The following is a 57,671-nucleotide window of genomic DNA, read 5'->3' as shown; positions in this document are numbered from 1 at the left end:
GTGAGATTCCACATCCGTTGTCACGAATGTCAATGCAGATACCGGGGTTCTTAAGGCGGACGGAGAACGAAATCTTACCGCCCGGAACAGGGACAGCTTCCCAGGCATTTTTCAGAAGATTAAGAAGCATCTGACGGATACGTATCTGATCCAGCATCATTATGGGAAGAGAATCTGGAATGTCTGTATCCAGCTGGATATCAAGATAGTCCAGAGTTGGTTTTACGGATGAGAGAATGGTTTTCAGGTAGGTGCCGGTGTCTGTACTGGTAAGGTTGATGCGGCCGGCATTATTAAAAGTAGAAAATTCATTGAGAAGCTCTTTGACATAATCAAGATTGTCCATGATATCATCCCACTGTTTATAATCCTGAACTTCAGGATGAGCAGAAGCGATCATCTGCAGTCCACTGCTGATGAGTGTCAGAGGATTGCGGATTTCATGAGAGAATTTTGAAAGAGTATAATGGAATTCATTTTTTAGTTTGTCAACTGTATTATCGTTACACATATTATCACCTCAAAAAAATATTAACATCAGAAAATTTAAATATCAATAACAACAGTATTGAAAAAATCCCTAAAATACGACAAAATAGAAATAGCAATAAATTAATTTCTAAAAACAGGAGGACAAAAAAATGGGAGATTGTATATTCTGTAAAATAGCAAATGGAGAGATTCCGTCAGCAACACTTTATGAAGATGAAGATTTCCGGGTGATTCTGGATCTTGGTCCTGCGAGTAAAGGTCATTCTCTGATTTTACCGAAGAAACATGCAGCTAATATCTACGAATTGCCGGACGAGACAGCTGGAAAGGCAATGATCCTTGCAAAGAAAATGGCAGGAAAGCTTACAAATGCACTGCATTGTGATGGATTTAATATTGTACAGAACAATGGAGAAATTGCAGGGCAGACAGTATTTCATTTTCACATGCATCTGATTCCCAGATATGAAGGTGATGGAGTGGGCCTGACCTGGACACCGGGACAGCTCAGCGATGCAGATAAAGAGGAAATTTTGCAGAAAGTGAAAGAGTAACTAATAACCAACTAAAGAGAAAACATGAATAAATGAATTATGATCAATTTTATTTGAAGTATCGAAAAATAGCCAGAATATATGCCTATGGAGTACTGAAAGACTGGCACATTGCAGATGATGTCAGTCAGGATGTGCTTTATAAAATGTACATCATGAAGAATGATCTGAATTTTGAAAATGAAAAAATGCTTGATGCATTTATACGCAGGTCGGCTGTGAATAAAGCACTGGATTACAGAAAGAAGGCGAGCTTCCGGCATGAATTTTCATGTCAGGAAGAAATCGCTTCTTTTTTAAACTATGAGACGTATGATGATGCGGAAACGGAGCTGATACGTAAAGAAGAAAATGAATTTATGAATATGATACTGGAAAAATTTCGTGCAGAGCAGCCAATGAATTATGAAATTCTGATACAGGTTAAATTTGCCGGGATTCCAGTTGAGACAGTTGCAAGGGAATTCGGTCTGACGAAAAGTGGTGTAAATAACAGGATTTATAAGGCAAAGCGTTGGTTAAAGGAACACTACAGGAAAATTTATGGATAAAAGAAAACCCTGCCAGCCCTGATAAGGGAATGGCAGAGCTGTTTTTGAAGGCGGTTATCTGTCAGGCGCGGATACATTCTTCAATAAGATCTGTGATCTTACGAATAGAATCTACATGACCGTTTCCTGCCATGGCATCAATATATTTCTGACGATCTGTATAAAGCTGACGAATGGTATCGAGAAGTTTTGTTTCAGTGATTTCTTCTTCTTCGAGAACCATGCTGAATCCCTGGCGTTCAAAAGAACGTGCATTAAGAATCTGATCACCACGACTGGCTTTGGCTGAGAGCGGAATCAGAAGGTTTGGTTTATGCAGCTCATTAATTTCACAGATAGCATTGGCACCTGCACGGGAAATTATGATATCAGAAAGCGCGAACAGATCGGGAAGTTCATCTTTGATATATTCATACTGAACATATCCGGGAGTTCCGTTCAGGTTTTCGGCGGTCTTTCCTTTTCCGCAGAGATGTACGACCTGGAATTCTTTCAGAAGTTCAGGAAGAATCTTGCGGATGTTATCGTTGACAGAAGCAGCACCAAGACTTCCTCCAATAACCATTAGAACAGGTTTTTCGGAAGTGAAGTCGCAGAATTTACGTCCGGCTTCAGCATTTCCGGTCAGAAGTTCCTGGCGGATTGGTGTTCCGGTGAGAACTGCTTTATTTGCTGGAAGGTTAGCTACTGTTTCTGGAAAGTTACAGCAGATTTTTGTCGCAGAAGAAAGGCAGAGTTTATTGGCAAGTCCGGGAGTCATATCAGATTCGTGAATAAGTGCAGGGATTTTCAGTCGTCCGGCTGCGATTACTACAGGAACGGTTACGAATCCTCCTTTTGAAAAAACGACATCTGGTTTCAATTCTTTCAGAATTTTTCTGGCCTGGCTGAAGCCTTTCAGTACACGGAACGGATCAGAAAAGTTTTTCAGATCAAAATAACGTCTCAGTTTCCCGGATGAGATTCCATAATAGGGAATACCGAGCTCTTCGATGAGCTTTTTCTCGATTCCTTCATAGGAACCGATGTAGGAGATTTTATAACCAAGTTCTTTGAGTCTTGGAATCAAAGCGATATTAGGGGTTACATGTCCGGCTGTACCGCCGCCGGTAAGTACGATGTGTTTCATTTGGATTCCTCCTGAATAGTCATATATTATCATTAAATATGAACTCTAACGGAGAAATTGTCAAGGAAAGATAGGTTTTGCAGGAGAAAAAAGATGAAAAATTTCAGGGATGAGGAACTGAAAAAATGGCTTGCGGAAGAATATTACCGCGAAGCAGATGAAATGGAAAGAATTTTGTTTCCAGACGGGAATATTCCTGAGTATGAAGAAACAGAAGAAGAAACGAAAGCTGCTTATGCAAGGCTTGTGGAGAGATTGAAAGCAGATGGCATTTATGAAGAAGAAAATAACAGTTATGAAACTGATGGTCATAGAGGTAAAAATCTGAAAGATGATGAGAAGATAAAAATTGTATATCTGCCGGCAAGGAAACAAAACAGATTTGTACGTGTAGCAGCGATTCTTGCTATCTGTGTAGCTGGAGTTTTTGCAGCAGGCATGACCAGTCAGGCGAATCGTAGTTATTTTATTGATTCGGTTAGATATTGGGTTGGTGATGATACTAAGATAGTAATAGATAATGATAAAAATAGTGATGTATATAGCGTAGATGAAGATAATGCAATTGCAAATATAAAGGAACAATTGGGGATAGATGTGCCGTATTTAATGTATCGCCCAAATGGATTGGAATTTAAGAATTATAAGGTAAGCAAAGACTTTGAGTATGCAATATTAGAATATCAATATAATGATAAAATTTTATCAATATATATTAATAAGTATAATAATGCAAATAAAAGCAGTGGCGCAAGTTTGGATGGAAAAGAAATTGGAACAATTGAACTGGACAAAGAAGATGTTGCGATTCAAATAAAGAAAATAAAAGCGAAAGGAGATAAACAGCCTACTTATATAGCGTATTGGATTACTTCCTCAGAATTTTATCAGGTTGAATGTCAAATGAAAGAAAAAGAATTTATAAAAGTAATCAGAAATATAAAATTTTAAAGAGAACAATATAAAATTGATTCGTATCATTATTGTAATGGAAGTTTACATATAGAAGAAGGTATACATATGAAAAGAAAAAAAGGCAGAATAATAGGTGCTATTCTTTTGGCAATTTCGCTGAGTCTTTCGCTGAATCTGGCTAGTGTATTTGCAAACGAATTGACAGTTACGGAACTGGAAACTGAAGAGGATTATGCTGAAGATACAGCGTATAGTATTCTTAGAGGAAATAATCTGAGTTTTGGAACAACAAGTGTGAAAAAAATGGCCAGCAATAAGGTGGGAGTATCTGGTATAACCCAGTGTCATCATAACTGCTCCAAGGTATATTTAAGTTTATATCTGGAACGAAAAGTGAATGGAACATATATAACATATAAAAGCTGGGATTTTACAGCGTCTAATGCCAGCAATTTGACTAAAGACATTACTGTGATTGTTCCAAGAGGATATTATTATCGTGTACGTGGCTATCATGCTGCGAAAGATGGAAGTAAAGAATCTGTAAAAACCTTAACAAAAGGTGTTTTAATTAAATAAAGCTCATTGCCCCTCCAGCGATGTTTGAAAATAAATAAAAATCCAGTAAACTTACATTACCATATCATCGCTGGGGGATTCTGAAATAAAAAATCTGAATAAACAAGTTCTCAAAAAATCTGAATTTGTATAAATCTGGAAGTTCTAATAAAATATTTATAAAAAATCATATATATTCCACAAAAAGACTATCAAAAACAATATATTTAATGTATAATAAATACAACAACATAATCGTTAATAAACGAAATGTCCATTAAAACTGCTTATAATTTAGAAAAAAGACGGATAAAAGGGGGCTTGTGCATGAAGATAACATTTATCGGTGCAACGCATGAGGTAACTGGAAGCTGTTATTATCTGGAGGCTGCGGGAAGAAAATTCCTGGTGGATTATGGTATGGAACAGGGGCCGGATTATTATGAGAATAGGGATCTGCCTATAGCTCCGGGAGATCTTGATTTTGTGCTTTTAACACATGCACATATGGATCATTCCGGAAATCTTCCGGCATTATATGCAAAAGGTTATCAGGGACCGATTTATGCAACGGAGGCAACTTGTAACCTTTGTGACATTATGCTTCGTGACAGCGCGCACATTCAGATGTTTGAGGCAGAATGGAGAAATCGTAAAGGTCGCAGAGAAGGTAAACCGGAATTTATACCTGCATATACGATGGAAGATGCGATGGGAGTTCTGCGAAATTTTGTCAGATGTCCCTATGATAAGATCATTAAACCGGCTGAAGGTATAGAGGTACGTTTTGTAGATGCAGGACATCTTCTTGGATCCAGCAGTATTGAAATTTGGATGACAGAAGAGGATAAGACAGAGAAGATCGTATTTTCCGGAGATATCGGAAATACAAATCAACCGCTTATCAAAGATCCTGCATATATCAGAGATGCGGATTACGTTGTCATGGAATCTACTTATGGCGACAGAAGCCATGGCGAGCGCCCGGACTATCCGGTAATGTTGGCGGAGATCATTCAGAGAACCTTTGACCGAGGAGGAAATCTGGTAATCCCATCCTTTGCGGTAGGCAGAACACAGGAAATGCTTTATTTCATCCGACAGATCAAGGAACAGGGACTGGTACAGGGACATGATGGATTTACTGTATATGTGGACAGTCCGTTGGCTAATGAGGCAACTACGATTTTCAGTGAGAATGCCTATACCTGTTATGATGCGGAGGCGATGGAGCTTCTGAATAAAGGAATTAATCCGTTATCGTTTCCTGGATTGAAGACTTCTGTTACTACAGAAGATTCCAGGGCAATTAATTTTGATGAGGACTGCAAGGTGATCATTTCAGCCAGTGGTATGTGCGATGCAGGACGTATCAAGCATCATCTGAAGCATAATCTGTGGAATCCGAAAAATACAGTTCTTTTTGTAGGATATCAGGCAATTGGAACACCGGGACGCGCCCTGCTGGAAGGTGCTACTGAGATGAAGCTGTTTGGTGAGACTGTACAGGTAGCTGCTGAGATATGCAGAATGCCGGGAATCAGTGGCCATGCAGATGTAAATGGCCTGTTGGACTGGGTCAGAGCCTTTGAGGAAAAACCAAAGCATGTGTTTGTTACACATGGTGATGATACAGTGACAGAGATTTTTGCCCAAAGACTGAAAGAAGAGCTGGGATATGATGCTACGGCACCATTCAGTGGAACAGAATATGATCTTCTTGAGAACAAATGTATTCATGAGGCTGTAGGTATTCGTATTGTCAAGGCAACTGCATCTCCTAAGACCAGCCGTGCTGCCCGCGCATACGAGAAGCTGCTGGCTATGGGCCGCCGTTTGATGACTGTGATCCGTAAGAACGAAGGTTGTCCGAATAAAGATCTGGACCGTTTTGCAAGGGATATTCAGTCCCTGTGTGATAAATGGGACAGAAGTGATTTCTGATCTTCAGACTATAATAAACAGATAACAGTATAAAAAATCACACTATCAGGAAGCAGTTCCTGGTAGTGTGATCAAAATAGTTAAGCTTAATTCTCAGCAAGCGCCTCACGAATCGCCTTGGCAAGCTGATCCGGACAAGAGGTTGGCTTGAAACCACAGCGGATTCCCTCCAGACGGCTGATAACTTCCTCAGCATCCATTCCTTCAGCAAGATGAGCCACACCCTGAGTATTTCCGGAGCAGCCACCTGTGAATTTAATATTGTGAACTTTCTTATTATCATCGATCTCGAACTCAATTCCCTGAGCACAGACACCTTTTGTCTTGTAAACCATTCTTATTATCTCCTTTTAACATAATATATGCTGCTAATTATAGCATCTCTGAAAAAAAGTTTCCATAAAAAATAAAATTTGTTATAATGAACGTTGTAGAAAGAGAAAAAGAGATATCAGAAGGGACAATTTGACCTATCTGGTACTATACGATACAGAAAGAGAGGATTTAATTATCATGAAATGTGTTGGAATCATAGGCGCAATGGAACAGGAAGTTGCCAGACTGAAAGAAGTTATGGAGAATGTAAAGATTACAACAAGAGCCGGAATGGATTTTTACGAGGGAATTCTGGAAGATAAGAAGGTTGTTGTAGTACAGTCCGGAATTGGTAAGGTAAATGCAGGTATATGTACACAGATCCTTGCAGATCTTTTCCGGGTTGAGGCTGTGATCAATACAGGGATTGCAGGAAGCTTGAACAATGATATCAATATCGGAGATATCGTACTTTCCACAGATGTTCTTCATCATGATATGGATGCCACAGGTTTTGGTTATCCGAAAGGACAGATTCCGCAGATGAAAGAATTTTCTTTTAAGGCAGATGAATGCCTTCGTAAGATCGCACATGATGTATGTGCAGAGGTAAATCCTGAGATCCAGGTATTTGAGGGAAGAATTGCTTCCGGAGATCAGTTTGTCTGTGATCAGGGAGTTAAAGACAATATTGTAAAAGAGTTCAGCGCATATGCGGTTGAGATGGAAGGTGCAGCAATCGGACAGGCAGCAGCTCTTAACGGAATCCCATTCCTGATCATCCGTGCGATCTCCGATAAGGCAGATAACAGCGCAAACATGGATTATCCGGCATTTGAGAAGCTTGCCATTGAACACAGCGTCCGTCTCACACAGGGAATGCTGAAACGTATGGCCTGAAGAACTGTAAGGATAAACGGAACCGACACTTTTTTGCTGCATATACTGTAAGAGATAACAGAGAGAGGCAGCAGAATCGTTATGCTTTATCGAGATTTTTATCCGTTTTATGCGGCACAGGGGAATCCTGATATCTATAATGAAGAAAGAGAACAGGAAAAAGAATTTGATCTGATGAAATCCTACTATCCGGATACTGCAAGAAGGATTCAGGAAAAAGCCGAAGCGCAATGCCAGCTTCTGGATTATGAAGGAAGCCGGCTTTATGATGAATATCCGGATCGTTTTATGCTGTATCATATATGCAGCCAGGTGAAGGATGAGATGGCATCAGATGCCAGTGCACAGGAGATTCCGGGGAATTTTCTGGATGATCTGATCGAAGTACTGGTATATCAGGAGATATCCAGAAGGCGGTGCAGACGCCGCAGATGCAGAAAATGCCGCCTTTTTTAAGCACAGAAAAACAACGATTATAATGGGAATATGATGAAAACAATAAGGGAATTTTTAGAAGAACAGATTAATGAACAGCTGATTCAGGCTGTTCTGAGCGGTCGCAGGACAGGCGAAGGACCATCGAAGGTGAAGCTTCGTCCTGTGGAGCTGAAAGGCAGGATCTGCTATCAGGCTTCTATGACAGAGGGGCCTAAGGTTTATCACAAAAATTATTCAAAAGAAGAGATCATAGATTACCTTGAGTATGCGATGAAAGAATTCCGTCAGTTACAGACAAAAGGACGTATGCAGGACGGAAGTATTCTGATCAGCAAAAAAGGCAAGGCAACAATAAAGACCAAACAGCATGCGCCCACACAGAACACAAAGATCGCTCCGCATAATCGGGTCAAACAGTATATTTTAAAAGAAGGAACGGCGGCGCCATTTCTGGTGGATCTTGGAGTTATGACAAAGGATGGAAAGATAGTAGCTTCCCGTTATGATAAATTTCGCCAGATCAACCGTTTTCTGGAATTTATCCGAGATATCCTTCCGAAGCTTCCGAAGGACAGAGAAATTACGATTCTGGATTTTGGCTGTGGAAAATCCTATCTTACTTTTGCAATGTACTATTATCTCCGCGAGCTGGAAGGTTTTGATGTAAATATCATAGGATTGGATCTTAAGGAAGATGTGATCCGACATTGCAGTGAGCTTGCCAGATCCTATGGCTATGAGAAGCTTCATTTTTATCAGGGAGATATTGCAGGTTATGAAGGCGTCTCATCTGTGGATATGGTAGTAACACTTCATGCCTGTGATACGGCAACGGATTTTGCTCTGGCAAAGGCTGTGGAATGGGGAGCACAGGTTATCCTGTCCGTTCCATGCTGCCAGCATGAGCTGAACAGACAGATCCGCAATGAGACTCTCCAGCCGATTATGCGATATGGTATCCTGAAAGAGCGAATGGCGGCACTGATCACAGACGGACTTCGGGCAGAACTTCTTGAAAGCAGGGGATATGAAACACAGCTTCTTGAATTTATAGATATGGAACATACGCCGAAGAATATTCTGATCCGAGCAGTAAAAACCGGAAAGAAAAAGAGCAGGAACAGCTTTGCACAGTCCATGGAAGCACTTCATGTAAATCCAACCCTGGACAGACTGCTTTATCCGGAAGAGTCGATCTCACAGAAGGGGGAATGACATGAAGAAGATTCTAGGCAAAGCAGCAGTTCTTCTGGTGCTTTTTGCAGTGGTGGTAACTGGCAGCTCTCTTCTTATGAACAGTCAGTCTACAGATAACCGCTCTGATATGAACGATGCAACGCTTCCAGAAGTTATGGTAAAGATCGGAAGTACCCAGGCGAATAAGATGTATGGATACAGACAGGCTATGCAGACAGATTTTATGCGCGGAAGCATTACGCCTCTGGATACTACCAAGAAATTAACTTTTGAGATCAATCCCTATACAGATTCTGTGACAGGACTTGCCTATGAGGTGCGTACATCCGATGGAAGTAAGGTCATGGAAAACCGTAAGATCAAGAATCTTACAAAAGAAGAGAATGGTTATCTGAGCGCAGAAATCGAGATAGGAAGCGATCTCAGAATGAACCAGGAATATTCCATGCAGATTACACTGGATACCAATGAAGGAGAAGTCTATTACTATACAAGAGTTGTTTCCAGAACCCAGCTTAATACAGAATCCTACTTGCAGTTTGTAAAAGATTTTTCCCAAAAATGTCTGGATAAGGAACAGGCAGATACACTGACTGGTTATCTGGAGGCAGAAGATACTTCCAGTGGAACAAATTTCAATAATATAACAATCAACTCAGGACTTTCCAATATCAGCTGGGGCTCATTGGCTCCGAAGCTTTATATGGAGGGGGTTCCGCTGATTGATGATATCAATGAGACAACCGCCAGTATTACTCTGGATTATCAGGTGTCAGCCGAGGATGATGAGGGAAATACAGAACTCTATGATGTTACAGAGTTTTATCGTATGCGTTATACGGAGACGAGAATTCTGCTCCTTGATTTTAAACGTTCGGCGACTAAGGTATTTGATCCGTCGCAGACCGTTGTCTCAGATGCAGGACTTCTTCTTGGAATCAGAGATAAAAATGTAACATATTCTGCAAACAGTGATGGAACAATCGTTGTTTTTGAACAGGATGGAGATTTGTGGTCCTATGCACCGGCAGGGGGCAAGATTACACGGATATTCAGCTTTCGTAAAGAAGAGAATAATGATTCCAGATATGTACGCAACGATCATGATATCAAGATTATCCGTGTGTCGGATAGCGGAGATGTGGATTTTGTACTGTATGGTTATATGAATCGAGGAATTCATGAAGGCTACAGCGGAGTCTGCGTTTATCATTACAACAGTGACAGGAATGTTGTGGAAGAGAAGGTATTTATACCAAGTACAGAATCCTATGAATTTCTGAAAGAAGATCTTGGGATTCTGACTTATGTAAACAAGGATAATCAGCTGTTTCTGCTTTTTGCACAGAAGTTATATCAGGTAGATATTGAAAACGGAACCTCTCAGGTGCTGGAAGAGGGAATTAGGCAGAACAGTTTTGTAGTTTCCGATACAAAAGCACATGCAGCATGGCTGATTACTTCCGGCGATGATAAAGGAAAACTTCGTGAGATTGAGTTTGATTCGCTGAAAACCAGGGATATCCTGCCGGAAAGCGGACAGAATCTGCGGGCACTTGGCTTTATGAATGAAGATTTTGTATACGGAATTGTGGCGGATGGAGATATCCTCACAGACGAAAACGGACATAAGACAGAAGGAATCAGCACTTTTCGTATCGAAAGCTTTGAAGGTGAACTGAAAAAAGAGTACCATCAGAAGGGCCTTTATGTAACGAATGTGACTGTAGGCACAACAATGATGGAATTTGAGCTTTCTGCGAAATCCGGAAATACCTATGCAGCCCAGAAAAAAGACAACATCATGAACAACAGCAAGGCTTCCGGAAGTCAGATAGATGTGGCACTGATTACGACCAATCGTGCCGGAACACTGATCCGTTTGACGATATCCCAGAAACCGGAAACGGACAATCCGCTTCTTGTTTATTCTAAAATCGAAAGTACGGAAGATGCATCTGTAACACTGGATACTACAGTTCCGCAGGGAGAACTCTATTATGTCTATGCGTATGGTTCTCTGGATCGAATTTATACAGACCCGGCAGCAGCTGTAAAACGTGCAGATGATCAGACAGGCGTTGTTCTTAACCGGGCACAGCAGTATATCTGGGAACGAGGCAACAAGAAAACAAAAATGCAGCTTAATATTGAAGATGTGCCGGAAATTATCAGGACAGCCAGCTGGAAAAAGGATGAGCTTCAGAAGGGACTCGGAGATACCGGAACCGTGATCGATCTTACCGGTTGCAGTCTGGACAATGTACTGTATGAGGTAAGTGCACAGAGACCGGTAATTGCAAAAACAGGAGACAATTCCAGTGTTGTGATAGTAGGCTATGATGAATACAACACATATCTTTACGATCCGGCAACAGGTCAGACAAACCCATATGGACTGAATGACAGTACGGCACTGTTCGAGAAGGCTGGAAATGTATTTTTAACTTATATAGAGAATGTTACAGAATAAAAAATAATTGCTGTAACAGAAAACAAATATCTGAAAGGGATCAGACAGGGCAGGAACAGTTAAGACAGCGAGACGGATCGGAGTTAATCTGATCCGTTTAGCATAAAGCGGCAGAGGATTAAAAGTCTGCCGTAGCAAAAGCGCGACAGGAAAGGGGAAAATGCAATGTTAAGTGAAAGTATCAAAAAACTGGTGCAGTATGGAGTTGAGAGTGGAATCACACCAGAATGCGAGAGAATCTATGCGACGAATCTTCTTCTGGATGCCTTTGGTGAAAGTGAATATACAGAACCGGAGACTGAGTATGCTAAAATTAATTTGGAGGAAGTATTGAATGAACTTCTGGATGAAGCAGTGAAGAGAGGAATCATAGAGGATAGTGTTGTATACAGAGATTTGTTTGATACAAAGCTTATGAACTGTCTGATGCCACGGCCGGCACAGGTGCAGAAAGAATTCTGGGATGCTTATAAAGAAGATCCGGAGAAAGCTACGGATTATTTTTATAAGTTGAGTCAGGACAGTAACTACATCAGACGTTATCGTGTAAAAAAAGATCAGAAGTGGACAGTAGACAGCGAATATGGTAAGATCGATATCACAATCAATCTTTCCAAGCCGGAAAAAGATCCCAAGGCGATCGCAGCTGCTAAACTGGTGAAATCCAGCAGCTATCCGAAATGTCTGCTCTGTCCGGAAAATGAAGGCTATGCAGGAAGAGTCAATCATCCGGCAAGAGAGAACCACAGAATCATTCCGATTACGATCAATGACAGTCCGTGGGGCTTTCAGTATTCTCCATATGTTTATTATAACGAGCATTGCATTGTATTCAACAGCAAACATACTCCTATGAAAATAGAGAGAAATACATTTGTGAAACTGTTTGATTTCGTGAAACTGTTTCCTCATTATTTCCTTGGCTCTAATGCGGATCTTCCGATCGTAGGTGGATCAATTTTAAGTCATGATCATTTTCAGGGCGGACATTACACCTTTGCCATGGCGAAAGCTGAGATCGAGAAGCATGTAACAATTCCGGGATATGAGGATGTTGAGTCCGGTATCGTAAAATGGCCGCTTTCTGTTCTCCGTATCCGCAGTAAGGATGAGAAGAGACTGATCGATCTTGCGACTCATGTGCTGGCTAACTGGAGAGGTTATACAGATGAGACAGCATTTATTTTTGCGGAGACAGATGGAGAGCCACATAATACGATTACTCCGATTGCGCGTAAGGCAGGAGATACTTTTGAGCTTGATCTGACATTACGAAATAATATTACGACAGAAGAGAATCCGCTTGGTGTTTATCATCCGCATGCAAGATACCATCATATTAAAAAAGAGAATATCGGTCTTATCGAGGTTATGGGACTTGCTGTTCTTCCGGCCCGTCTTAAAGAGGAACTGGAACTTCTGGAAGATTATATCTTAAGTGGTAAGGACATTGCTTCCAATGAGAAGATTGAGAAACATGCAGAATGGGTTGCAGAATTTCTGCCAAAATATGAGAAACTTGACAAAGACAATATTCAGGAAGTTCTCCGAAAAGAAGTGGGCAATGTGTTTGTTCATGTTCTGGAGGATGCCGGTGTTTATAAATGCACACCAGAGGGCAGGGAAGCATTTATGAGATTTATCAATACCCTGTAAGTAGTATAACTTAAGGACAGACCGGTAAACGGATATTTCCAGATAAGGGAATCCGAATGGAGAAATCCTGTATGTCAAGCAACACAGGAATGGGTTTATATATTCAGGAGGAGCTTATATATGAAAAATATACAAAAAACCGGAAAAGCCTTTCGATACAGATGGCTTTTGCTGCTGGTTGTAGTTGTGGCTCTGGTATTTATGCCGGGAGCTGCCAGGAAGGTATCTGCAAAGAAGCTTGTTTACACAGTGAAATTTACGAATAATACCGGGACAAGCAAAAGTAAAACATATACATCGCTTACAAAAAATGTGGCGTTGAATACAACAATCAAACTTCCGGCCGTGCCGAAGGCGGTGGGATATACAAATCTTGGCTGGACGACACAGAAAGGAAGCATGAAAGTTGTATATAAGGCAGGTGCCGGTGTAAAGGTCACAAAAGATATGACTTTGTATGCTGTCCGCAGAAAAAGCAGGTATTATACAGTGAGCTTTTATCTTGGAAATGGAAGCAGCAATGCAACCTATAAGAAACTTCAGAAAAAGGTCGAGGAAGGTACCTATTATACCTTGCCATCAGTACCGTTCCGATCAGGTTATGTAAACCTTGGATGGTCTGCAAGCATGAATGGAAAAACCTCCACTGTGAAAAAAGCAGGAACAAAGATCAAAATTGCAGGAAACATTAAGTATTATGCAGTGCAGATGCAGTCAGTAAGCGTGAACTTATGCAAAACAAACGGTACAGTATGGAAAACAGTAACTCTCGGAAAAGGCGGATATCTAAAGCTGCCGTCAGCATCCCAGGTCTCCGGATATACTTTTATGGGCTGGTCAAAAACCAAACGTACCGGTTCTTCAACCAATCCGGATTATGAAGCAGGTGAACTTCTTAAAGTAAGCAAGAATACAACATTGTATGCAACAGTATTTAACCGTGCAATGGAAAAGGATATCAGTTCTGATGAAATGGCACGTCCTGCTGTTGGATTGAAGTACAGTAAGGTGATCTTTGTGGGAGATTCCCGTACAGTGGGAATGAATGCAACTTTGAACAAACAGATGAGCAGTTCTGTGACACAGGGTGTTGCCTTTGTGGCAAGTGCAGGACAGGGCTTAAGCTGGTTCAGAAGCGAAGGCTATATGCAGCTTCTGAAAGAGATTAATAAAGCAGAAGGTAACCGTCCGGTAGCGGTTGTCTTTAATCTGGGCGTCAACGATATGGCAAATGCAGGTAATTACATAAGCTATATGACAGGCATTGCATCCACACTGAAGAGTAAAAACTGTAAGCTGTTTTATATGTCAGTGAATCCGCTGAACAGCATTATGATTACGAAAGCAGGAAAAGGTGCACGTACAGAGGCACAGGTAAGAGAGTTTAACAGCAAGATTCGTTCAGGACTGGCTGCAAATTATAAATTTATTGATACCTATAGTGCACTGATGAAGAATGGTTATGGAACTAATGCTTCCTATGTGGGAGTGGACAGAGGTTCGGATGACGGTCTTCATTATACAACAAAAACATATAAGAGAATTTACTATTATTGCGTGACATATCTCAATACAGGAAGCATTAACGCAACATATTATTAATCTTACATTATACCCGCATGCCGACATAAATTCCGGCGTGCGGGATTTTTGCATCCACAGGGCAATTACTCCTTGCACGAACCATAAGAATAGTCTATACTTAATTCGATACGGACTTACAAGTGTCCGCAGGGACGGGAAATCCTGAATATGAGGAATGAGGTATAGATTATGAAACTGACAACAGTTAAAGAGATTTACAGAAACCGTGAACAGTATCTTGATAAAGAGATCACAGTAGGCGGCTGGGTACGCAGTGTCCGCGATTCCAAAGCTTTTGGCTTTATTGTTCTTCACGATGGAAGCTTTTTTGAAACTCTTCAGATCGTGTATCATGATAACATGGAGAATTTCGCAGAGGTTTCCAAGTTAAACGTAGGAGCTGCCATCATTGTCAAAGGAACACTGGTAGCTACACCACAGGCAAAACAGCCATTTGAGATCCAGGCGAAGGAAGTATCTGTAGAGGGAAGTTCAGCGCCGGATTATCCGCTTCAGAAGAAACGCCACAGTCTTGAGTACTTAAGAACTATGACACACTTAAGACCGAGAACAAACACATTCCAGGCTGTATTCCGTGTACGTTCTCTCTGTTCATATGCAATCCATAAATTTTTCCAGGAGAGAGGGTTTGTCTATGTGCATACACCACTGATCACAGGAAGCGACTGTGAGGGTGCAGGAGAGATGTTCCAGGTAACAACACTGGATCCGAAGAATCTTCCGATGACAGAAGACGGAAAAGTAGATTATTCACAGGATTTTTTTGGTAAAGAAACCAACCTTACCGTAAGCGGACAGCTGAACGGCGAGACTTATGCACAGGCATTCCGTAATATTTATACATTCGGACCGACCTTCCGTGCAGAGAACTCCAACACAACACGTCATGCGGCAGAGTTCTGGATGATCGAGCCGGAGTGTGCTTTTGCAGATCTTCAGGATGACATGGAGCTGGCAGAGGCTATGCTGAAATATGTGATCCGTTACGTTCTTGAGAATGCGCCGGAAGAAATGAATTTTTTTAATTCTTTCATAGACAAGGGACTTCTTGACAGACTGAACCATGTTCTTAACTCTGAGTTTGCACATGTAACCTACACAGAGGCTGTTGAGATCCTTGAGAAAAACAATGACAAATTTGATTATAAGGTATTCTGGGGCTGCGATCTTCAGACAGAGCACGAGCGCTATCTGACAGAGCAGATCTACAAGAGACCAGTGTTCGTTACAGACTATCCGAAGGAGATCAAGGCCTTCTATATGAAACTGAATGAGGACGGCAAGACAGTTGCAGCTATGGACTGTCTGGTACCGGGAATCGGAGAAATCATCGGAGGAAGCCAGAGAGAGGACGACTACGACAAGCTGAGAGAACGTATGGACGAGCTTGGTCTGAAGCCGGAGGATTATGATTTCTATCTGGATCTTCGTAAATATGGTTCTACACGCCATTCCGGATTTGGTCTTGGCTTCGAAAGATGTGTAATGTATCTTACAGGAATGGGCAACATCCGTGACGTGATCCCATTCCCGCGAACTGTAAAGAACTGCGATCTTTAATCAGATCATACCTTAAAAAAGGGAGAACACATTATGAGATTTATTCATCTTGCAGATGTGCATCTGGGAGCTGTCCCTGACAGGGGCTGCCCATGGAGCAAAGAGCGGGAGGAAGAAATCTGGAGCACTTTCCGCCGGGTTATTGCGGGTATCCGCAAAGATCCGGTGGATTTGCTATTTATATCCGGAGATCTGTTCCACCGCCAGCCACTGATGAGAGAGCTTAAAGAAGTAAATTATCTGTTTTCGACCATACCGGATACCCGGGTGTATCTCATGGCAGGAAATCATGATTTTATCAGCAGGGATTCTTTTTACAATACGTTTGAGTGGAATTCCAATGTTGTATTCTTTAAGAGCAGAGAACTGACCTGGGTCAAAGATCCGAAGCTGGATGTTTATGTGTATGGTCTCAGCTACTATGACCGGGAAATAAAAGAAGGACTTTATGATAAGGCATCTCCGATTCAGGAAGAGGGAATCCACATTCTTCTGGCACATGGCGGAGATGAGAAACATATACCACTCAGCGCGGCCTCACTTGCCGCAGCGGGTTTTGACTACATAGCGCTTGGACATATTCATAAACCTCAGATTCTGATTCGTGATCAGGCGGCATTTGCCGGAGCACTGGAACCTATAGACAGAAATGATACCGGTGACCATGGCTATATGGAAGGAAGGCTTGTAAACGGCAGGATCCGTACAGAATTTGTGCCGTTTGCCTGCCGTTCCTATCAGCAGCTGGTAATGACACTTCATGAGGAAACGACACAGATCTCGCTGGAGGAAGCTGTGAAATCCCAGATATTTCGCAGAGGTGGAAGAAATATTTATCGTGTGATCCTTCAGGGTATGCGTTCGCCGGATCTTCTGCTGATACCTGAAAAGCTGAAAAATCTTGGAAATATCACAGATGTGATCGATGAATCCTGGCCTGCTTATAATCTTCCGGAGCTGTATAAACGTTACAGTGGCACGCTGATCGGTGATTATATCGGATATTTTCTCTCGAAGGGTGAACTGGATACTGTGCAGAAAAAAGCGCTGTATTATGGCCTTCAGGCGCTCCTGGAGACAGGCAGCAGACGATGAGACAGGAGGATAGCTGAAAAATGGTCATCAGACGTTTGAAAATCAAAAATTTCGGTAAGATACGGGATAAAGATATAGAGCTTTCTCCGGGACTCAACGTACTCTACGGAGAAAATGAAAGCGGTAAGACAACCACTCACACATTTATACGTTCCATGCTCTATGGCGTCCGCAGACTCAGAGGCAAGGCTGCACAAAATGATACATATACGAAATATGAACCCTGGGAAAACCCGGCAGAATACGGTGGCATTTTGTGGTTTGCCGCGCAGGGAAAAAAATATCGCCTTACCAGAAATTTTTATAAAGAAAAAAAATTCGGTGAGCTTCTTTGCGAGGATGACGGAAGCCTTGTGGATGCAGAAGCAGGAGTGCTGGATGTAATTCTTGGAAATGTCAGTGAGGCAGTCTATGATAATACTGTTTCTGTTGCACAGCTTAAAAGCGTTACAGGACGCGATCTTGTCCGGGAACTTCAGAATTATATGGCAAGTTATCAGGGGACAAGGGACAGTTCCATTGATATGGGAAGGGCTATGCAGATGCTGAAAATGTCCAGAAAAGGATATCTTACAGAAGTGTCCCGGCGAAAAAAAGAGCTGGAGAAAGAAAAAGAAAAAATTTCTTCGAATATAGAATATATCCAGAAAGAAATCCGGGAGCTGGATGAGAAACGAGACAAGGTAACACAGCAGCAGGATGGAATGAATCAGGGAACCCGTGATCGAAGTACAGAAGATCTTCTGGAACTGAGAATTCGCCGTGTAAAAAAGAGACGAGAATTGGTTGATGTGGTTCTGTCGGTTGTATTGGTGGCGGGAATCGCAGGAACGGGTTGTCTGGCGGCTTTTTCCGGCCTGGTGATCTTAAGTATTCTGACAGGGGTGCTTACGGCAGGAGTTACGGTAGCGGCATTGTTTTTCCGTGTACGTCTGAGCAGAGAGCTGAATAAACGTGAACGTCAGAGGAATCGCTGGCTTTCCAGGCATGATGAACTGACCTGGAGCAGGAACAGCCTGGATCAGGATTATGAAGAGAAATATACAGCTCTTTCCAATCTGAAGTCTGAGCTTCAGGAGTGTGAGGATAACACAGAGGTGATGACACCGGAGGAAACGGAGATTCAGGCTCTGAACATGGCCATGGATACGATTGAAGCACTTTCCGGGAATATCACAGACCAGGTGGGAGACAGACTCAAACATCGCACCTCGCAGATATTAAGTGAGATCACCGGCGGAAAATATAAAGAAGTCCTTATGGACGAGGAGCTTCATATTCTGGTGAATACCGGAGAACGGACAGTTCCGGTGGAGAGACTGAGCCGCGGAACACTGGAGCAGATATATTTTGCACTGCGTATGGCCGCAGGAGAGCTTTTTTGCAGGGATGAGGTTTTTCCTGTGATTCTGGATGATGTGTTTGGCATGTATGATGAAGACCGATTGGCTTCCGTACTGCACTGGCTTCATAAAGAAAACAGACAGGTGATTATAAGTACCTGCAATAAAAGAGAGATGGAAATACTGGATAAAGAAGGAATTCCTTATCAGAAAATATTGCTTACGGTATAATTATCTGGTGAAGAAATACAGAAATCCCCCCGGTTCTCGGAAATTTAAAGAGAACCGGGGGGATTTTTTGCTTAATTATTTTATAGTATTTCAGGTGGAAAATTATTTCTCATACTGGCTCATGTAATTGGTAACACAACGTTTGATTCTGTCTACCGGGTTGAGAAGATGGCTGACAGAGTTATCATGATTCAGCGTATCGATGATCAGGGCAATATATTTGCTCATATCGCAGCTGATGTAGTATGGTTTCTCAAGAAGTTCAGGCTCCTGGTAAACAAGGTTTGTAGTAAGGAGTTTGTCGAAGTAGCCCTTCTTGTGAGCCTCGTCGAATTTCTCAAGACCATCTGTGAAGAAACCGAAAGTAGAGCAGATATAAACCTTTCCGGCACCTTTCTCCTTGAGGAGAGAAGCAATTTTCAGGATCGTATCACCGGAAGAGATCATATCGTCGATCAGGATCATATCCTTGCCTTCAAGCTTCGGTCCCAGGAACTCATATGCAGCAACCGGATGGCGGCCATTTTCGTAGGTTGTGTAGTCCAGACGTTTGTAGTACATACCCATGTCAACACCGAGCACGTTGGCGAGATAGATGGCACGGCTCATGCTTCCTTCATCCGGGCTGATGGTCATGAAATGATCCTTATCAATATGCAGACCCTCTTCATTCTTGAGAAGTGCCTTGATGAACTGATAGGATGGCTGTACAGTCTCGAAGCCGTGAAGCGGTGTAGCGTTCTGTACACGGGAGTCGTGGGCATCGAAGGTGATGATGTTCTCAACACCCATGTCGATCAGCTCATGAAGTGCAGTGGCACAGTCCAGAGACTCTCTTCCGACACGCTTGTCCTGACGGCTCTCATAGAGATACGGCATGATTACGTTAACTCTGCGGGCTTTTCCACCGATGGCAGCGATTACACGTTTCATATCCTGGAAATGGTCATCCGGGGACATGAGATTGGTATATGGTCCGATCGGATAGGAAAGGCTGTAGTTGGTCACATCCACCATAATGTAGATATCATCACCACGGACAGATTCGTTGATGGTACATTTGGCTTCACCGGAACCGAAACGAGGATTCTTTGCTTCGATAATGTAAGAATCACGCTTGTATCCCTCGAAAGCGAAGGAATCCATTCCGGGATACTGCCTTTCGGCACGCCATTTAACCAGCCAGTCATTCACCTTAGCTCCTAATGAGCTGCAGCTCTGAAGGGGAATCAGTCCAAGTCTTCCTACCGGGAGTGTGGAAAAATCTTTTGTAGTTACCTGTGCCATTTTAATTTCCTCCTAAAAATATTTTCTGTATACGGATATCTTTCCCGATCAGCGAGATCATCTGATAGTTGCTTGCGATCCGGGAAAAAGTTCTCTCGGAATAAGTATCCGAGAAATTCTTGAGCGTCAGATTCGTGGAAATGATCGTGGACTTTCTTCGCATGATCCGTTCATTGAGACAGAGAAAAAGCTGCGAGGATACAAAGCTGTTGGTAAGCTCTGTTCCAAGGTCATCAATGATAAGAAGATCACAGTCGTAGAGCAGTTCCTCATCTGTGCCTGTATCCTTTCTGGAAAAAGAGTTCGCAGCCATCATATCAAAAAGATCATAGGCTGAGAAATACAGAACACAGTGCGTGGATCTGAGAAGCTCCCGCGCGATACAGTGTGAGAGAAATGTTTTTCCCACGCCGGTATCGCCATACAAAAACAGATTTTCGAATTTGTGGTCGAAGTCCTGCACAAAGCGCTGTGCAGTGTCGTAGGCCCGTCTGGCTGTTTCCAGAGCAGACAGTCCCGTGGCTTCGTTTTTTATTGTAGCAGAATAATAGTCAAATGAAAAGCTGTCAAAATTTTCTTTTTCAAGAATTTCATTGAGATTAGACTGTGCATAGAGCAGTTCAATCTCGGCTTTTTTGAAACAGGTGCATTTTTTGCTGCCCACGTATCCGGTGTCCTGACAGACAGGACAGGTGCAGGGCATTTCCAGATAATCTCCGGGAAAACCATTGGCAACAAGAAGCGTGAGTCGTTCATCTGAGAGCTCCTGGATCGCTGCCTTCAGGTCAGAAGTTCCTTTTTCTTTGCCGCTTAAAAGCCTTCGCACCTTATCTGCACTTAAGGTAGCTACCTCGTCATCAATCTCTTTAAGACGGGGAATCTTCGCATAGGCATTGGCAGTGTGCTCCTCCAGAATCCGGTGATTCTGAGCCTGACGCCGACTGTATTCTCTCATTATAGTATCATACTGAAAATTCTGTAAAGGCATAAAAAAGCTCCTTCCAGGTAAAAAAGGTTACTGATTTAAAAGACGTTTCTCATATTCTGCGAAATCGTAATCCCGCTGATGGAAATTGTTAAACCGGTTATTACTCTGAGGCGGCTGTGTAGGCTGTTTCTTGCGGGAAACAGATTTCTCCAGCTGGCGCTTCTTATGCTCGGCATCCAGAAGCCGGATATCTTCCAGAGTATGTACGTTTTTCTTTTTCCAGCCGGAGAGGATTTTATCTGCGTACTGGAAGCTTGGCTGGCCTGTTGTGAGAACTGTTCTGCTGCAGGCCTCCTGGATCAGCTCCAGGTCAAAACCGTAGGTTTTACGCCAGGTATCAATGTAAGTGATCTCATCCTCCACAGGATTGCGCCCGTTGATTCCCATAGCTTTCAGGACTGAATAATAATCTTTGGAAAAACGGGAGCTTGCTTCACGGGCCTTCTCAACCGTTGTAATGCCGTCTTTGGACCAGGCCATGGCAACAGTTTCAATATAGCGCATACTCTTGCGCCCTCTGGAAACACAGTATTCCACAAGATATTCGATGAGGTCTGCGGACATTTTGAGCTCGTCGTAGAAAAAAAGAATCTTCTGCATTTCCGTAGGAGTCAGTGTCTTGCCAAGATACTGCTCGGCAATATAGAGCAGCTGGCTGACTTCCTCGTTCTGTTTGAGCTCTTTTACACGGTCTGGAGTGAGTCTGTAGGCAGAAGTTCCGGACCGGTCAGTGTCTGTGCCGGAAGAGGCTCCCACATTGGATACGGAAACCGGAGAAGAAGTACTCTCGTGGGAAAACACCTGATCACTGGAAGCACTGCTCTCCAGACGGCCGGTATCTGTGAATGGATCCAGAAGAGTGATTCCGGTAAGCTGCTGGTCATTGGTATAAGTCAGAGAGATCAGCTTCTCAGCTTCCCAGTATTTTAAGGCACGGGAGATATCTCGCTCCGTGCAGAAAAGCCGGTCTGCCATAGTTTCCAGACTGAAGGAGGTTGGAGCGGCAGATACAATACGGAGCAGGTAGATATATACCTTCACAAATTCTCCGTTGGCACGAGGCATGAAGTTGTCAATAAAACGATTGGAAAGAATCGTAACCTCTGTTTCTGAGGTATTCTGAAGAGAAATCATACTCATATCAGCAGCTCACTTTCTGTAATATTATCGCACAAATTATAGCGGACAAATCTGTCTGACACACTAAGAAGGATTATAGCACAACCATTTTTAAATGAGAATAGTTTATTTTCACAACGGATGTACGCAAATTTGTATGTGGAAAATGTGGATAATGTGGAAAACTTCGAGGATGACATTATTGGTAACTGAAAAAAAACCGGATTTTATAAGGAAAATGCGGTATTTGCAGAATTATGCTGTCAATTTATGTCAAGTGGATTATGCACAAAAAAATCCACATGCCAGGCACGTATGGAATGTGCATAAGCATGTGGATAATGTGGATAACTATTTTCCGAGGAGGTGTTCTCCAATATTTACAACGTCTCCGGCGCCCATAGTTATCAACAGATCACCATGTGCACAACTTTTCAGCAGAAAGCTCTCGATCTCATCGAAAGTCGGGAAATATTCGCAAGGTGTTCCCAGTTCCTGGATCTTTTTCTGGAGATCCTGGGAGGAAATGCCAAGATCGTCAGTTTCACGGGCTGCATAGATATCAGCAAGCACTACGTGGTCTGCAAGGGTCAGAGCTTTGGCAAACTCCGGAAGAAGAGCCTTGGTACGGGTATAAGTATGTGGCTGGAATACACACCATACCTTCTGATGAGGGTAATTCTTCGCTGCATGAAGAGTTGCCTCGATCTCTGTCGGATGATGTGCGTAATCATCGATAATGGTAACTCCGCCAATTTCACCCTTGTACTGGAAACGGCGGTCTGTTCCTGTGAAGCTTCCCAGTCCTTTGACGAGAACTTCCTCCGGAAGATCCAGAAGGCGTCCCACAGCGATGGCTGCCAGAGCGTTGGATACGTTATGGATGCCCGGTACACGGAGGTAGTAGCTGCCGATTTTTTTGCCCTGGAAAAGAACAGTAAAGGATGGGTGTCCGTATTTATCCCATGTGATGTCTGTTGCTGTATAATCTGCATCATGCTCAAGACCATAGGTAAGAATATGACATGAAAGATCACGGGTGATAGTCTCATATTCCGGTGTATCGGCATTGATGATCAGAGTTCCGTCTTCCGGAAGAAGCTCGGCAAATTTCCGGAAGGAATGACGGATATCGTCAATATCCTTGAAGAAATCCAGATGGTCAGCATCCATATTCAGGATCACACTGATTTTTGGGAAAAAGCTTAAGAAGCTGTTGGTGTATTCACAGGCCTCCGTGACAAAAGTCTCAGAATTTCCCACGCGGATGTTGCCGTGGATCGCAGGAAGGATGCCACCGACACTGATCGTCGGATCGCAGTCACCCTCAAGAAGGATGTGGGATACCATGGAGGTTGTGGTTGTTTTGCCATGAGTACCGGAAATTGCGATCGGAGTATCATAGTTACGCATGATCTGCCCAAGCAGTTCTGCACGTGTGAGCATTGGAAGACCTTTTTCTTTAGCGCAGGCAAATTCCGGGTTGTCAGGGTGGATCGCTGCAGTGTACACAACAACATCTACATCATCCTTGATATTAGCTGCACGCTGACCATAGTAGATCATGGCACCGCGTTCTTCCAGAGTGCGGGTCAGAGGGCTGGCCTTGGCATCGGAACCGGAGATCTTGAAATTCTCCTCGAGAAGAATCTCGGCAAGGCCGCTCATGCTGATGCCGCCGATTCCGATAAAATGAATGTGGAGCGGTTTATGAAAGTCTATCTGATACATAATAATCTCCTTATATATATGTTGTTTTTTCGGGGTTCTTTAGTCTGTTTTATTATAACGCCAACGGAAACAATTGAAAAGTGCTACTTTCAGATAAAAAAGCGGTTTTGTGCTGAATACAAAAGTAACCAGAAAATGTTGCGGAAAAATGTTGAAATTTACCAGAAGAACGAAAAAAATGATTAGTCATACCAATTTTTGATATACAATAGCGATAAAAAAAGTAAAGTCTAGGCAAAATAATTGTAAAAAATGTTCACTAATACGGTAAAGTATGATATAATTAAACAATAATAACATACAAGAGGTGATCGCATGATTAAGAAAGAGATGATTGCCATGCTCTTGGCCGGTGGGCAAGGTAGCAGGTTAGGAGTTTTGACAGAAAAAGTTGCAAAGCCGGCAGTCGCTTTTGGTGGTAAATATCGTATCATCGATTTTCCACTGAGCAATTGTATTAACTCAGGAATTGACACGGTGGGCGTGCTGACGCAGTACCAGCCGCTCCGCCTGAATACACATATCGGCATCGGTATTCCGTGGGATCTGGACCGCAATGAAGGTGGTGTCACAGTCCTGCCGCCGTACGAGAAGAGCACAAGCAGCGAATGGTATACAGGAACTGCCAATGCGATTTATCAGAATCTGGCGTATATGGAACAGTATAATCCGGATTATGTGCTGATTCTTTCCGGTGACCATATCTATAAGATGGATTACGAAGTAATGCTGGATTTCCACAAGGCGAACAAGGCAGACATTACAATCGCATGTATGCCGGTTCCAATCGAGGAAGCCAGCCGTTTTGGTATTATGGTCACTGACGACAGCAACCGTATTACAGAGTTCGAGGAGAAACCGGAGCATCCGAGCAGTAACCTGGCTTCTATGGGTATTTATATCTTCTCATGGCCGGTTCTTAAAGAAGCGCTGATCGCACTGAAGGATCAGAACGGATGTGACTTTGGTAAGCATATTCTTCCGTATTGTAAGGAGAAAGGCCAACGTCTTTTTGCATATGAATACAATGGTTACTGGAAAGATGTAGGAACACTTGGTTCTTACTGGGAAGCCAACATGGAACTGATCGATATCATTCCGGAGTTTAATCTTTATGAGGAATTCTGGAGAATTTATACCAAGGGTGACGTGATCCCGCCTCAGTACATTGCCTCAGACGCAGTTGTAGACAAGTGTATCATCGGTGAGGGAACGGAAGTCTACGGAGAGGTACATAATTCAGTGATCGGTCCCAATGTAACCATCGGAAAGGGCAGCGTGATCCGTGATTCCATTATCATGAAGAATACGGTAATTGGCGAGAATACTGTTATGGATAAGGCAATCGTGGCTGAGGACGTTGTTGTCGGAAACAATGTTGTGATCGGCTACGGTGAAGAAGCACCGAATGTTCTGAAACCTGCTGTATATTCCTTTGGACTGGCAGCAATCGGAGAAGGCAGCGTGATTCCGGATAATGTTAAGATTGGCAAGAATACTGCTATCTCAGGTATCACGACCAAAGAAGACTACCCTGACGGAGAACTGGCAGGCGGCCAGGTAATTGCAGCAAAGGACGGTGGGAAAGAATGAGAGCGATAGGTATTATTTTGGCAGGCGGAAATAACAACCGCATGAGAGAATTATCAAACAAGAGAGCGATCGCAGCCATGCCGATTGCAGGAAGCTATCGCGCGATCGACTTTGCCCTGAGCAATATGGCGAATTCACATATCCAGAAGGTAGCTGTCCTGACACAGTATAATGCCCGTTCCCTGAATGAGCATTTAAGCTCATCCAAATGGTGGGATTTCGGAAGAAAACAGGGAGGACTCTATGTTTTCACACCGACGATCACCAAGGATAACAGCTTATGGTATCAGGGAACTGCAGACGCGATCTATCAGAATCTGACATTTCTTAAAAACAGCCATGAGCCGTATGTTGTGATCGCATCCGGTGACGGAATCTACAAGCTGGATTACAATAAAGTCCTGGAATATCACATTGCAAAGAGAGCAGATGTGACTGTCGTATGTACAACCTGCCAGGATCAGAGCCAGGTGGAACGCTTTGGTGTTCTTCGTATGAATGAGGACTGCCGGATCGAGGAATTTGAGGAGAAACCGATCGTTTCTTCTTATAATACTGTGTCCACAGGTATCTATGTCATCCGGAGAAGACAGCTGATCGAGCTGATCGAGCGTGCTGCACAGGAAGGAAGACATGATTTTGTAAATGATATTCTTATCCGCTATAAGAATCTTAAGAGAATCTATGGCTATAAGATCGATACTTACTGGAATAATATTTCTACAGCAGAGGCTTATTACCAGACGAACATGGATTTCCTGAAACCGGAGATCCGCAATTATTTCTTTAAACAGGAGCCAGGAATTAAGACGAAGATCGCAGATGTACCACCGGCTAAATACAATCCGGGATCCAATGTGAAGAACAGTCTGATATCCAGCGGATGCATCATCAACGGAACGGTAGAGAATTCAGTTCTGTTCCGTGATGTATTTGTAGGTAGCAACTGTGTTATTAAAAACTCTGTGATCCTCAATGACGTATACCTTGGAGATAATACACATATCGAGAATTGCATTGTTGAGAGCCGGGATACTATCCGGGCGAACTCATATTACTGCGGCGAAGAAGGAGAAGTAAAGATCGTCGTAGAGAAAAACGAACGCTACGTATTGTAAATGCAGAAATTCCCGCAGATACGTTTGGCGAAATGAAAGGGGCAGGTAACATGAATATTACAGATGTACGTGTGAGAAAGGTAGCAAAAGAAGGGAAAATGAAGGCCGTTGTGTCTATCACTATAGATGACGAGTTTGTGGTACATGACATTAAGGTTATCGAAGGAGAAAAAGGTCTGTTTATTGCGATGCCGAGCCGTAAGGCCAGCGACGGAGAGTACCGCGATATCGCACATCCGATCAACTCTTCAACAAGAGAACGGATCCAGACGATCATTCTCGACAAATATCAGGAAGTAATGGCTGAGGAAGCCGAGAATGATGTTCTTATGGAAGCTGCGGAATAGGTCTGGCTTTCGGTTACAGACAGCGGAGAGAGATCCGCATAGCTGACGACTTGGGAATTGAGACTGCATAGGATAATTATGAAGCTGCTGCTTTGCAGGGAAACCTGCAGAGGGGTGGCTTCTTTTGTTGTGGATATTTCATCTAAATACAGTTATAGTAATGCCATATTTGTAATAAAATCATAACAATTAAATAGGATTTTACGGACAAAGTAAAGGCGAATATCTTCAAATATTACATACTTGTTACAAAAATGAAATAAAAATGTTGCTTTTTATAAAAAATATGTTATACTAGTACCCATGAAAGGACGAAAGGTGTTTATATGAAGAATAGAAAAGTTTTCACATTACTGCTGACAGGCATGCTTACTCTTTCCATGGGAAGCACCGTATATGCATCAAGTACAGACGCTGCCATTGCAGAGGCACAGGCGGAGAAACAGGCCGCAGAGAACAGCCTCGCGCAGGTACAGGGCAGTATCGGCAGTCTTGAGAGCAAGAAGCAGGAGCTGGAGAGCTATCTGGCCGACTTAAACGCACAGTATGAGGATCTTACCAACAGTATTTCTGAACTGAGTATTCAGGCTGCTGAGAAGGAAGACGAACTCAATAAAGTAAAAAAAGAACTTAAAAAAGCGAAGAAAGCTTCTACAGATCAGTATGAATCCATGAAGCTTCGAATCGCATATATGTATGAAAATGCAGGAACATCTGCACTGGAGACATTACTTTCCTCCGAGAGTCTTGCAGAATTTCTGAACCGCGCAGAGAATGCGATACAGATTTCTACATATGACAGAAATATGTTGGGTAAGTATGTAAGTCTTCAGGAGAACATTCAGGAGAATGAGAAGAGGGTTGAGACCGAGTCAGCAGAGATCGATAATCTGATGACAGAGCGTGCGTCCAAGCAGCAGGAAGTTCAGTCCATGGCAGCGACCACAAGCGAGGATATCAACTCTTATGTAAATCAGATCAGTGCCAGCCAGGAAGAAGCCCAGCAGCTGATGGCAGATATCAGCAATGCGGACAGCAATATCACAGCTCTTGTACAGCAGGCAGAGGCTGAGAAAGCAGCTGAGGAGAAGGCGAGAGCTGAGGCAGAAGCCGAGGCTGAGAGACAGGCAGCCGCAGAAGCTGCAGCTGAAGAAGCAGCACAGGCTGATGATGGGACAGATAGCGAAGACAGCAGTTATGAAGAAAGTTCTGATGATTATGGATACGATTCCGATGAAGACACTACAGAAGATTCCAGTACTTCTACAAGCTCTGAGGTTGTTGTAGAAGAGGAAGAAGAGGAAACTGATGATGTGCAGTCCGGAAGTTCCGGGGATAATTCATCTGATGAGGATACTTCAGACTCATCAGATGATACATCCACAGATACTTCTGCTTCCGGTTCCTCCAGCCAGGGGACATATCTTGGAAACTTTACACTGACAGCATATTGTAACTGTGCACAATGTTGTGGTACAGCAGGTAATCTGACTGCCAGCGGAACTGTTCCGACAGCAGGACGTACAGTAGCTATGGCAGGCGTTCCTTTTGGAACCAAGCTTCTGATCAACGGAAATGTGTATACAGTAGAGGATCTTGGAACTCCTTACGGACATGTTGATATTTACTGTGGAAGTCATGAGGAGGCATTAAGCTTCGGACTTCAGTCAGCTGAGGTTTATCAGGTAGGCTGATACGGGCAGAATAAATAAAATACGAATAGAAACAGCACCATAAGATCAATGGTTTGAGTGATCTTATGGTGCTGTTTTACTGTGCTGGTATGTAAATATTGTTTATAATATAGCAGATAGCCATTTACAGATACGGCGTTCCCGGAATTTCCGGATAAGTTCCCATGCCGATCAGCAGCTCCAGACCTGTCTGGCGTCCTTCAAGAACTGCGGCTTTTACTGCGCTGGCATCGCCGGAGATGGCAATGATCACTTCGTTGGAGTGGCTGGTACCGATATTTGGTGTCATATATTTTGTGATGGAAACGGCAGCGGATTTTACCGCATTGTCAGCCATAACAAGACCAATGGCAGCAGGAGAGCCGGCCATGAAACCGAATGCTTCACCCAGTGGAGTTCCAAAAGCTTTGTGAATGGCAGGACCTGCACTTGCGGAAAAAGCAAACTCCAGATGTCCGGATTCACTGATATAAACCTCACCGGCATATTTGTTCGTCAGCTCCAGGGCAAGGGAAATGGCATGACGTACATCTGAGACATCATTTCCACCCAGTACGATATAGTTTCCATGGCCGCCCCAGCCCTTGGTATCTCGAGGGAGTTCAATGGAAAGCACCTCTGTGTTGGTGGCTTTTACCGCATCGTCGATGGCTGTGATCTGTCCGGCCGCACCGGTCCGGGAACTGAAAAGACCAAGACAGTGGTATTTCGTACCGACATTCATCTCCTGAAGCAGGGAATCGTCAACACCGGAGATCACAAGTCCGATGGTATCCAGGACGGCAGTCCCTACAAATTCTGTCCGTGTACAGCTGGTGCTGATATTATGTATATCGTGTATATCCATGTGGAAAAATCCCCCTTTTTTATACTGAAAATTGCTGTTTTCAGTATACCATTGAACAGCGGAATTTGAAAGAAAAAGTTGGAAAGCTGACTGTCTATTGCAGTTTGTGCAGAAAAGAGGATCATTTGTGAAGAAGAACATTTTAAAGTCGGATATCATGCTATGTTATGATTATGAAAAAAACGAGACATTCTGATCAGTTTCGTGCAGATGGAGCAGGTTTGTTCTGGAATGAAAAGATAATACGAGGTGTTTCCATGGTAGTATTTTTCTTTGTGAATAAGGTTATTTTTCCGGAAGGAGAAGCGAAAAGATAAATCAGGACAGGGCAGATGTCTTTGGGGGCATCCGCTCTGTTTTTTTTGATACTGTAAAGCGTTTTGCTTGTTTGCAATATGAGTTCGTGTTAAACTGTTTATAAAACTACCTGAAAATGGCAGCTATATTTTGGGAGATTTTCAGAGCATGTCACTGACAGAACATGGGAGGTATGAAATGAGCTTGGAAATAAAAAAAGTATCAGAAGAAGAAACAATAACAGTTGTCCTTGGTGGCAGACTTGACACAACGACTGCACCACAACTGGAAGAATTTGCGGAGAAAGAACTGCAGGATGTGAAAAATCTGATTCTTGATTTTGAGAATCTTGAGTACATATCATCGGCAGGACTGAGAATTATCCTGAAACTTCAGAAGATGATGAACAAAATTGGTACTATGAAGCTGATTCACGTAGGCGAAGCTATTCTTGAGATTTTTGAAGTCACCGGATTTGTGGATTTTTTGGATATTCAATAAAAAGTTTGGAAAGGTATTGAAATATGAAAGATAAAAGCATTGCCACGGCATATGTTTGCGATGAGGGCACAGAGGAAAAAATCATTCCCCTGCGCCCTCATCATGGTATGTGCCTGGCTTATTTTAAAGGCGAGGGATACAGTAACGGATTTACTGCACATATGGCAGAGATGCTGAAGATTTTTCTGAAAGGACAGAAAATTCGTCTTCATGTAGATACAGACGAGATCTGTTCGGCCTGTCCCAATAACTGCGGCGGACATTGTACACCTGGTGAACATGTGGTGGAATACGATAATGCTGTGCTGGAGAGATGTGGACTAAAGGCCGGTCAGGTTTTGGAATTTCAGGAATTTACGGAGCTGGTGCAGAAAAAGATTCTCGCGGATGGTAAGCGGGGGGAAATCTGCGGCAGCTGTCAGTGGAACAGTATCTGTGAAGAGCAGAAGAGCCGCTGGGAATAGAATTATATAGAAAATTCGAAAAATAATCTGATAATGAGAAAAAAACAACAATTATAAAAAGGTTTTTTGCGCCGGGCTGTATGGACAAATAATTTGAAAGTTGGTAAAATCACGATATGTTAGTCTTAACAAACTAACTGTGCTTGATAGAGCACTTCTGCGGAACGTGACCTTATTGCATATCTTGCAGAAAAAAATTTCACAAAAAATAATTGTCGCAACAGACAAAGAGGAGGATGCAAAGTATGCATAAGTGGAAGCTGTTTAAGAAATCAGCAGCGCTGGTCTTAAGCTCAGCAGTGATCGCGTCAGGAGTGCCGGTAACTGCAATGGCATCAGAGACAGAAGTATTCAATGATGCAGCAGGTGAGGAAGCACAGGAGGAAACAGTAGAGACATCCGATGTATCGGAGACAGAAGAAATTTCAGAGGTTTCATCAGAGCCAGATGGAGATTTTTCTGAGGAGATCGCAGAATCAGAAGAGATATCCGAAGAGAGTCAGGGAGAAGACGGGGCTGACTCCGTAGAAGAACTTCAGACAGAAGAAGCTGCCAATACACAGGAAACTGCTACAGATGCTTTCAGTGACGGAGATGCGTTTATGGCAGAAGCAGGAGAGGTTCTTCAGGATGCTTCTGAAATCACAGTAGCAGGTGTGAAATATCTCTGGTCCATGCAGCCGGCAGAAGGATATACACAGATCGGAACAACCGGTGTCTATGTAAAAGTTGCAGATGGTCAGACAGCCCTTGCAGGAAATCTGTACGGAACTGCAACATTGACCTATTCAGAATTTTATGCAGGTGACACTACGCAGGCAGGCTATGATGCTATTAGTTCTGCCACAACCAGCAAGAATCAGATTTTTGCAAACGAAGACAGCACAGAGGTAACATCTTCCGGATATCAGATTCAGGGTGTTAAGAATGTAAGCGTTGCTGTAGATGCAAATATCTATGCAGATGCACAGGTTCTGAAGGCTGCGGACAAGCTCCCAAAAGAAGGCGTTTATACAGAAGCATCGGGAATTACACTGAACGAAACACCTGCACAGGAAGTCGGACAATATAAAACATTGAACGCAGATGGAACTTACAGTGCCACGAAGCTGGATGTAAAAGCAACGGTAACGGATGCAGCAGCAGAGATCCAGGCACCTTCCATCTGGGGAGATTACATGCTGGTTGTGAGAGAAAACAGCACAGCATATCTCCGCAATTCCAGACAGGATACTTTTGCCGTAGGCGGAAATACCCTGGGAGCTATTGTTGAAACAGCAAGCGGAAAGAAAGTTGGGCTTCGCCATACATACGAGATCTGGGTACAGCCATATGAGCTTGCGTTCTCTAAGGATTCCAGACTTGCGGGAGAAAAGATCTCAAAAGTTACATACATTACTCCGGATGGTGCATATGTATATGAGTTTGGAGATCAAGCACCGTTTGTAAAAGCTCAGCCAGCCGAAGGCATGAGTGTTCAGGCGGCTTTTGTAAAAGGAAGCACAGATCAGGTTAAAATAGAGGGACTTGAAAAATATACAAATCCGAAGATTTCTGTATATTATACAACAGGAAGCGGACATTTCAAAAAAACCACATACATGGTTGACCACGCAGAAGCAAAAGACGGAGTAGTAACTTTTGATGCAGGTGTTGAGAGAGCTTCCGATGAGATCTATACGGTCATGATCTCCAGTGACAATTATGTAGATATGACAAAAAATATCACAACGGTTGGCGAACCGATCACAGTGGCAGGAGTATCTTATTACTGGATAAAAGGTGCTGCAGAAGGATATGCACAGATTCCGGGCACAGATGTTTACTATAAAGTGGCAAACGGACATAAAGAACTTACAGGAACACTTTATGGTACGGCAACGCTTACATACAGTGAATTTTACTCAGGAGATGCCGAGAGCCGTAAATATGACACGGTTACTTCTGCTACAACAAGGAAAGGTTCTGCATTTGGAAATGCCGATGTCCGGAACATGACAGAAAACGGTTATGAGATCACCGGTGTAAAGAATGTAAATGTTGCCACAGACGCGAAAACTTTTGCAGAAGCACAGATTCTTGTGGCAGCAGGTGAAGTACCGGAGAAAGGTGTTTATGCAGAGGCAGCAGGAATTAAGTTGAATACATTGCCGACGATAGAGCCGGGACAGTATAAGACACTTAAGGCAGACGGAACCTACAGTGCGTCAAAATTAAATGTAAAAGCGACTGTGACAGATGCGGAAGCGGTTCTGAATACATCTTCTCACTGGGGAGATTATGAGATCGATGTGAAAGAAAACAGCACAAAATATCTCCGCAATTCCAGAGATGACGCTGCATTTGAAGTGAATTCAGGAATTCAGGGAATGATTCTTGAGACAACCGACGGCGCAAAATATGGAATGCGTCATATGGATGAAATGTGGCTTCAGGTATACGAGGTTGCTTTCTCCAAGGAGGCAGGTCTTGCTGGAAAAACGGTGAATAAGATCACATACCTTATGTCTGACGGAGCATATGTATATGAGTTCAAGAATGGAATTTATATCAAACCGCAGGCAACAGAAGCCATGGCAGTTTCACCGGAGTTTACAGATAAGAATCATGTAAAGCTTACAAATCTTGATAAATATAAGAATCCGAAAGTATCTGTTTCCTATTCAACCGGTATTGGCCATGCATCCGTAACTACATATCTTGCACAGGATGCAGTGGCAGAAAATGGCGTGGTAACTCTGGATTCAGCAGCTGCAAGAGCAGAGAACGAGACATATACAGTTAAGGTTTCCAGCGATGATTATGCAGATGTTTCTGCACAGATCGTATACGGAACCATTGCGCTTAATAAAACTTCCGGTACATTATATATCGGTGCAACACAGCAGCTTAGTGTAAGCGGTGACAATTGCACAGATGTAACATACGCATCCAGCAATTCCAAAGTAGCAACAGTAGATGTAAATGGAAAAGTAACAGCAAAAGCAGCCGGAACAGCTGTGATCACAGCAAAATCTTCCATTGGAAAGACTGCAACTTATAAAGTGACTGTAAAAACGCCATCTGTGAAGCTGAATGTTACTTCCAGAACTCTTTATGTAAAAGGAGCTCCGGCAACAGTTGCGTTGAAAACTACAAAAACAGGAGTTTCCGGAACCGTAACTTACACAAGCAGTAATACAAAAGCTGCAACTGTTGATAAAAATGGAAAAGTAACGGCAAAGGCAGCCGGAACAACTGTAATTACAGCAAAATGTGGAAACTATAAAGCAACCTGCAGGATTACAGTTAAGAATCCGACAATCAAAGCAGCTGCGTCTGTAAGTACATTGTTTAAAGGAAGAACAAGCCAGATTAAAGTAACAAGAACAGGGCTTTTCGGAACCATAACTTACACAAGCAGTAATACAAAGGTAGCGTCCGTAGACAAAAATGGAAAAGTAACGGCAAAAGCAGCCGGAACAACTGTAATTACAGCAAAATGCGGAAGCTATAAAGCAACCTGCAGGATTACAGTTAAGAATCCGACGATCAAAGCCACTGCGTCTGTGGGTACTTTGTTTGCAGGTGGAACAAGTCAGATTAAAGTGACAAAGACAGGTCTCACTGCAAAAGTAACCTACACAAGCAGCAATAAATCAGTTGCAACTGTAAGTGCCAGCGGAAAAGTAACAGCCAAAAAAGCCGGAACAACTGTAATTACAGCAAAATGTGGAAGCTATAAGGCGACCTGCAAGATCACAGTTAAGAAAGGCACATTAAAACTTACATCAAAAATAGCAGTAAGTGTAAAAGCAAAGAAGACAACTGCGATCAAAGCAACTGCATCCTCCAATGCAAAGATCACTTACACAAGCAGCAACACAAAAGTGGCAACAGTAAGCAGCAAGGGTGTTGTAAAAGGCATCAAAAAAGGAACAGCTGTTATTACGGTATCCAGCAACGGAATCACAAAGAAAGTGAAAGTAACTGTAAAATAGCCATATATTTCTTCTGAATATATTATAAAAACCTTCCCAAAAACAGCATCAGACCTGCCTCGAAACAGGTCTGATGCCATAAAAAAGAAAAAATTCGATTTTTTTGAAATTTTTTAATTTTTTCTATTGACAAACCAATAAAACTCTAATATAATAGCTCTTGCAGTTGAGCAACACACAAACAACTGAAAAGAAAATATCGAAGCGTGGCTCAGTTTGGTAGAGCGCTGCGTTCGGGACGCAGAGGTCGCAGGTTCAAATCCTGTCGCTTCGACTACTGATGAGAATCCCTTGCGAGGGGTTCTTTTTTTGCGTTCACACGGATTTCGGAATCCTTAAGAGGAATGATTTTCTCTGATTTTCATATATATTAACGAAGCCAAAATACCGGAGGGACGTGCGTGGCAGGGTATCAGCGTTTTGTTGCGTATGTATATGAGTATCGTAAGGGGAAAAAAGATGGCAGCAGCGGCTATGTGAGAGTGGAGGCCAGGGATAGAAAGTGCAGGATTGAGGTGCATCTGCGCTGTGTTGGCCTGGAGCCGGGGAGCAGATGCCGGGTGTATGGATTCGTGCGGCGGGAAGGACTGATGGACGGAATCCTGATTGGAAGCTGCATGACAGGACGTGAGCGGATCGAGTGTATGCTGGAGACGGACACAGAGGATATAGGCGGCATGGGAAAAAATCTCCAGAATCTGGGAGGAATGCTGCTGATCTCAGATGCAGGAGGCTTCTGGGGGACGGAATGGGACGATCAACCTATACGGCCGGAGAATTTCCGGGAATGGAAAAAAGAGAAAAAAGTGAATGCCGATGAGAAACGGGAAGCGGGAATTGTAGTAGAAGCGGAACCGAAGAAAAAGCAAAATGCAGAAAACAAAAATACAGAAAACCAGGTAAGGGAAGAGCTGATACGGCAGGAGGAGATGCAGCAGGAAGTAAAGGAGCGGACGGCTGCGTCAGAATCCAAGACCATGATCGCACAAGAAATCAGAGAATCTGAGCAGACAAATTATTCTGGACTTCAAGGGTCAGAATCCAACATTAAGTGCTCTGAAGCGAAGCCACATAGCCAGTTGTCTAAATCGCCCGAGCACCCTGGGACACATCCCGGCACATCCTGTACCCCGTTTCCAGACGGCCAGTTCACAGACTGCCGTAAAATCAAGCCATCTGACTGTAATCTCTTATGCCGAAAAAACGGCTGCTTCTGCAGTAACCGCTTTGTTATGTATGGATATCAGAATTTCGGTCATCTTCTGCTGGGCCGGAATCACCAGGGACAGTACATACTGGGAGTTCCCGGCAGCTACAGCCAGCAGGAGCGCTTCATGGCCAATATGTTCGGCTTTCCCTATTTCAAGGAAAGTCCGGATATCCGGATCCCAGGCGGGAAAGGCGGATACTGGTACTGTTTTATCAGTATGTGAATATATGTTACAAATCCATACCACGTATTTCAACTACCGGGATCGTTCGAAGAAGAATATCCCGGTAGTTTTTCATTTCCTCTTCGGAGCAGGCACTGAAACCGGGAATCAGAACACCGTCGGAATCCCGGTACGCCTGAAGATAATAGACTTTGGCGTTGCTTAACCACTCTGCAATCTCCCGGAAATCGTTTTTGGAGTGAAGCTCACGGACTACCGTAGTTCGGAATTCGTAATCCAGACTGCCGTTCAGAAGCCAGTCTGCAGTTTCCTGAATTGCATTTATGTCAGAAGCTACTCCGGTAAGGCTGTGATAATTGGATGGACAGGCTTTGATATCCATGGCAACTTTGTTGATCAGACCCTGGGTGGCGAGGGCTTTTACCACAGAGGGACGGGAACCATTGGTATCAAGCTTGATGTCATAACCAAGTTCTTTGATTTTCTTCAGAAAATCCGGAAGCTCAGGTGCAAGTGTAGGCTCGCCGCCGGAGATGCAGACTCCGTCCAGAATTCCTTTTCTTTTTTTCAGAAAAGAGAGAATTTCATCCAGGGAATATGAGGGCTGGGAATCAGGCTCCACAACAAGAGCACTGTTCTGACAGAAAGGGCAGCGGAAATTGCAGCCTCCAAGAAAAATCGTGCATGCCACACGGCCAGGGTAATCTAAAAGCGTTGTTTTATTAAAGCCACAGATCTTCATAGATAGAATCAATCCTTTCGTTTACATAAAATAAATACCTGAATAAAAACAGACGAATCACAGCAAATCGAAATCATTACGTTTTATATTACAGATATTATAAGAATACTCTTACAGAGATAATGCTGCAAGACTGCGTTGGAAATTTATTTAACGAAAATTGACAAACAGACGCAGGATATTTTACGACTGGGAATATGTCTGGCGAAGTATAGAAAACTTGCAACACATCATTTCTGCACATTGCACAACCAGTAAAAACTACGTATAATTAGGCAAGAGCTAAAGTGGATGACAACTGTGAATACCCATACAACAAAAATGAAAGGACACAGACCATGGCAGAACATACATTGCTGAGAAAACTGGAAGTACTGTGGGGAATTCCCATTTTCTGTACAGACCAGGAAGGAAAAAATATATGCAGCTTTGGAATATTTTCCGAAAAACAGAATCCTCTGACCGTATCAGATGAACTGCTTCAGACATTGATCCGTCAGGCGAGAGAACAGGATGTGCCGGTAATATATAAGATATCCGGGAAAATTTATTTTTTCTGCATCAGCAGTGGAAGCCATTATTATCTGTCTGGTCCGGTCTGCGCGGAGCAGATGAGCTATGTGGAGATCCACCAGTTTTACAAAAAATATCATATGTCTCCGAAAGAAGAGCGCCATCCTGACAAGATGACTATGAACCGTATGCTGAATTTTGTGAGCTTTCTGTATGAAATGCTGGAGGGAAAAGATATACAGCCGGATGAACTGATGGAGAAAAATAATCTCATCGAAGAAAAAGAAATCCGGGAAGAGAATGATAAGGTCCGGATCGAGCTGGATAAAAGAGATGACGCATCCTACCATCATACCTATATGGAAGAGCGATACGTTATGGATACGATCCGGGCAGGAGATGTGGATAAGGTTAATGAACGTGCGGATGGTCTTTTTGAAAAGGCAGGAATCCTTTCGAAAAAACATTTTAACAACCAGAGAAATCTGGCAATCGTAAGCGTTACCATGGCGACTAGAGAAGCTATAGCAGGAGGAGTGGCACCAGCAGATGCCTATCGTCTCAGCGATTATCTGATCAATCAGATCGATCAGTGCCAGACTCTGGAGGAGATCATTGAACTGAACAGACGATGTCTTTATAAATTTACCAAGCTGGTAGCAGACACCAGAAAGACGAGGAATTTTTCCGGCTATACAGAACAGTGCAAGGATTACATATCCCAGAACTATCACCATAAGATCTATCTGGAAGATATCGCAGAAGCGATCGGGATCAGCCAGGGTCATCTTTCCAGAATATTTCGGCAGGATATGGGGATGAAGATACAGGACTATATTCTGAAATTCAGGGTGGAGCGTGCGGCGAATCTTCTGAAATATTCTGATGCCACGCTTTCAGATATCAGCGATTATGTGTGCTTTAATTCCCAGAGCCATTTTGGCAGTGTGTTTAAGGAATATATGAAAATGACTCCCGGGCAATATCGGGAAAAATATAAACGCAAGGAATTTTATACCTGATAAAAATGCTACCTGAGTTTATAAAAATATTAGAAATGTGTTGGAAAAATGATAAAAACATCAGAATTATGATAACAAAAACGAAAAAACTATGATTATAATATGCTTGTCGATGAGACATACCTAAGAGATCCAATCAGAGCAGGGCGCGCAGAAAATTGATATGTTCTGGTACGGATCGTTAAACCAACATAAAAGGTGGAGGAAAGAAATGCAAAAGTTAAAACACGAACCGGCATATTATGAAACGACGAAGTTCAAATGGAGACAGCGTATCGGTTTTGGTATCAGTGATTATGCTTGTAATCTTGCATACCTTCTTGCCAACACATACCTTCTCTTCTATTACACAAACTGCGCGGGACTTGCAGCTGGAGCGGTTGGATTTATGTTCGTAGTAACAAAATTCATTGATGCTTTCACAGACTACATGGTAGGTGCAATGATCGACCGTACAGATACCAAGATGGGACGTTACCGTCCGTGGATGCTTTACGGAGCACCGGTCCTTGCAGTTGGAATGGTTCTTCTGTTCTCTGTTCCTACAGGATGGAGCGCAGGTGCCAAGCTTGCATGGGCATATGTTACATACGTAATCTTCTCATTTGGTTACACTCTGGTAAACATTCCGATGGCACCGATCGTATCTTCTCTGTCACCGTCTGCAACAGAGCGTACAAAGATTTCTACAACACGTACTGTATTTTCAAACCTTGGATCACTGACATCTTCTCTGTTTGTGCTTCCGATGGTATACTTCTTCTCCGGCTCCAAAGATGCAACAGGTGCAGCACTGGCTACCGGATACCGTAACACAAACATTGTACTTGGAATCATCGTTATCGTTATCATGGCAATCTGCGTATTCTCTATCGTAGAGATCAATCCTCCGACACAGTCCGCAGGAAAGAGCTCTCTGATCAAGGATATCGGAAACCTGGTAAAGAACAAATACTACATCATGTTCCTTGGCGAAGTATTCTTCCTCTTCCTTGGATACCTTGGAATGTACGGAGCAATGCAGTATTACTACACATACATTGTTGGCGATGTAAGCGGAATGTCCCTTGCACTTACCTTACTTACTTTACTTGCTATTCCGACCATGGTTCTTGCAGCATACCTCAACGGTAAGGGAATCGCAAAGATCAAACTGATCCAGTTTGGTGCGATCGTGGATGTGATCGGTTATCTGATCCTTTTCTTCACATCAAACGGAACTGTTGCAACAGCATCTCTTGGTCTGATCGGCCTTGGATTCGGTTTCCGTTCCAGTATGTTCTTCTCCATGATGCCTGACATCTTCGATTACACAGAGTGGCAGGTAGGAAGAAACCTTGGTGGAACACAGAATGCGATCCAGGGATTTGTAAACAAGCTTTCATCTGCAGCAGCATCTGCGATCGTATCTGCACTCCTTGTATGGGGTAACTACGATGCAGCAAAACTTGATGAGGCAATTTCAAAAGGTGTAGACATTGCAACGAATTTCTCGCAGACACACACAGCAATCAACTTTGCATTTGGTGGTCTTTCTCTGATCTCCACAATTCTTGCTATTGTTGTACTGCTTCCGTACGATCTGGATAAGAAATATCCGCAGATCCGTGCAGACCTTGACAAACGTCAGAATAAGAACTAATTCATAAAACAGAAAAACAGCAAAATAAGGAGCATCGAAAGGTGCTCCTTTCTATTACGAAAAGAAATTCAGGAGGAAAATAATATGTGGAATTACGCCTATACAGTACCGGAAAACAAAAAAGTAAGGGTGATCGTACATACAGACTGCAAAAACGAGGCAGATGACCAGTATGCAGTAGCGCATCATCTCATGACACCAAGATTCGACGTAAAAGGCCTTGTTGCGGGTCATTTCTGGAAAAACCCGCAGCAGTACGGCGAGCTTGGTACTGCACAGGCAAGCTACGATGAGATCATCAAAGTTATGGATCTTATGGGGCTTAAGAATCAGTATCCGGTAAAGCTGGGTGCACCGCGTGCCCTTGAGGATGAGCATACACCAATCGATTCCGAGGGTGCAAGATTCATTATCGAGGAAGCGATGAAAGACGATAAGAGACCGTTATACATCGCATGCCAGGGAGCAATCACAGACGTTGCATCCGCACTTCTGATGAAACCGGAGATCGCAGAGCGAATGACCGTGATCTGGATCGGCGGAGCTGACTACCCAAAGGGAGGATTTGAGTTCAATCTGATGATGGATATCAATGCTGTAAACGTGGTATTCTCCTCCAAAGTGCCGGTATGGCAGGTACCGATGAGCCTTTACAAAGTGATGGCTGTTTCTCTTGCAGAGCTTCAGCTGAAGGTTCGTCCATGCGGAAAGATCGGAAAATATCTGTTTGAGCAGCTGGTAGATTTCAACCACGTAGCTGCAAAGTACGAAATGGACTGGCCACAGGGCGAAATCTGGGGACTTGGTGATCAGGGAACTATCGCTGTTCTTATGGAAGAGCTGGAAAAAGTAAGCTATGATATGGTGCCTGCACCGAGAATCGCTGAGGATATGACATACATTCACGGACAGAATAACCGTGAGATCCGTGTGTACAAATATCTGGATGCAAGACTGACACTGGAAGATTTCTTTGCAAAACTGGCACTGAACTTCGGTGATGAGAAAAAAATTTGAGGTAAAATGAAATGAAAAATTATCTGGTTTTTGATGCAGGCGGAACATTTACGAAATACGCGTTAATGGACGAAAATGCGGAAATTCTTGAAAAAGATAAGGTTCCCACACCGGATTACCGTACAAAGACAAAAGAGGACTACTATCAGGTTCTGGACGGTGTTGTGGAAAAATACAGAAACCGCATCGAGGGTATTGCAATCAGCATGCCTGGTATGCTGGATAATAAAGATGGCTACTGTGTAACTGCCGGATATCTTGCATATCTTGCAGGAAGCACAGTGGGAACAGAGCTTTCCAAGCGTTACGGAATCCCGGTTTCCGTGGAAAATGACGGAAAATGTGCCGCACTTGCGGAGTTCTGGAGAGGAAGCCTTAAGGGCTGCACAAACGGAGCTGTAGTAGTTCTTGGTTCCGGAGTTGCCGGTGGTATCATTCTTAACGGAAAGCTGTTCCGCGGAAATCATTTTACAGCCGGTGAGTACAGCTATGTATGCACAGATGCAAGCAAACCGGGAGAGCTGGACAGCTACTGGGGACTGAACTGTGGCGCGGAAGGTCTGTCCAAGATCGTGGCAAAGCATACAGGTGAGGACTGGCAGAATTACGATGGGCTGAAGATTTTTGAACTGGCAAATAACGGAGATGAAAAAGTACTCGCAGGTCTGAAGGAATATACAGACGGACTGGCAGTGCAGATCTATAATCTGAACATTTATCTGGATCTGGATATCATCGCAGTCGGCGGCGGTATCAGCCAGCAGCCGCTTCTGCACAAATATCTGCAGAGAAGTATGGATGAGGTGCTTGAGAACATTCCTCTTAGAAAAGTATCTCCATACGTACCGGAGCCGAAGCTGACAAACTGCAGATTCTATAATGACGCAAATTTAATTGGTGCTTTGTATCATTTTATGAACAAATAATTGAGGAATCCGATTATTTGTTCATGAGGAAGTAGCGAAGCGGATTCCGAATGTCCGCTTGAAAATACAATAAGGAGGGACTTATAAAATGGCATTTCCGGAGAATTTTTTATGGGGCGGTGCAGTAGCTGCCAATCAGTGTGAGGGTGCATATAATGAAGACGGAAAAGGTTTATGCACACAGGATGTAACACCACATGGAATCGTAGGACCGAGAACAGAAGAGCCTACAGAAGATAACATGAAGCTGGTAGGAATCGACTTCTATCATCGTTACAAAGAAGATGTGAAATTATTTGCGGAGATGGGCTTCAAAGTATTCCGTACATCCATTGCATGGAGTCGTATTTTCCCTAACGGAGATGAGGAGACACCAAACGAAAAAGGCCTTCAGTTTTATGATGATCTTTTTGACGAATGCCATAAATATGGGATCGAGCCACTGGTAACGATCTCTCACTATGAAACACCGCTTCATCTTGCAAAAACCTACGATGGTTGGGTAAACAGAAAGATGATCGGTTTCTATGAGAGATATGTAAGAACTATTTTTGCAAGATACGGAAAAAAGGTAAAATACTGGCTGACCTTTAATGAGATCAACTCCGTTCTCCATGAGCCGTTCTTAAGCGGTGGTATTTACACAGACAAGGATAAGCTTTCCCAGCAGGATCTTTATCAGGCAATTCATCATGAGCTGGTTGCAAGTGCCCTTGCAACAAAGATCGGTCACGAGATGATGCCGGATGCAAAGATCGGATGTATGATCTTAAGCATGCCGACTTATCCGCTGACACCATGCCCGGATGATGTGATCAAGACTATGGAGAGCGTTCATAAGAACGACTTCTTCGGTGATGTTCATGTACGTGGATATTATCCTGGATATATGAAACGCTATTTCCGTGAGAACAACATCGAGATTAAATTTGAGCCAGGCGATGAGGAGATTCTGAAGAACACTGTGGACTTTGTTTCTTTCAGCTATTACATGAGCATCTGCGAGACAGCAGATCCGGAAAAGAGAGTCGGCGGAAAAGGTAATATCATGGGTGGCGTTCCAAACCCGTATCTGGAGGCTTCTGAGTGGGGCTGGCAGATCGACCCGAAGGGACTTCGCTATGTGCTGAACTACTACTGGGATCGTTATCAGAAGCCGCTGTTCATCGTTGAGAACGGACTGGGCGCAGTGGATAAGCTCGTAGAGAAGGATGGCGTTCTGACGGTAGAGGATGACTATCGTATCGATTATCTCCAGAAGCATCTTCTCCAGGTAGAGGAAGCCGTAAAAGATGGTGTAGACGTTATGGGCTACACTTCCTGGGGCTGCATCGACCTTGTCAGTGCATCCACAGCAGAGCTGAAAAAACGCTACGGTTATATCTATGTAGACCGTAACGATGACGGAACAGGTACTCTGAACCGTTATAAGAAAAAATCCTTCTACTGGTATAAAGATGTGATCGCTACGAATGGTGAATCACTTCACAAATAAAACGAACAGATAAAAGTAAGAAAACGCTGCAGAAGCTGATATGAAAAACTTCTGCAGCGCTTTTTGTATACATGTTAAACGAATTTGACACAGAATAGCTGGAAAGCTATAATCGAACAGAGTACAGATACAGACATATTTATATATCATAAATAAATCAGAAAATCAGAGAATTACGTAATTTTTGAAATACAGGAGGAACATAAGTGACAGATCAGGAACGTTTTATGAAAGAGGCGATCCGCCAGGCAAAAAAAGCCCGCGCACTGGATGAGGTGCCGATCGGCTGTGTGATCGTATACGAAGGCAAGATCATAGCCAGAGGCTACAACCGCCGCAATACCGACAAAAATACGCTGTCTCATGCAGAACTTAATGCTATCCGCAAAGCCAGCAAAAAACTGGGAGACTGGCGTCTGGAGGGCTGTACCATGTACGTGACACTGGAACCCTGCCAGATGTGCTCCGGGGCTCTTGTACAGTCCAGGATCGATGAAGTAGTGATCGGCTGTATGAACCCCAAAGCAGGCTGTGCAGGTTCTGTTATGAATCTTCTTCAGATCGAAGGCTTCAACCATCAGGTGAAGATCACAGAAGGCGTTCTTGAAGAAGAATGCTCCGAGATGCTTTCTACATTCTTTCGCGAGCTCCGTGAGAAGAAAAAACAGGCGAAGATGCTGAAAAAACAGGAGGCAGAACGTTTGGCAGAGCAACAGGTGCAGGCAGAAGCATCAGAATAAAAGCGGAGAACCGAAGACAGAACGAAGAAAGTTCTGCACGATTTTCTCTTGACAGGAGCCCTTGAAAATATCAAAATAAAACCATAAATGGATTTCAGATAAAAGACATCCATTCAGAAAAATATGAGAGCCGTTTATACAGAAACGACAGGAAAGGGAGGATCACACAATGGAACTTGAAGTATTAAGAAAAGACATGGTAGCAGCAATGAAGGCTAAAGATAAGGTAACGAAGGAAGCAGTTTCCGCACTGATCGCAGCAGTGAAGAAAGTTGCCATCGATGAGGGCTGCCGTGATGATATCAAGGGTGATCTGGTAGACAGAGTTATCCTGAAAGAGCTTAAGACAGCGAAAGAGCAGATCGATACCTGCCCTGCAGACCGTACAGATCTGAAAGAAGAATATCAGGCAAGATACGACATCATTGCAAAATATGCTCCGAAGCAGATGGATGAGACAGAGATCAAGGCTTATCTTGAGGAAAAATTCTCCGATGTTCTTGCAACCGGAAACAAAGGTCAGATCATGAAAGCAGTCATGGGCGATCTGAAAGGTAAGGCTGACGGTAAGCTTATCAATCAGGTAGTTGCCGGATACTGCAAATAAAATAAGACAAAAAAATCCCGCCGGATCAGTCATAAATGATGAATCCGGCGGGAATGCTGTTTATATAGAGATCATTATAATCTTTTTTACGCGCGCCGCACCTCGGAATGGTCTCACAGACGTTACCTCTACAGTTAACTCAGCCCAGGCACCCTCACGGCACACAAGAGCTTCTGCTTAGTGCTGCTGCATTCCTGCCCTGACACGGTTCACAGATTCCTGTTGCGTAAGACCCAAACGTCAACGCCACTTATAGAGGGCTGCTCCACAAGATACAAGCCTCAGATTGGCATCACCCCTGCTGTAGCGGATTGCAGGTACAGGGCACCGCTATCTCCCCGGCTGCGCGGAATTTAATTATAGACTCTCGGCGTGGATTTGTCAAGGCACGGCAGACAAATTTATATATCCTTTTCCTGTACAGAAGCTGCTCTGTTTTGTGACTGCCTGTACATTTTCAAGAGGTTTTTTGGCTATTGTGCACAGACTGAAAATGCTTTATAATATTATAATGTGTAAAACTCTTTAAAAAGAGAAAATAATGTAGCTGTTTCCGAAACAGCAACAAATAAAATGTGCACATAAGAGAGCACAGAATGGAGGACGCTATGATCAAAAGAATCGGTCTGCTGACAAGCGGCGGTGACTGCCAGGCACTGAACGCAACTATGAGAGGCGTTGTGAAGGGACTGAGCAACAGCGTTGAAAACCTTGAGGTATATGGATTTGATGATGGTTACAAGGGTCTGATCTACGGGAAATACCGTATGCTCACAAGCAAGGATTTTTCCGGAATCCTGACTCAGGGCGGTACTATTCTCGGAACATCCAGACAGCCGTTCAAGCTTATGCGGGTGCCGGATGAGAAGGGACTTGACAAGGTTGAGGCCATGAAACAGACTTATTATAAGCTCTGTCTTGACTGCCTTGTGATTCTCGGCGGAAACGGTACACAGAAAACAGCCAATCTTCTTCGTGAAGAGGGATTAAATATCATTCATCTTCCGAAAACAATTGATAATGATATCTGGGGAACTGATATGACCTTCGGTTTCCAGAGCGCGCTGGAGATCGCGACGAATGCAATCGACTGCATCCATACAACAGCAGCATCCCACGGACGCGTATTTATCGTTGAGATCATGGGACATAAGGTTGGAAGTCTTACACTGAATGCCGGTGTTGCCGGTGGCGCAGATGTAATCCTGATCCCGGAGATCCCGTATGATATCAACAAGGTTGCGGAAGCCATCCAGAAGCGTAATAAGGCAGGCAAACGTTTCACCATTCTTGCAGTAGCTGAGGGAGCCATCTCCAAAGAAGATGCAGAGCTTCCGAAGAAGAAATACAAAGAAAAACTTGCAGAAAGAGCGAAGAAATATCCGTCTGTATCCTATGAGATCGCAGATCAGATCCAGCAGGTAACCGGAAGTGAGGTACGTATCACAGTTCCGGGGCATATGCAGCGAGGCGGAGAGCCATGTGCATATGACCGTGTTCTTTCTACAAGAATCGGTGCAGGTGCAGCACAGGCGATCATGGATGAGGAATATGGTGTAATGATCGGTGTCGTCAACGGCAAGATCAAACGGGTTCCTCTTGCCGAATGTGCAGGCAAGCTGAAGATGGTATCACCGAAGGATCAGCTTGTAAAAGCAGCCAAACAGATTGGAATCAGCTTTGGCGATTAATCAATTATAAGTCATCTGGCCGCCGCGGGAGTGTTTCCGCGGCGACTGTGGCGAAGAGAAGGAGTGTTTTATGAGTTATACTGCTCTTTACCGTAAATTTCGTCCTGATAATTTTGACGATGTAAAAGGACAGGATCATATTGTGACAACACTGACTAACCAGATCAAGGCGAACCGTATCGGACACGCATATCTGTTCTGCGGAACAAGAGGTACTGGTAAAACTACCGTAGCGAAGATCCTGGCGAAGGCAGTAAACTGCGAACATCCTGTCAATGGCAGTCCCTGCAACGAATGTGCCATGTGCAAGGCTATTCAGGCAGGAACCGCTATGAATGTGATTGAGATCGATGCAGCCTCCAACAACGGTGTTGACAACATCCGTGAGATCCGTGAGGAGGTAGCCTACCGTCCTACAGAGGGTAAATATAAGGTTTACATCATAGATGAGGTGCATATGCTCTCAACAGGAGCCTTCAATGCCCTTCTGAAAACTCTGGAAGAGCCGCCTTCCTACGTTATTTTTATTCTGGCGACAACAGAGGCACATAAGATCCCAATCACGATTTTGTCCAGATGTCAGCGCTATGATTTTCACAGGATCTCCATTGACACCATAGCGGCCAGACTTTCCGAGCTTCTTGCGGCTGAAGGCGTGGAGGCAGAGGAGAAGGCAGTCCGCTATGTGGCAAAAAAAGGCGATGGCTCCATGCGAGATGCCCTGAGTCTTCTGGATCAGTGTATTTCCTTTTATCTGGGACAGGTACTCACCTATGATAAAGTCCTGGATGTTCTGGGAGCGGTTGACACGGAGGTGTTCAGCAAGCTGCTCCGCAAAGTTCTTTCAGGTGATGTGACAGGCTCCATTCATGTGCTGGAGGATCTGATCACAGGCGGCCGCGAGCTGGGGCAGTTTGTAACGGATTTTACATGGTATATGCGTAATCTTCTTCTTGTGAAGACTTCTGAGAATCCGGAGGAAGCGATTGATGTTTCGTCAGAGAATCTGAAGCTTCTTAAGGAAGAGAGCGAAATGACAGATGTGGAGACACTGATGCGTTACATCCGTATTTTTTCGGATCTGTCCAATCAGATCCGTTTTGCAAGCCAGAAGCGCGTTCTTGTGGAGATCGCGCTGATCAAGCTTTGCAGACCTGCGATGGAGACGAATCTGGATTCTGTTCTGGACAGACTTCGTGTGCTGGAGAAGCAGATGGAGGAGCGGCCGGTGCAGCAGGTGATCATCCGGGAGGGTGATGCCGGGGCTGTGCAGGAGACGGGAATGGCCGGAAGTGAATCTCAGATGAGGCAGCCGGCTCCGCAGAAAGCAGCACCAGAGGATCTGCAGAAGATCGTAGCAGGATGGAGGACAATTGTGGGACAGACCACAGGGCTTTTCAAGCAGTCCCTGCAGAGAGCGGTTCCGAAATATAACGGAGAAACAGGAGATCCGGTTCTTTATATAGAGTTTCAGGATTTTCTGGGACAGAATTATGTAGATAATCCGGAAGCGCAGAAAGAGCTTCAGGATATTATCGCAGCGAAAACAGGAAAAAATGTGGAGATTCATATGCTGGTAGCCAATAAACATCAGCATACCAATCTTGCACAGATCACAGTGGATGATGCACTCCGGGAGAATATCCACATGGATATTGTAGTGGAAGAGGACCCGGACGAAACATAAAAATAAAAAACAAAGATCAGGAGGATTTTTTTATGGCAAAAAGAGGTGGATTCCCAGGTATGGGTATGCCGGGAAACATGAACAATCTTATGAAGCAGGCGCAGAAGATGCAGCGTCAGATGGAAGAGAACCAGAAGGCTCTCGAGGAAAAAGAATTCACTGCAACTGTAGGTGGCGGAGCTGTTGAAGTTACGATCTCCGGTAAACGTGAAGTAACCAAGGTTAAGCTTTCCGAAGAGGCAGTAGATCCGGATGATATCGAGATGCTTGAGGATATGATCGCAGCAGCAACAAACGAAGCTCTTCGTCAGGTAGAGTCTGAGTCCGCAGCAGTAATGTCCAAGCTTACAGGTGGCCTTGGCGGATTAGGCGGAGGCCTTCCTTTCTGATGGAATACTACAGCAGCCATATCAACAAGCTTATTGAGCAGCTTTCCCATCTTCCGGGAATCGGAGCAAAATCAGCCCAGAGGCTTGCTTTTCACATCATGAATATGCCGAAGGATCAGGTGGAACAGCTGACCGCGTCCATCACAGATGCCAGACAGAACGTTCAGTACTGTAAATGCTGTTATACACTGACTGATCAGGAGCTTTGCCCGATCTGCGCCAATCCGAAGCGTGACCACAGCACGATCATGGTCGTGGAGAATACCAGAGATCTGGCAGCCTACGAAAAAACAGGCAAGTTTGACGGAGTTTACCACGTACTTCATGGCGCGATCTCCCCGATGCTGGGAATCGGCCCGGATGATATTAAACTGAAAGAGCTGATGAAGCGTCTTCAGGGGGATGTGCAGGAAGTTATTGTGGCGACCAATTCCAGTCTTGAGGGAGAGACGACAGCCATGTATATCAGTAAGCTGATCAAGCCTACAGGGATCAAGGTAAGTCGTATTGCCAGCGGAGTTCCGGTGGGCGGCGACCTGGAGTACATTGACGAGGTAACACTTCTCCGGGCACTGGAAGGCCGTGTGGAATTATAAGTCTTAAACAGCAGCGCATCATAAAAAAGGGAGGTGAGAGTGGTGGCAAAAAAGAAAGCAACTTCTTCCGATGTGGCAGAAAGAGCGGGGGTTTCCCAGGCAACGGTATCTATGATCCTGAACCGGAAATATAATGTTTCTTTTTCCAGGGACACAGTAGAACGCGTGGAACAGGCAGCCAGGGAGCTCGGGTATGAGCTGCCGGGACGCCGGAAACATAAGGGAAGCCGTCGGGAAAAGCTGATCGTTGTTTTCTGTCCGACACTCACAAGTCCTTATTATGTGCTGCTTCTTCAGGGGATTGAGGCAGTGGCCAATGAACAGGGATATGGGGTCTTTATCTGCAATACGCAGCGTGATGCAGGTCTGGAAGAAAAATATCTCCGGATGATGCAGACCATGCGCCCCGGCGGAATTATTTACACCTGTAATCCCCACCCGGATTTTCAGCACCAGGTAGAAAAGATCGCAAAAGAAATTCCGCTTGTTATCATCAGTAACAAAGAAAAAACCACCACTGTAGATGCTATCAATCAGGATAATACGGTTGTGGGAAGAATGATGGCAAGACATCTGCTGGATCTGGGACATACAGACGTGGCATTTATCACACCGCCTCTGACGAGAAGACAATGGCAGAGATCCAAGCGAGTGGAAGGTTTTGTCCGTGAATTTGAAAAAGAGGGCAAAAAAGATCACGTGATCATCAAGGCGGCAGATGAGTCCAATGACAGAAGGATTCCGCGTATGGATTCTGAGTATGCCATGGGCTATGAGCTGACCATGGAGCTCCTTAAAGAAGGGAAAAAATTCACGGCTATTGCAGGCCAGAATGATATGATGGCGATCGGTGCGATTGATGCACTCCGTGAGATGCATCTGCATGTGCCAAGAGATGTCTCTGTCATTGGCTGTGATAATATTTTCTACTCCGGGATCCGCAGGATATCCCTGACAACGATCGACCATTTTGTTGCACTGAAGGGCAGAGATGCCTGCGACATCGTTATCCGGAAGATCGATATGAATGACAAGTTTTACCTGGATGAAAGACCGGCCAGTCTGTACAATATTGAGTATACTCCGAAGCTGATCACACGCAGCACAACGGGGTATGCAAAGGTAGGCAGAAACATGTCTGAACAGCAGAAAAATAAATGATGAAACACGAATTATTAGTAATAATATAAAAGAAGACTTTCACAAATACATTTAGGTGTAAAAGCTTTAAAAACTGGTATTTACAGTGATATTTGCTCCGTGGGAATATAGTTGTAAGCTGTTATGGGTGAAAAAATTGACAGACGCTATTAATAAAAAGAAACTTTATTAATAAAATATTTATTAATAAAAAATAATCGTCTTGACCCTCGCAATGAGTTTGTTATAATGGAATCATCAATAAAAAGAACGAACGTAAAACAGGAGGAAAAAACAATGAAATTTTTTATCGACACAGCCAAAGTAGAGGATATCAGAGAAGCAAATGACATGGGTGTTATCTGTGGTGTTACAACCAACCCGTCCCTGATCGCCAAAGAAGGAAGAGATTTTAACGAAGTAATCAAAGAGATCACAACAATCGTTGACGGACCGATCAGCGGTGAGGTTAAAGCTACAACAACAGACGCTGAGGGAATGATCCGTGAGGGTCGTGAGATTGCAGCGATTCATCCGAACATGGTAGTTAAGATCCCGATGACAACAGAGGGCCTGAAAGCAGTTAAGGTTCTTTCCTCTGAGGGAATCAAGACAAACGTTACTCTGATCTTCTCCGCAAACCAGGCACTCCTTGCTGCAAGAGCAGGTGCTACATATGTATCTCCGTTCCTTGGAAGACTGGATGATATTTCTACAGATGGTGTTGAGCTGATCCAGCAGATCGCTGAGATGTTTGCAGTTGCAGATATCCCTACAGAGATCATCGCAGCAAGCGTTCGTCATCCAATGCACGTAACAGCATGTGCACTTGCAGGTGCTGATATCGCTACCGTACCATTCAAGGTAATCGAGCAGATGACACATCATCCGCTGACAGATGCAGGTATTGCGAAATTCCAGGCTGACTACAAAGCAGTATTTGGTGAATAATCGAGAATAACAGGGCACAAAAAAAGGAGATATTTTTAACATGGATAAGTTAGAACTTCAGAAAGTTGCGAATGAAGTCCGCAAGGATATCGTAACAGCAGTCCATGCAGCAAAGGCCGGTCATCCGGGCGGATCCCTTTCTGCAGCAGATGTATTTACTTATTTATATTTCGAAGAGATGAACATTGACCCGAAAGACCCGAAGAAAGCAGATCGTGACCGTTTTGTACTTTCCAAAGGTCATACAGCACCGGGACTCTACTCTGTACTTGCAGAGAGAGGATATTTCCCGAAAGAAGACCTTAAAACACTTCGTCACCTTGGCTCCTACCTTCAGGGACATCCGGATATGAAACATATCCCGGGTGTTGATATGTCCAGCGGATCTCTTGGACAGGGAATCTCCGCAGCAGTAGGAATGGCTCTTTCTGCAAAACTGAGCAACGATGACTATCGTGTATACACACTGCTTGGTGACGGCGAGATTGAGGAAGGCCAGGTTTGGGAGGCTGCAATGTTCGCAGGCTTCCGTAAGCTTGACAACCTGGTTGTTATCGTAGATAATAACGGACTTCAGATCGACGGTAATATTGCAGATGTATGCTCACCGTACCCGATCGACAAGAAATTCGAAGCTTTCAATTTCCATGTGATCAATGTTGCTGATGGTAACGATATGGATCAGCTGAAAGCTGCTTTTGATGAGGCAAGAGCTACCAAGGGTATGCCGACAGCTATCATTCTGAAAACTGTAAAAGGTAAAGGCGTTTCCTTCATGGAGAACGCTGTAGGCTGGCATGGAAAAGCTCCGAATGACGAGCAGTATGCACAGGCAATGGAAGATCTGGAGAAGGTAGGTGAAGCGTTATGTCAGAAGTAAAGAAAATCGCAACAAGAGCAAGTTACGGCAGTGCTCTTGTAGAATTAGGTAAAAAACACGAGGATCTTATCGTTCTGGACGCTGACCTTGCTGCAGCTACACAGACTGCAATGTTCAAAAAGGAATTTCCGGAGCGTCACATCGACTGCGGTATCGCAGAGTGCAACATGGTTGGTATTGCAGCAGGACTTGCTTCTACAGGTAAAGTTCCGTTTGCAAGTACTTTCGCAATGTTCGCAGCAGGACGTGCTTATGAGCAGGTTCGTAACTCCGTTGGATATCCGAAGCTGAATGTGAAGATCGGTGCAACTCACGGTGGTATTTCCGTAGGTGAGGATGGTGCCACACATCAGTGCCTTGAGGATTTTGCACTTATGAGAGCAATTCCTGGAATGATCGTTGCAAGCCCTTCTGATGATATCGAGGCTAAGGCTATGGTTGAGGCTGCTTACGAGCATGAGGGACCTGTATACATGAGATTCGGACGTCTTGCGGTTCCGGTTATCAATGACAGACCAGATTATAAATTTGAGCTTGGAAAAGGTATCGTTCTCCGCGAGGGAAAAGACCTGACCATTATCGCAAATGGACTTTGCGTTGCTCCTGCTCTTGAGGCAGCTGAGAAGCTTGCAGCAGACGGAATCGATGCAAAGGTTATCAATATCCATACAATCAAACCGCTTGATGAGGAGCTTGTTGTTGCAGCTGCCAAAGAGACTGGCAAGGTTGTAACCGTTGAGGAGCATTCCATTATCGGCGGTCTTGGCGGAGCAGTATGTGAGTGCCTTGCTGAGAAGGCGCCTGTACCGGTTAAACGTATCGGAATCAACGATGTATTCGGCGAGTCTGGCCCGGCAGTAGAGCTTCTTCACAAATATGGTCTTGATACAGAGGGAATCTATAACCAGATCAAAGACTTTATTGCTTAACAGGAAATACGTTCTGCTTCTGAGGGGAGGATCCGGAGGATACCATCGGCAATGGCATCAGCCAGTGAGATCACAGTAGAGAGCCGCGTTGTCTGCAGCGTAAGCTGTTCCAGCATTCCGGCGATATTTACGATACCTGTGATATGGATATCCCCTACAGGAGGAAGATTTTTCTGAACACCGGCACCTGGGTAGAGTGCACCATTTCCAATGGTGACATAGCCCAGGTGCTTTTTTTGTCCAAGAGAAGCATCAATGGCGATCACAAGGGCATGCGGATGAAGTTGTCCGATCAGTTCAGAAAATTTTTCCAGGTTCAGGGCATGTACAGGATCGGAGAGAGTTCCGTACACAAAAATACGGGCACTTTCGTGCGGATGGAGCAGATGTCCGATATATGGGCCTAAACAGTCACCGGTGATACGGTCGCTGCCGATACATAAAAATACGATCTCAGTCCATTTTTTGGGACAGTGAAGAATACATTTTTTCAGGAGATATGCAATTTCACCGGAAGAATTGGTTTTTCTGGAGTCAATATAAAAGGCCATGGGGCACCTCGACTTTCTTCTTTTCCATTCATCTTATCCTGAAAAAGGAAAAATTATGCACGTTGCAGAATCTGTCGGCAAATTCTTGGAAAAGCATCTTACATTATGATAAATTCCGCGTTTTTACTGTGTTATGCTGTTGTCCGAAGGGGTGATATCAGATGATAGAGGTCATTTATAAGGAGGAAACCGGAGAACAGGATACAGTGCAGGAACCGTTTGCTATGCCGCGGAATGTCCGGCAGATCGGACTGGCCAACGGGAATTACAGAATCTATGTAGAGGATTATGTGTATACGTTTCTGAGTACTCTGTCAGCAGAGTCAAAGAACCAGGGAAAGATCGCTGTTCTTACAGGGGAGATTAAATGGACGTCAGATATGACCTGTATCTTTGTAAAGGGTGCGCTGGCAGCGGATGATATGGAGGCGGCAGCGGAACATATTGATTTCTCAGAGGAAATATGGAAAAAGCTTCAGGAGGATAAGGAGAAGTATTTTCCGGATCAGGAGATCGTAGGATGGTTTTTTGCACAGAACCAGGTTGCGACGGAGATTACGGAGCTTTTTGTAAAAGTGCATCTCCGGTATTTTGGCGGTGAAAAAATCCTGATGCTTATGGAACCGGGGGAACGGGAAGAAGCATTTTTTCGCTATGATAACGGAACCCTGGTGAAAGTGAACGGATATTATATTTATTATGAAAAAAATACTCAGATGCAGACCTATATGATAGAACGGAACCAGAACACAGGACCGGAGACATCTGAACAGGTGGAGGACAAGGCTGTCAGAAATTTCAGGAAGATCATTGACAGTAAAAAACCGGAAGAAAAGGAGGCGGAAAAGACCTCCGTTTTTTCTTATGCGGCAACAGTATGTCTTGCTCTGGCTGTGCTGGCAACGGGAGCGGCTTTTTTTCAGAACAGACAGACCGGGACGGGAATTTCTGAAGAGACACAGACTGCGTCCGCAGTTATCGCGCAGATGACACCGGTATTGACGGAGAAAGCAATGCAGACAGCTACACCTGCGATCACGCAGGTTTCGGAAGAGAAGGAGCAGGAAGAGAAACTTTTGAAAGAAGAACCGGAGATTACAGGTATGCCCACAGAAACAACAGCTCCGGCTGAAAAGGCAAGTGAAAGCATAACAGTGACGCCGGTGCCGGAAATAACGAAATCAGGTCAGAAGAGGTCGTCGGATTCAGATATGGAGAATAAAGAAAATACTCAGAAAAAGACTACGGAGGCAGAGCAGAGGGAAGACAATACGGACAATGAGAAAAAGACAACGCAGCAGAGTGAACAGCAGACAGCGGAAACAGCAGCAGCTGCTGGTACACCGCAGACATATGTGATCCGTCCGGGAGATACTTTGTATCAAATTAGCCTGAGCCGTTACGGAACTGTGGATGCAATGGAAAAAATCTGTGAGCTGAACGGAATTTCTGCAAGTGAGATCATTTATCCGGGTCAGGTAATTGTTTTACCATGACAGATTGTGCTATAATAACTGGAAGGTGTCGGGAGAAATTTTTTGCCCGATATTATTTGCAAAAAAGTTGATAAATCAGAAATAAGGTAAGGAATACAGTTGTGAATATCATAAAAAGAATTCAAAAAAAACAAAAGCGAAAAAAGCTGATGAAACAGAAGGCAAAACTGGCACAGGAACAGACTGCACACGAGAGCTCTTCTCATAGAAGAAGCCACCGCCACAGGATTTCCGGAACCGGGAAAAAAGTGATCGCAGTTGTGACTGTAATAGCTGCCATCAGTCTTGTTTTTCTCTATGCAGAAAAAAGAAGCTATCACAGCTATAAAGTGCTTCAGACGAGCGAGCAGGAAGATGTTGTTTCCACACAGTATATTGAGATGGATGGTGATATCTTAAGATACAGTCCGGACGGCGTTTCTGTAGTGGACAGCAGCATGAACACAGTCTGGAATGAAACTTATACCATGCAGAATCCGATCGCAGATGTGAACGGAAGCAGAGCGGTTGTTGCGGACAGCGAGGGTACATCGCTGTATATCTGTGATAAAAAAGGAATCACAGGAACAGTTACGACATCTTATTCTATTGTAAAGGTCCGCGTGGCATCAAATGGAATGGTAGCCGCGATCCTGAATAATGATGAAGATACATGGATTAATTTTTATAATCCGGATGGCAGCCTGGTTGCTGAGAATCTGACGAAGATCGATGACCCGGGATATCCTATGGATGTTGCTGTTTCAGACAATGGTGTGATGATGGTGACATTCCAGTATGTTGACGGAAGCAAAACGACAAGCTATGTAGCTTTTTATAATTACGGAGATGTGGGACAGAATGAGGATGACAGGATCGTAAGTGGCTATACTTATGAAAATGTAGTGATTCCGCAGGTGGAGTGTATCAGCGAAAGTCAGTATATCGCGCTGCGTGATGATGGATTTTCCACTTATCAGGGTAATCAGATCCCGAAAGAAAATAAGACTGTCAATGTAAAGCAGGAGATTGTGAGCACGTTTTTTGATACGGACAGAATCGGTCTGGTATTTAAAAACAATAACAAGGGTGATCAGTACACTATGGAAGTTTACAATATGAGCGGCCAGCTGAAATTCCGGAAGAATTTCAATGTGGCTTACAGCACCATAAAAATGAGCGGTGGAAATATTATTATGTATAACAGCTCCCAGATCTGTGTGATGAACAGCCGTGGTGTGCAGAAATATATGGGAAGTGTAGATGGAACAGTCCGTGACTTTTTCAAGATCGGCTGGAATAAATATCTCATGGTGATGGACAGCGGAGTCAGCACCATAAAATTCAGTTAAGGAGGCAGATATGAGCTGGACATGGCTTGGACTTGCTGTGCTGGTGCTGCTTGCCTTTTCCATGGCGGATGGGTACAGACACGGCTTTGTGAAAGAAGTGGTGTCTGTATTGCTTGTTCTGCTTTCCGTTGTGGTAGTCTGGATGATTAATCCTTATGTGAATACATTTATCCGGGAGAATACTTCTGTTTATGAAAAGATCCAGAATGTCAGCGAATCGTTTGTGGAATCACTGGCAAATGGAAATGACACAATGGATGAGGAACAGCAGGATGAACTGATCAGCGGAATGGGGCTTCCTGGACTTTTACAGAATGGAATCACAGAAAATAATACAGCAGCGGTATATCAGCAGCTGGCAGTAAACACTTTTGGGGGATATGTATCCAGGTATCTGGCTAATATAGCAGTGAACTGTCTGTCTTTTCTGATATCTTATATCCTTGCGTCTGTTCTGATTCGCGTGTTTGCCTATGCGCTGGATATTCTGGCAAGACTTCCTGTGGTGAGGGGAATCAATAAGCTGGCAGGTGCTCTGATCGGCGGAGGGAAATGTATCATCTTTGTATGGGTAGCTATGCTGGTACTGACGATTCTGTGTAATACAGAGATAGGACAGAAAGGACTGGGACTGATCCGGGGAGATACTGTCCTCAATTTTCTTTATGATAAAAACATTTTTATCCGTATTTTTGCGGGATTATTTTATCAGTAACAGCACGAAAACCGTATTCCGGGCGAAAAATAAGCCTGTGGAATACGGTTTTTGCACGTAAATGTGGGATTTTCAGGGAAAAATAGATTTTTTTGGATTTTTTGTAAAAAACATGTTGACAGGTATTGGAAAAGATGATATTCTATCAGAGCTGTTGAGAGCAAATTGTTTTTGCGAAGCAGATAACAATAATATGTTTCAGAAAAAACAAAAAAGCTGTTGACAAAAGACAGAAGATATGATAAAGTATCCAAGTCGTCAACGAAACGACAACGAAATCTCGATTCAAAAAAGT

Annotated in this window: 50 protein-coding genes, 1 tRNA gene and 1 other RNA gene (1 of these 52 running past the window's edge); 41 read left to right on the top strand and 11 right to left on the bottom strand. The window is 43.8% G+C overall.

What is annotated here, in order from left to right; translation table 11 throughout:
- Positions 1 to 511, bottom strand: partial view of a sensor histidine kinase gene (locus tag WMO28_RS08775; protein ID WP_349056707.1) — the 5' portion only. Its footprint begins 164 nt before the window's first position; the window shows 511 of its 675 coding nt (coding positions 1-511); the start codon lies at positions 509 to 511; its stop codon lies beyond the left edge, outside the window.
- 130 nt (positions 512 to 641) lie between these two features.
- Between WMO28_RS08775 and WMO28_RS08770 the strand changes: the two genes are divergently transcribed.
- Both WMO28_RS08770 and WMO28_RS08765 read left to right on the top strand, forming a co-directional pair.
- Entirely contained in the window at positions 642 to 1,046 is a 405-nt protein-coding gene (locus tag WMO28_RS08770; protein WP_178641518.1) for an HIT domain-containing protein, read from the top strand.
- Positions 1,047 to 1,078: 32 nt separating this feature from the next.
- Positions 1,079 to 1,597: an RNA polymerase sigma factor gene (locus tag WMO28_RS08765; protein WP_349056706.1), complete on the top strand. Its 519-nt coding sequence runs from the start codon at positions 1,079 to 1,081 to the stop codon at positions 1,595 to 1,597.
- A 61-nt stretch (positions 1,598 to 1,658) separates the two neighbouring features.
- Here WMO28_RS08765 and murG read toward each other — a convergent pair whose 3' ends face one another.
- Entirely contained in the window at positions 1,659 to 2,726 is a 1,068-nt protein-coding gene (murG, locus tag WMO28_RS08760) for an undecaprenyldiphospho-muramoylpentapeptide beta-N-acetylglucosaminyltransferase (protein WP_349056705.1), read from the bottom strand.
- A 93-nt stretch (positions 2,727 to 2,819) separates the two neighbouring features.
- Here murG and WMO28_RS08755 point away from each other — a divergent pair, with 93 nt between their 5' ends.
- From WMO28_RS08755 to WMO28_RS08745, 3 genes are all read left to right on the top strand, one after another.
- Positions 2,820 to 3,677, top strand: a complete 858-nt coding sequence (locus WMO28_RS08755; RefSeq protein ID WP_349056704.1) for a DUF4367 domain-containing protein — start codon at positions 2,820 to 2,822, stop codon at positions 3,675 to 3,677.
- 69 nt (positions 3,678 to 3,746) lie between these two features.
- Complete coding sequence (locus WMO28_RS08750) at positions 3,747 to 4,220, top strand: DUF6147 family protein (RefSeq protein WP_349056703.1); 474 nt, start codon at positions 3,747 to 3,749, stop codon at positions 4,218 to 4,220.
- 306 nt (positions 4,221 to 4,526) lie between these two features.
- Positions 4,527 to 6,143, top strand: coding sequence for an MBL fold metallo-hydrolase RNA specificity domain-containing protein (locus WMO28_RS08745; protein ID WP_349056701.1), 1,617 nt, complete (start codon positions 4,527 to 4,529; stop codon positions 6,141 to 6,143).
- An 86-nt stretch (positions 6,144 to 6,229) separates the two neighbouring features.
- On the opposite strand, the gene WMO28_RS08740 is transcribed toward WMO28_RS08745, so the two are convergent.
- On the bottom strand, positions 6,230 to 6,478 hold the full coding sequence (locus WMO28_RS08740) for a TIGR03905 family TSCPD domain-containing protein (protein ID WP_178642577.1): 249 nt from the start codon (positions 6,476 to 6,478) through the stop codon (positions 6,230 to 6,232).
- Between the two features lie 178 nt (positions 6,479 to 6,656).
- On the opposite strand from WMO28_RS08740, the gene WMO28_RS08735 reads away from it, so the two are divergent.
- The 9 genes from WMO28_RS08735 to WMO28_RS08695 all read left to right on the top strand — a co-directional run bounded on the left by WMO28_RS08735 (position 6,657) and on the right by WMO28_RS08695 (position 18,956).
- Positions 6,657 to 7,358 carry a 5'-methylthioadenosine/adenosylhomocysteine nucleosidase gene (locus WMO28_RS08735; RefSeq protein ID WP_349056700.1) on the top strand — a complete coding sequence of 234 codons (702 nt, stop codon included), beginning with the start codon at positions 6,657 to 6,659 and terminating at the stop codon, positions 7,356 to 7,358.
- Positions 7,359 to 7,439: 81 nt separating this feature from the next.
- Entirely contained in the window at positions 7,440 to 7,814 is a 375-nt protein-coding gene (locus tag WMO28_RS08730) for a hypothetical protein (RefSeq protein ID WP_178642573.1), read from the top strand.
- A gap of 33 nt (positions 7,815 to 7,847) precedes the next feature.
- Positions 7,848 to 9,011 carry a methyltransferase gene (locus WMO28_RS08725; RefSeq protein ID WP_178642581.1) on the top strand — a complete coding sequence of 388 codons (1,164 nt, stop codon included), beginning with the start codon at positions 7,848 to 7,850 and terminating at the stop codon, positions 9,009 to 9,011.
- 1 nt (position 9,012) lies between these two features.
- Positions 9,013 to 11,466 (top strand): hypothetical protein, encoded by a 2,454-nt coding sequence (locus WMO28_RS08720; RefSeq protein ID WP_178642571.1) that lies wholly within the window; start codon positions 9,013 to 9,015, stop codon positions 11,464 to 11,466.
- A gap of 165 nt (positions 11,467 to 11,631) precedes the next feature.
- A complete protein-coding gene (gene galT / locus WMO28_RS08715; protein ID WP_178642569.1) occupies positions 11,632 to 13,122 on the top strand; it encodes a UDP-glucose--hexose-1-phosphate uridylyltransferase in 1,491 nt (496 codons plus the stop codon).
- A 120-nt stretch (positions 13,123 to 13,242) separates the two neighbouring features.
- Entirely contained in the window at positions 13,243 to 14,724 is a 1,482-nt protein-coding gene (locus WMO28_RS08710) for an InlB B-repeat-containing protein (RefSeq protein WP_349056699.1), read from the top strand.
- Positions 14,725 to 14,895: 171 nt separating this feature from the next.
- Positions 14,896 to 16,287, top strand: coding sequence for an asparagine--tRNA ligase (gene asnS / locus WMO28_RS08705; protein ID WP_349056698.1), 1,392 nt, complete (start codon positions 14,896 to 14,898; stop codon positions 16,285 to 16,287).
- A 33-nt stretch (positions 16,288 to 16,320) separates the two neighbouring features.
- Positions 16,321 to 17,382 (top strand): metallophosphoesterase, encoded by a 1,062-nt coding sequence (locus WMO28_RS08700; RefSeq protein WP_178642561.1) that lies wholly within the window; start codon positions 16,321 to 16,323, stop codon positions 17,380 to 17,382.
- 20 nt (positions 17,383 to 17,402) lie between these two features.
- On the top strand, positions 17,403 to 18,956 hold the full coding sequence (locus tag WMO28_RS08695) for an ATP-binding protein (protein WP_349056697.1): 1,554 nt from the start codon (positions 17,403 to 17,405) through the stop codon (positions 18,954 to 18,956).
- Positions 18,957 to 19,058: 102 nt separating this feature from the next.
- Here WMO28_RS08695 and WMO28_RS08690 read toward each other — a convergent pair whose 3' ends face one another.
- The 4 genes from WMO28_RS08690 to murC form a co-directional block, all read right to left on the bottom strand.
- Positions 19,059 to 20,243: a ribose-phosphate pyrophosphokinase gene (locus WMO28_RS08690; RefSeq protein WP_349056696.1), complete on the bottom strand. Its 1,185-nt coding sequence runs from the start codon at positions 20,241 to 20,243 to the stop codon at positions 19,059 to 19,061.
- Between the two features lies 1 nt (position 20,244).
- A complete protein-coding gene (locus WMO28_RS08685; protein WP_178642552.1) occupies positions 20,245 to 21,231 on the bottom strand; it encodes an ATP-binding protein in 987 nt (328 codons plus the stop codon).
- 27 nt (positions 21,232 to 21,258) lie between these two features.
- The gene (locus WMO28_RS08680; protein WP_178642549.1) at positions 21,259 to 22,371 is read right to left on the bottom strand and encodes a DnaD domain protein; all 1,113 of its coding nucleotides are present in this window, start codon (positions 22,369 to 22,371) and stop codon (positions 21,259 to 21,261) included.
- Positions 22,372 to 22,701: 330 nt separating this feature from the next.
- Complete coding sequence (gene murC / locus WMO28_RS08675; RefSeq protein WP_349056695.1) at positions 22,702 to 24,081, bottom strand: UDP-N-acetylmuramate--L-alanine ligase; 1,380 nt, start codon at positions 24,079 to 24,081, stop codon at positions 22,702 to 22,704.
- A 315-nt stretch (positions 24,082 to 24,396) separates the two neighbouring features.
- On the opposite strand from murC, the gene WMO28_RS08670 reads away from it, so the two are divergent.
- The 4 genes from WMO28_RS08670 (at position 24,397) to WMO28_RS08655 (ending at position 28,833) form a co-directional block, all read left to right on the top strand.
- Positions 24,397 to 25,674, top strand: coding sequence for a glucose-1-phosphate adenylyltransferase (locus tag WMO28_RS08670; protein WP_178644285.1), 1,278 nt, complete (start codon positions 24,397 to 24,399; stop codon positions 25,672 to 25,674).
- Positions 25,671 to 26,792, top strand: a complete 1,122-nt coding sequence (gene glgD, locus WMO28_RS08665; RefSeq protein ID WP_178644287.1) for a glucose-1-phosphate adenylyltransferase subunit GlgD — start codon at positions 25,671 to 25,673, stop codon at positions 26,790 to 26,792. The genes WMO28_RS08670 and glgD overlap by 4 nt, the downstream gene beginning before the upstream one ends.
- A 50-nt stretch (positions 26,793 to 26,842) precedes the next feature.
- Complete coding sequence (gene spoVG / locus WMO28_RS08660; protein ID WP_349056694.1) at positions 26,843 to 27,139, top strand: septation regulator SpoVG; 297 nt, start codon at positions 26,843 to 26,845, stop codon at positions 27,137 to 27,139.
- A 326-nt stretch (positions 27,140 to 27,465) separates the two neighbouring features.
- Positions 27,466 to 28,833 (top strand): PcsB-like coiled-coil domain-containing protein, encoded by a 1,368-nt coding sequence (locus WMO28_RS08655; protein WP_349056693.1) that lies wholly within the window; start codon positions 27,466 to 27,468, stop codon positions 28,831 to 28,833.
- A 124-nt stretch (positions 28,834 to 28,957) separates the two neighbouring features.
- On the opposite strand, the gene pduB is transcribed toward WMO28_RS08655, so the two are convergent.
- Positions 28,958 to 29,680, bottom strand: a complete 723-nt coding sequence (pduB, locus tag WMO28_RS08650) for a microcompartment protein PduB (RefSeq protein ID WP_435376184.1) — start codon at positions 29,678 to 29,680, stop codon at positions 28,958 to 28,960.
- Positions 29,681 to 30,175: 495 nt separating this feature from the next.
- Between pduB and WMO28_RS08645 the strand changes: the two genes are divergently transcribed.
- The 5 genes from WMO28_RS08645 to WMO28_RS08625 all read left to right on the top strand — a co-directional run bounded on the left by WMO28_RS08645 (position 30,176) and on the right by WMO28_RS08625 (position 36,355).
- Positions 30,176 to 30,478: an STAS domain-containing protein gene (locus tag WMO28_RS08645; protein WP_349056692.1), complete on the top strand. Its 303-nt coding sequence runs from the start codon at positions 30,176 to 30,178 to the stop codon at positions 30,476 to 30,478.
- A gap of 23 nt (positions 30,479 to 30,501) precedes the next feature.
- Positions 30,502 to 30,942 carry a DUF1284 domain-containing protein gene (locus tag WMO28_RS08640; RefSeq protein ID WP_349056691.1) on the top strand — a complete coding sequence of 147 codons (441 nt, stop codon included), beginning with the start codon at positions 30,502 to 30,504 and terminating at the stop codon, positions 30,940 to 30,942.
- Between the two features lie 245 nt (positions 30,943 to 31,187).
- Positions 31,188 to 34,922: an Ig-like domain-containing protein gene (locus WMO28_RS08635; protein ID WP_349056690.1), complete on the top strand. Its 3,735-nt coding sequence runs from the start codon at positions 31,188 to 31,190 to the stop codon at positions 34,920 to 34,922.
- 200 nt (positions 34,923 to 35,122) lie between these two features.
- Positions 35,123 to 35,196 (top strand) — tRNA-Pro (locus WMO28_RS08630).
- A gap of 127 nt (positions 35,197 to 35,323) precedes the next feature.
- Complete coding sequence (locus WMO28_RS08625; protein ID WP_349056689.1) at positions 35,324 to 36,355, top strand: DUF6128 domain-containing protein; 1,032 nt, start codon at positions 35,324 to 35,326, stop codon at positions 36,353 to 36,355.
- Between the two features lie 7 nt (positions 36,356 to 36,362).
- Here WMO28_RS08625 and WMO28_RS08620 read toward each other — a convergent pair whose 3' ends face one another.
- Positions 36,363 to 37,058, bottom strand: coding sequence for an anaerobic ribonucleoside-triphosphate reductase activating protein (locus WMO28_RS08620; RefSeq protein ID WP_349056688.1), 696 nt, complete (start codon positions 37,056 to 37,058; stop codon positions 36,363 to 36,365).
- A 338-nt stretch (positions 37,059 to 37,396) separates the two neighbouring features.
- Between WMO28_RS08620 and WMO28_RS08615 the strand changes: the two genes are divergently transcribed.
- From WMO28_RS08615 to WMO28_RS08585, 7 genes are all read left to right on the top strand, one after another.
- Positions 37,397 to 38,593 (top strand): helix-turn-helix transcriptional regulator, encoded by a 1,197-nt coding sequence (locus WMO28_RS08615; RefSeq protein ID WP_349056687.1) that lies wholly within the window; start codon positions 37,397 to 37,399, stop codon positions 38,591 to 38,593.
- Positions 38,594 to 38,804: 211 nt separating this feature from the next.
- Positions 38,805 to 40,235, top strand: a complete 1,431-nt coding sequence (locus tag WMO28_RS08610; protein ID WP_349056686.1) for an MFS transporter — start codon at positions 38,805 to 38,807, stop codon at positions 40,233 to 40,235.
- 84 nt (positions 40,236 to 40,319) lie between these two features.
- Positions 40,320 to 41,252: a nucleoside hydrolase gene (locus WMO28_RS08605; RefSeq protein ID WP_349056685.1), complete on the top strand. Its 933-nt coding sequence runs from the start codon at positions 40,320 to 40,322 to the stop codon at positions 41,250 to 41,252.
- 11 nt (positions 41,253 to 41,263) lie between these two features.
- Complete coding sequence (locus WMO28_RS08600; protein ID WP_349056684.1) at positions 41,264 to 42,178, top strand: ROK family protein; 915 nt, start codon at positions 41,264 to 41,266, stop codon at positions 42,176 to 42,178.
- Positions 42,179 to 42,266: 88 nt separating this feature from the next.
- Positions 42,267 to 43,673, top strand: coding sequence for a glycoside hydrolase family 1 protein (locus WMO28_RS08595; RefSeq protein WP_349056683.1), 1,407 nt, complete (start codon positions 42,267 to 42,269; stop codon positions 43,671 to 43,673).
- Positions 43,674 to 43,879: 206 nt separating this feature from the next.
- Complete coding sequence (gene tadA, locus WMO28_RS08590) at positions 43,880 to 44,413, top strand: tRNA adenosine(34) deaminase TadA (protein ID WP_349056682.1); 534 nt, start codon at positions 43,880 to 43,882, stop codon at positions 44,411 to 44,413.
- Positions 44,414 to 44,582: 169 nt separating this feature from the next.
- The gene (locus WMO28_RS08585; RefSeq protein ID WP_178645315.1) at positions 44,583 to 45,020 is read left to right on the top strand and encodes a GatB/YqeY domain-containing protein; all 438 of its coding nucleotides are present in this window, start codon (positions 44,583 to 44,585) and stop codon (positions 45,018 to 45,020) included.
- A gap of 88 nt (positions 45,021 to 45,108) precedes the next feature.
- On the opposite strand, the gene ffs is transcribed toward WMO28_RS08585, so the two are convergent.
- Positions 45,109 to 45,370, bottom strand: an RNA gene (gene ffs, locus WMO28_RS08580) — signal recognition particle sRNA large type.
- Positions 45,371 to 45,628: 258 nt separating this feature from the next.
- On the opposite strand from ffs, the gene WMO28_RS08575 reads away from it, so the two are divergent.
- From WMO28_RS08575 to WMO28_RS08540, 8 genes are all read left to right on the top strand, one after another.
- Positions 45,629 to 46,711 (top strand): ATP-dependent 6-phosphofructokinase, encoded by a 1,083-nt coding sequence (locus WMO28_RS08575; RefSeq protein ID WP_178645314.1) that lies wholly within the window; start codon positions 45,629 to 45,631, stop codon positions 46,709 to 46,711.
- 70 nt (positions 46,712 to 46,781) lie between these two features.
- Complete coding sequence (gene dnaX / locus WMO28_RS08570) at positions 46,782 to 48,398, top strand: DNA polymerase III subunit gamma/tau (RefSeq protein WP_349056680.1); 1,617 nt, start codon at positions 46,782 to 46,784, stop codon at positions 48,396 to 48,398.
- A 32-nt stretch (positions 48,399 to 48,430) separates the two neighbouring features.
- Positions 48,431 to 48,787, top strand: a complete 357-nt coding sequence (locus WMO28_RS08565; RefSeq protein ID WP_178645312.1) for a YbaB/EbfC family nucleoid-associated protein — start codon at positions 48,431 to 48,433, stop codon at positions 48,785 to 48,787.
- The gene (recR, locus tag WMO28_RS08560; protein WP_178645311.1) at positions 48,787 to 49,383 is read left to right on the top strand and encodes a recombination mediator RecR; all 597 of its coding nucleotides are present in this window, start codon (positions 48,787 to 48,789) and stop codon (positions 49,381 to 49,383) included. The genes WMO28_RS08565 and recR overlap by 1 nt, the downstream gene beginning before the upstream one ends.
- A 42-nt stretch (positions 49,384 to 49,425) precedes the next feature.
- Complete coding sequence (locus WMO28_RS08555) at positions 49,426 to 50,544, top strand: substrate-binding domain-containing protein (protein WP_178645310.1); 1,119 nt, start codon at positions 49,426 to 49,428, stop codon at positions 50,542 to 50,544.
- A gap of 276 nt (positions 50,545 to 50,820) precedes the next feature.
- Positions 50,821 to 51,474 (top strand): fructose-6-phosphate aldolase, encoded by a 654-nt coding sequence (gene fsa / locus WMO28_RS08550; protein WP_015525668.1) that lies wholly within the window; start codon positions 50,821 to 50,823, stop codon positions 51,472 to 51,474.
- Positions 51,475 to 51,505: 31 nt separating this feature from the next.
- Positions 51,506 to 52,354, top strand: a complete 849-nt coding sequence (locus WMO28_RS08545; protein WP_349056765.1) for a transketolase — start codon at positions 51,506 to 51,508, stop codon at positions 52,352 to 52,354.
- On the top strand, positions 52,342 to 53,283 hold the full coding sequence (locus tag WMO28_RS08540; protein WP_178643098.1) for a transketolase family protein: 942 nt from the start codon (positions 52,342 to 52,344) through the stop codon (positions 53,281 to 53,283). The genes WMO28_RS08545 and WMO28_RS08540 overlap by 13 nt, the downstream gene beginning before the upstream one ends.
- Here WMO28_RS08540 and yyaC read toward each other — a convergent pair.
- On the bottom strand, positions 53,280 to 53,834 hold the full coding sequence (gene yyaC / locus WMO28_RS08535) for a spore protease YyaC (RefSeq protein ID WP_178643096.1): 555 nt from the start codon (positions 53,832 to 53,834) through the stop codon (positions 53,280 to 53,282). The two genes, WMO28_RS08540 and yyaC, sit on opposite strands and share 4 nt — an antisense overlap.
- A 161-nt stretch (positions 53,835 to 53,995) precedes the next feature.
- Between yyaC and WMO28_RS08530 the strand changes: the two genes are divergently transcribed.
- From WMO28_RS08530 to WMO28_RS08520, 3 genes are all read left to right on the top strand, one after another.
- Positions 53,996 to 55,330: a LysM peptidoglycan-binding domain-containing protein gene (locus WMO28_RS08530; RefSeq protein ID WP_178643094.1), complete on the top strand. Its 1,335-nt coding sequence runs from the start codon at positions 53,996 to 53,998 to the stop codon at positions 55,328 to 55,330.
- 149 nt (positions 55,331 to 55,479) lie between these two features.
- Entirely contained in the window at positions 55,480 to 56,661 is a 1,182-nt protein-coding gene (locus WMO28_RS08525; protein ID WP_178643093.1) for a DUF5711 family protein, read from the top strand.
- Between the two features lie 10 nt (positions 56,662 to 56,671).
- Positions 56,672 to 57,376 carry a CvpA family protein gene (locus tag WMO28_RS08520; RefSeq protein ID WP_349056678.1) on the top strand — a complete coding sequence of 235 codons (705 nt, stop codon included), beginning with the start codon at positions 56,672 to 56,674 and terminating at the stop codon, positions 57,374 to 57,376.
- Positions 57,377 to 57,671: the final 295 nt, after the last annotated feature.

Origin of the sequence: Blautia aquisgranensis, from assembly GCF_040096615.1 — a bacterium.
Classification (GTDB): Bacteria; Bacillota; Clostridia; order Lachnospirales; family Lachnospiraceae; genus Blautia_A; species Blautia_A aquisgranensis.
Note: the sequence above shows the minus strand (reverse complement) of the source record. Positions and strands in the feature narration are given on the sequence as shown.

What these genes read in the sequence shown, in the direction of transcription:
- spoVG (WP_349056694.1), top strand. Translation starts at nt 26,843, where the DNA reads ATGAATATTACAGATGTACGTGTGAGAAAGGTAGCAAAAGAAGGGAAA.
- dnaX (WP_349056680.1), top strand. Translation starts at nt 46,782, where the DNA reads ATGAGTTATACTGCTCTTTACCGTAAATTTCGTCCTGATAATTTTGAC.
- WMO28_RS08710 (WP_349056699.1), top strand. Translation starts at nt 13,243, where the DNA reads ATGAAAAATATACAAAAAACCGGAAAAGCCTTTCGATACAGATGGCTT.
- WMO28_RS08755 (WP_349056704.1), top strand. Translation starts at nt 2,820, where the DNA reads ATGAAAAATTTCAGGGATGAGGAACTGAAAAAATGGCTTGCGGAAGAA.
- WMO28_RS08585 (WP_178645315.1), top strand. Translation starts at nt 44,583, where the DNA reads ATGGAACTTGAAGTATTAAGAAAAGACATGGTAGCAGCAATGAAGGCT.
- WMO28_RS08680 (WP_178642549.1), bottom strand. Translation starts at nt 22,371, where the DNA reads ATGAGTATGATTTCTCTTCAGAATACCTCAGAAACAGAGGTTACGATT.
- WMO28_RS08730 (WP_178642573.1), top strand. Translation starts at nt 7,440, where the DNA reads ATGCTTTATCGAGATTTTTATCCGTTTTATGCGGCACAGGGGAATCCT.
- WMO28_RS08540 (WP_178643098.1), top strand. Translation starts at nt 52,342, where the DNA reads ATGTCAGAAGTAAAGAAAATCGCAACAAGAGCAAGTTACGGCAGTGCT.
- murG (WP_349056705.1), bottom strand. Translation starts at nt 2,726, where the DNA reads ATGAAACACATCGTACTTACCGGCGGCGGTACAGCCGGACATGTAACC.
- recR (WP_178645311.1), top strand. Translation starts at nt 48,787, where the DNA reads ATGGAATACTACAGCAGCCATATCAACAAGCTTATTGAGCAGCTTTCC.
- WMO28_RS08725 (WP_178642581.1), top strand. Translation starts at nt 7,848, where the DNA reads ATGAAAACAATAAGGGAATTTTTAGAAGAACAGATTAATGAACAGCTG.
- WMO28_RS08645 (WP_349056692.1), top strand. Translation starts at nt 30,176, where the DNA reads ATGAGCTTGGAAATAAAAAAAGTATCAGAAGAAGAAACAATAACAGTT.
- WMO28_RS08640 (WP_349056691.1), top strand. Translation starts at nt 30,502, where the DNA reads ATGAAAGATAAAAGCATTGCCACGGCATATGTTTGCGATGAGGGCACA.
- WMO28_RS08690 (WP_349056696.1), bottom strand. Translation starts at nt 20,243, where the DNA reads ATGGCACAGGTAACTACAAAAGATTTTTCCACACTCCCGGTAGGAAGA.
- WMO28_RS08530 (WP_178643094.1), top strand. Translation starts at nt 53,996, where the DNA reads ATGATAGAGGTCATTTATAAGGAGGAAACCGGAGAACAGGATACAGTG.
- WMO28_RS08605 (WP_349056685.1), top strand. Translation starts at nt 40,320, where the DNA reads ATGTGGAATTACGCCTATACAGTACCGGAAAACAAAAAAGTAAGGGTG.
- WMO28_RS08520 (WP_349056678.1), top strand. Translation starts at nt 56,672, where the DNA reads ATGAGCTGGACATGGCTTGGACTTGCTGTGCTGGTGCTGCTTGCCTTT.
- WMO28_RS08600 (WP_349056684.1), top strand. Translation starts at nt 41,264, where the DNA reads ATGAAAAATTATCTGGTTTTTGATGCAGGCGGAACATTTACGAAATAC.
- WMO28_RS08655 (WP_349056693.1), top strand. Translation starts at nt 27,466, where the DNA reads ATGAAGAATAGAAAAGTTTTCACATTACTGCTGACAGGCATGCTTACT.
- WMO28_RS08610 (WP_349056686.1), top strand. Translation starts at nt 38,805, where the DNA reads ATGCAAAAGTTAAAACACGAACCGGCATATTATGAAACGACGAAGTTC.
- WMO28_RS08765 (WP_349056706.1), top strand. Translation starts at nt 1,079, where the DNA reads ATGAATTATGATCAATTTTATTTGAAGTATCGAAAAATAGCCAGAATA.
- WMO28_RS08685 (WP_178642552.1), bottom strand. Translation starts at nt 21,231, where the DNA reads ATGCCTTTACAGAATTTTCAGTATGATACTATAATGAGAGAATACAGT.
- murC (WP_349056695.1), bottom strand. Translation starts at nt 24,081, where the DNA reads ATGTATCAGATAGACTTTCATAAACCGCTCCACATTCATTTTATCGGA.
- WMO28_RS08735 (WP_349056700.1), top strand. Translation starts at nt 6,657, where the DNA reads ATGAAATGTGTTGGAATCATAGGCGCAATGGAACAGGAAGTTGCCAGA.
- yyaC (WP_178643096.1), bottom strand. Translation starts at nt 53,834, where the DNA reads ATGGCCTTTTATATTGACTCCAGAAAAACCAATTCTTCCGGTGAAATT.
- WMO28_RS08575 (WP_178645314.1), top strand. Translation starts at nt 45,629, where the DNA reads ATGATCAAAAGAATCGGTCTGCTGACAAGCGGCGGTGACTGCCAGGCA.
- WMO28_RS08750 (WP_349056703.1), top strand. Translation starts at nt 3,747, where the DNA reads ATGAAAAGAAAAAAAGGCAGAATAATAGGTGCTATTCTTTTGGCAATT.
- galT (WP_178642569.1), top strand. Translation starts at nt 11,632, where the DNA reads ATGTTAAGTGAAAGTATCAAAAAACTGGTGCAGTATGGAGTTGAGAGT.
- asnS (WP_349056698.1), top strand. Translation starts at nt 14,896, where the DNA reads ATGAAACTGACAACAGTTAAAGAGATTTACAGAAACCGTGAACAGTAT.
- WMO28_RS08740 (WP_178642577.1), bottom strand. Translation starts at nt 6,478, where the DNA reads ATGGTTTACAAGACAAAAGGTGTCTGTGCTCAGGGAATTGAGTTCGAG.
- WMO28_RS08525 (WP_178643093.1), top strand. Translation starts at nt 55,480, where the DNA reads ATGAAACAGAAGGCAAAACTGGCACAGGAACAGACTGCACACGAGAGC.
- WMO28_RS08695 (WP_349056697.1), top strand. Translation starts at nt 17,403, where the DNA reads ATGGTCATCAGACGTTTGAAAATCAAAAATTTCGGTAAGATACGGGAT.
- WMO28_RS08595 (WP_349056683.1), top strand. Translation starts at nt 42,267, where the DNA reads ATGGCATTTCCGGAGAATTTTTTATGGGGCGGTGCAGTAGCTGCCAAT.
- WMO28_RS08620 (WP_349056688.1), bottom strand. Translation starts at nt 37,058, where the DNA reads ATGAAGATCTGTGGCTTTAATAAAACAACGCTTTTAGATTACCCTGGC.
- WMO28_RS08745 (WP_349056701.1), top strand. Translation starts at nt 4,527, where the DNA reads ATGAAGATAACATTTATCGGTGCAACGCATGAGGTAACTGGAAGCTGT.
- WMO28_RS08635 (WP_349056690.1), top strand. Translation starts at nt 31,188, where the DNA reads ATGCATAAGTGGAAGCTGTTTAAGAAATCAGCAGCGCTGGTCTTAAGC.
- WMO28_RS08770 (WP_178641518.1), top strand. Translation starts at nt 642, where the DNA reads ATGGGAGATTGTATATTCTGTAAAATAGCAAATGGAGAGATTCCGTCA.
- WMO28_RS08720 (WP_178642571.1), top strand. Translation starts at nt 9,013, where the DNA reads ATGAAGAAGATTCTAGGCAAAGCAGCAGTTCTTCTGGTGCTTTTTGCA.
- WMO28_RS08700 (WP_178642561.1), top strand. Translation starts at nt 16,321, where the DNA reads ATGAGATTTATTCATCTTGCAGATGTGCATCTGGGAGCTGTCCCTGAC.
- WMO28_RS08615 (WP_349056687.1), top strand. Translation starts at nt 37,397, where the DNA reads ATGGCAGAACATACATTGCTGAGAAAACTGGAAGTACTGTGGGGAATT.
- WMO28_RS08565 (WP_178645312.1), top strand. Translation starts at nt 48,431, where the DNA reads ATGGCAAAAAGAGGTGGATTCCCAGGTATGGGTATGCCGGGAAACATG.
- WMO28_RS08670 (WP_178644285.1), top strand. Translation starts at nt 24,397, where the DNA reads ATGATTAAGAAAGAGATGATTGCCATGCTCTTGGCCGGTGGGCAAGGT.
- fsa (WP_015525668.1), top strand. Translation starts at nt 50,821, where the DNA reads ATGAAATTTTTTATCGACACAGCCAAAGTAGAGGATATCAGAGAAGCA.
- glgD (WP_178644287.1), top strand. Translation starts at nt 25,671, where the DNA reads ATGAGAGCGATAGGTATTATTTTGGCAGGCGGAAATAACAACCGCATG.
- pduB (WP_435376184.1), bottom strand. Translation starts at nt 29,680, where the DNA reads ATGGATATACACGATATACATAATATCAGCACCAGCTGTACACGGACA.